Below are 56,853 nucleotides of genomic sequence, written 5' to 3'. Positions count from 1 at the left end.
TAGCAGGCGGAATGAAGGGAACTTATTTCAATGGTTGCGGTAATTATTGCATTGCTTCTGTTGAGTGGCAAAGGCTGGGAGTGCTGTACCGAGTAAGTGTGAAAAATGGACGACAGTCAGATGTTGTTGCGATTGTAAATTCTGCACTTCAAGCAGGACAACGTTAATAGGTACGTAGTTGCGCTTGAGCGCTCTTTCGCACAGACAAGAGAAGAGCGCTAAAGCGCAACAACATACCTTAAAACGTACCTTAATAACTTACACTTGTTTCGCGATCGACACGACATAAAAAGTAACGGGCTACATCAAGAGCATTTTTAATGGTTTGATGACTTTAGTAATTTGATAAATTAACTTTTGATGGTACTCTATTAGCCTGGTTGAGAAGTTCGATCGCAATTACCAGAAAAAATTGGTTGAAAGCCTCTCCCTTTGAGGGAGAAATTAAAATCAGACTATTCATTACTTCAATCCTCTTCCTTCTAGGTAGAGGTAGCTCTCAAACTGTCAACTGTCAACTGTCAACTGTCAACTGTTCAAATCGCCCTTTTCCCCTCCTGTCTATATTTCTCTCTCCAAATCCCGCCACCTTTGAGCTAACTCTGCCGCCGGCTTCTACCGCGTTCATCCGCATTAACTCTAGGAAAATCATACATCATCGGCTGCCTTTGGCTCGAAATGCCGATCGGCTCAAGCCACCCAAGCCAACGCAAAATTGGAAACACCCTCAAAGCTCGCTGCTGCTGCCGGTCAATATCTGGTATTACTATTTTATCGCCCGAATTGTCCCAACCAGCAATTAAAGTCCCCACCTGCGGTACGCTAGATCAGGTGAATATACTGGCTCATTTCAAGCTATCCTGCGATCGATCTTATGTCCCCAACCACATCTGCCCCTTCCCGAACCGTCCGCATCGGTTCCCGCAAAAGCCAACTCGCCCTCGTTCAAACCCATTGGGTGCAAGCAGAATTACAGAAACGCTTCCCGCAACACACTTTTGAAGTCCACACCATGTCCACCCAAGGGGACATAATTCTTGATGTCGCCCTCGCTAAAATTGGCGACAAAGGACTTTTCACCAAAGAATTAGAAACGGGAATGCTGAACCGTGAAACGGACTTTGCCGTGCATTCCCTCAAAGATTTACCTACCAACTTACCCGAAGGTTTAATATTAGGATGTGTCACCGAACGGGAAAATCCCGCTGACGCCCTGGTAGTTCACTCCAAGCACAAAGACAAGCAACTTGACACCCTCCCCGAAGGTGCAGTAATCGGCACTTCTTCCCTCCGCAGGCTGGCTCAACTGCGGCACCATTTCCCTCATTTTGAATTCAAAGATATTCGCGGCAATCTCAACACTCGACTCGCTAAATTAGATGATGGCGGTTACGACGCAATTATTTTAGCAGTTGCCGGACTCGAAAGATTGGGAATGGGCGATCGCATCCACCAAGTTATCGACCCTGAAATCTCCCTCCACGCCGTCGGACAAGGTGCTTTGGGCATCGAATGCCGCGCCGGAGATCCAGAAATCCTCGAAGTTATTAAAGCTCTCGAACACTCCGAAACCGCCCAAAGATGTTATGCTGAACGCGCATTTCTGCGGGAATTAGAAGGCGGCTGTCAAGTACCCATTGGCGTCAATACCAATATAGAAAACGGTCAATTAACCTTAACCGGAATGGTATCCAGTCTCGACGGCCAGCGATTCGTCAAAGATACTGTATCCGGCGCAGCCGAGACTGCGGAAATGCTGGGAATAGACCTCGCCCACCGCCTGCGCGCCCAGGGAGCGAGTGTTATTTTAGAGGAAATCTTTGTCGAAGTTCAACGCGGTTCATAAATGCGATCGGCATCTATTTTTCACGGCTTTGAAACGCGATTTATCGCATTTGGTAAAATAAACATAAATGGCGGTTCGCTTTTGTTTTGACAGGTACAATAGCAGTCTGATGGTAGATTTTAGATGGTGATTTTAAATAAAATTGCCAAGTTCACAAATATCTGACTAATTTAGGATGCTCCGCAGGATGTTGAGAAACCAGGTTTATGGATAGATACCTTGCTGTAGAGCCCAGGATTTTTCGTGGAAACCGGGTTTCTTTGCATCAGCCCTATAATTGTCAATATACCAATCCAAAATCTGCAATCAAACATCGACAATAAATCAGCCACCTATTTCAGGGAAATGCAAAATATGAGCGCTCAGGAAACTCAATTAAAGCTAGAATTGACAAAAGTTCAGCAACTTTATCGCAAAATGCAGGCAGATCGGAAAGCTTTGCAGCAGCAATTGAAAGAGTTGAAAACTCAGGTGGCAAACTCTTCCGATGTCGTCGAGCAAGTTTTGCCCTCCGTAGTTTCAGTTTACGTGATGGATTGGGATACAGGAGAAGAAATTTCTTCCGGGAGCGGTTTTTTTGTATCTCCTGACATAATTGTCACTAACTATCACGTTATCGAAGATATTGCCGATGAAGATTACTTCTACGAAGAAGATGAAGTCGAACAAGTTTTAGTGGAAACTTACGACGGAAAGTTGAGAATGGCAGAGGTGGTATTTACAGGTAATGCGGAAGAGGATTTAGCATTGCTGTTGATTACTGGTTTTATCATCGATCCGGCAACAGGGGAACAAGTGGAGTCTCCCGAAGAATATCCTCCCCTAGAATTGTGTTTTGATGTCAAAGTGGGCGATCGGGTAATTGCTGTGGGCAATCCTATGGGACAGTTTGCTGCAACTGTAACTCAAGGTATTATTACTGAAATTCGCGAACCGGAAGAGTATGAGGTGGGCGAGGATGATGAAGATGAGGTTGCCGAGGTGAAGGTGTTGCAAACGGATGCGGCGATTAATCCGGCAAATTCGGGCGGCCCGTTGATTAATATGGCCGGTCAAGTGGTTGGGGTGAACACGTGGGGATTGGAAGATGCTGATACTATTAATTTGGCGATCGCCTCGGTTGCATTGGATGACTTTTTAGCTGGATTTGAGGAAACTTTTGAGGGTGAACCTGATGAGGAATAGTCAGTTATAGCGCAATACGGTTTACTTAACGCTTTTGATAAATTTCATCTGACGATTTTTGGATTATAAAGAGGTGAAATAGATCTTAAGAAGATTTTACCGCAGAGAACGCAGAGAACACAGAGAGGGGAGGGACAAAAGGTTTTTTTACGACATCCAAAACCCTCGCAATACTCTTCCCTCTGCGCCCTCTGCGCCCTCTGTGGTTCAAAACTCTTCTCTTGATGGAGTGGATTATAATTTAATACGGTTTACTTAACGCTTTTGATGAATTTCATCTGAGGATTTTCTGGCAATACAGCCATTTTGGGCAAGTCAGATTTTTCTTAAGTAAACTGTATTGAGTTATAGCGTTCTTTTTCTTGACAAGCTTTTAGGAGGGGCGATCGCCTGTTTTTTATCTATTCACAAAGCAAAGCGATCGCCCTTCCACACAAAAAAGCCGTCCTTCTAGCGATGAGTATTGAATATTTATTTATGCAGCCTCAGTCAAAGTCCTGACACGCAAAACTTCATTACACATTAACGGTTCAATTTCCGACTCAGCTAAAGTAATTACAGCTATAGTTTCACCTAAAGCATTAAAAACTTCGAGACTGTAACCATCCTCATCGGGGTGAGGATGATGCTCAACAATAGTAGCAATATCTCCCGGACAGAGTTTGTGGTTGGGTACATCTACTCGTAATGCTACTCTTTTAAACAAGGGAAATTTCATTTTATACCTCCTTATTGGGATATAGGGTAATAAACTTGGTTTTTTGGGATGGAAACTCAGTCATCCAAATAGTTACTAGCGAGTAAAGTAAATTTTACGCTTGACAATAGCGATCGCACTTCCCCCAAAAAAGCGATGAGCTTGACAAAAGCGTAAAACAGGTGGTAATCTGAATAAGATGAATATAAAAAATGGAAATTTTAATTATGCCAATTGCACAATTATTTCCTCTGCTTAGTAATTTATCCCGTGTGGATAAATTAAGAGTAATAGAATTTTTGGTTTCTGAGTTAGCAAAAGAAGAAGATTTGGCTAACTTAGAGTCTAAAGATAATTATTTTGAAATGTTGCATAATTCCGATGAAGGAGCACGTCAATTGGCACAGTTTTTAGAGGAAAAAAAGCAACTGCAAAATGCTTAATGGTGAAAAATACTCTTTTGCCTCTAAATTCGATCGCTTTGGCGAGGTATCTTATGCGCCTTATTTACCGATAATATTAAGCTATCGAAACCAGTCAATTGAAGTGATGGGGTTGCTGGATACAGGGGCAAGCATGAATGTTTTGCCTTATGAAATTGGTTTACAATTAGGGGCTGTTTGGGACGAACAAACCTTTGTTATTTCTTGATCTGGAAATCTAGCAAATATCGAGGCTAGGGCTTTGTTGTTGTCAGGGACAGTCAGCAGGTTTGCACCAGTTAACTTGGCTTTTGCTTGGACTAGACAAAGAAATATGCCGCTCATTTTAGGAAGGTTAAATTTTTTGGTAGAGTTTGATGTTTGTTTTTATGTATCTGAACTAGAATTTGAAATTGCACCTATAGCGGTTCTCACAAAGATTCGCGGACGTTGTTGGGCTTGGGCCCTTTTAGTTTAAGCGGTTATCGAGCTGTCAGTTATACCTCATCTTTTTGAGAAAGGCTATAAGCAATCTCACTAATAGGTGGTTATAAGGCAATACGGTTTACTTAACACTTTTTCTGCCCCGGAGATCCCCCTAAATCCCCCTTAAGAAGGGGGACTTAAGAGCTTTCTTGTCCCTCCCTTTTTAAGGGGGGTTAGGGGGGATCCGCCTTAAGTAAACCGTATTGGGTTATAAGGGGTCGCCCTTCCACACAAAAGAGCGATCGCCTCATAATATCTTTAGGGGCGATCGCACTTTTTGTGAAAATAGGTGAAAAGGGCGATCGGCTCGTTGGGCTTTCATCAGACCATTGAATCACAATTATATAAAGTAATTTCATAATTCAGATTACTCTTCTTCAATTGCTTTCAATATTCCCAGCTTTTGGTTAACTTCTTTCTCTAAATACAGTTTCCCATCATCGCCATCATTTCCAGCAATGGTAATTGGTTCATTGGGTGATGCACACATGGGGCCGCGCTGTCATCCCAACGCCCTCTCATCCCAAAAAACGATAGGTCTCTTTTTGACCGCAGATAGACGCGACGCAGATCCGAGAATGGCGATCGAAAATTATTGGTTTGCCACGGCCGCGTTAATATTGTGCCGATCGCCATTTAAACTTAATCTAGACTAACTATCCCAAGGAACACAAAAAAATAATGCGTATTTTATTTGTATCCGCCGAAGCAGCACCCCTAGCCAAAGTGGGCGGTATGGGCGATGTCGTCGGCGCTTTGCCTAAATTTCTGCGCCGCATGGGTCACGATGTCCGCATCTTCATGCCCTACTACGGCTTCATACCCGACAAAATGGACGTTCCCAAAAAACCCGTTTGGAATGGGGAAGCCATGTTCCAAAGCTTCTCTGTCTTTGAAAGTGTTTTGCCTGGAACCGATGTACCTTTATACTTAATGCAACATCCATCTTTCTTACCCCGCCGCGTTTACGGCGGTGTCGATGAAGATTGGAGGTTCACTTTCTTTGCTAATACTGCTGCTGAATTTGCCTGGAATCACTGGAAACCCCAAATTATGCACTGTCACGATTGGCATACGGGAATGATACCTGTTTGGATGAGCCAAGACCCCGATATCAGCACGGTTTTTACTATTCACAATCTAGCTTATCAAGGGCCGTGGCGCTGGCGTTTGGAGCAGATGACTTGGTGTCCTTGGTATATGCAAGGTCACAATACAATGGCTGCGGCAGTCCAATTTGCCGATCGCGTAAACACAGTTTCGCCCACCTACGCCGAGCAAATTAAAACCCCAGCTTATGGGGAAACCTTAGAAGGTTTGCTGTCTTACGTCGGCGGCAAGATGTCGGGGATTTTGAACGGAATTGATACAGAATCTTACAACCCAGAAACTGACAAGTACCTCCACCAACAATTCAGTGTTGATACTATTGACAAGCGCCCAGTTAACAAAATTGCGCTGCAAGAAGAAGTCGGCTTGGAAGTGAATAAAAATGCCCTGTTAATCGGCATGGTGACGCGGCTAGTAGAACAGAAGGGATTGGATTTGATCATTCAAATGCTCGATCGCTTCATGGCCTATACCGACGCTCAGTTTATTGTACTCGGAACGGGCGATCGCTACTACGAAACCCAACTCTGGCAAATGACCGCCCGCTATCCCGGCCGGATGTCCACCCAATTACTCTACAACGACGCCCTCTCCCGGCGCATTTACGCAGGCTGCGACACCTTCCTGATGCCCAGCCGTTTCGAGCCCTGCGGCATCAGCCAAATGCTCGCCCTCCGCTACGGTTGCGTCCCAATGGTGCGCCGCACCGGCGGTTTAGTCGATACCGTATCTCACAACGACCCGATTAATAATACCGGCACAGGTTACTGTTTCGATCGCTACGAACCCCTAGACTTGTTCACCTGCATGATCCGAACTTGGGAAGGTTTCCGCTACAAAGATAAGTGGAAAGAACTGCAACAGCGCGGCATGAAAGAAGATTTTGGCTGGGATATTTCTGCCAAAAAATATATCAACTTGTACAGCGAGATTTTGGGAATCTCACCAGAAGAAATCGCACCGGAAGTCGAACCAGAACCAGAATTGATCGTTGGTAAAGGTTAATTGACAGTTGACAGTTGACAGTTGACAGTTGACAGTTGACAGTTGACTGTTAACTGTTAACTGTTAACTGTTAACTCTTGTTAGTTTTTGGTTCCAATGCCCAATGCCCTGTTTGGCCAATGCCCTGTTTGGCCAATGCCCTGTTTGGCCTTCTTCCCAATGCCCCATTCCCAATGCCCAATGCCCCATTCCCAATTCCCCATTCCCAATTCCCAATTAATCAACAAATAAATCGAGAGGTAAATGACCGTAAGTCCCGCTAACTCCATCTTCCGATGAAAATTGGCACGATACTAACACGCCTCGATAAGTTCCAGGATAGCCATCAACATAATAGGAACCCTTCAAAGTATTGAATTTAATATAAACCGAACCAGTAAATGCAGCAAAAGCACTGGGATCTAAAACAGCATCATATCCCAAAGCCTTCAAATAAGTTGCTAAAGCTGCAAAACCCTCATCCGTCGAAGTCGCGCAAACTCCAAGCATTTGGTAATCCGACAAACTTGCTACCAGCAAAATCGCTTCGCGCAGCGCCTGTTTTTCCAGCAGCGATGCTACAGATTGCATATCCAGACAAGTAAAATCCTTGAGGATTTGCTGTGCTGCTTCTACAGTTAGGGTAGTCGGGTTGTGAGTAGACATCAATTGCTCTGATATTTCCAAAAAGTACGATCGACACTCAGGTACTCGTCAACGGATTTCTGCCATTGCAACCCTCGATCGACAGCCGTAACACTCGCGCCAGCCCCGATTATAGCGCATTGTGGGTTCTGGGAAGCATTTTGGGCTTGGGCGATCGGCATCCACACTCTACCTAGATTCCAAAGAAATACCAAAAAAAATGTCAAGTTAGCTGAATTTGCCTCTATTAATGGTAGAGGTAAAAAGCACACAACTTGGTAAAGAAAGTATGAGCTTCGAGCAATTGTTAGAAAACATAAAATTCCTGGAAAATTTTCTTTTTAGACTGCTACACAAAGTCAAACTGATTTACTTATTGGTGATATTTGCCATCAGTATAGGTATTTCTGGCTGGACAGTAGAATCTAACTTCACCAGAATCCCTATAATCGGTTTTCACAACATTGTAGACACTCGCAATCCCGCCGACTTACCACCTCGGAGGCTCGCTTTTCCCACTAACTACACCAAACAAGACTTGTCAGTATTTTTAGAATATCTAATTAAAGAAAACTATTGGTTTTTATCATCTCAAGACTTGTACGTATACTTTATTGACAAGTCGCAGCCAATACCCGCTAAAAATCTCGGTCAAAAACCAATCATGATAACCTTTGACGACGGCTACAAAGGCGTTCATGAAAATGCACTTCCAATATTAGAAAAATTGTCTGTAACCAACAAAGAAAAGGGTAAATTTGTGTTATTTGTCAACCCTCACTTTTTAGGTATTGATATGGGCAAAGATTTTTTAGCACACACTACTTGCAACGATTTAAGAGATGGATATCAAAAAGGTTTTTATGACATTCAGTCACACGGCTTTACTCACAAAGACTTAACTAAGGTGAGCGGAAAAGAATTAGAATTTGAAATTGCAAAATCTAAGTTAGAGTTGAGAAAATGTCTGGGGGATTTAGACAAAAATAAAGTTATCGGCGCTCACATCGCCTATCCCTACGGCGCATCAGACTCGGAAGTGGAAGATATTTTGCCTAAATATCATTTAAGTGGCTTTTTGTACAATGACCATTTATTTAGAGTAAACCGACTGGAAAATAACTACCGCATCTCTCGCATCACTGTCGATAAAAATACGTCGCCTACAGATTTAATTAGGATAGCCAAAAGAGCTTCTACTTTGAGAAAGAAAGAGTGGCTTTAGGCAGCATTTCCGTTTTGTATAGCGGTTCTCATAAAGATGAGGTACTCATGGGGATAGGGCATAGGGCATAGGGCATAGGGCATAGGGCATACCTCACTTTTCTGAGAAGCGCTATAGCGGTTCTCATAAAGATTCGCGGACGTTGTTGGGCTTCAGCCCTCTTGATTTAATTGGTTATATAAGCTGTCAATTATACCTAATCTTTTTGAGAAAGGCTATATATCTCCTTGATTGAGCGAGTTAATTTATCCCCAGAGTGACACAGACGCGCGCCTATTGTGTCATCGGGCAAATAAGCTATAGCCTTTCTCAAGCGTGGTGAGGTATGCCCCATGCCCGATGCCCCATGCCCATGAGTACCTCATCTTTCTGAGAAAGGCTATAGTAGTTTTTACTGGTGTTTTCACGTTTAGATCAGTCCGCGTTTTTTCAGCTTTGCTAGCGCATCTTCCGCCGCATTTTTCTCAGCATCTTTCTTGCTTTTACCTTTACCTTCTCCATAGGATTTGTCTCCAACATAAACTTTAGCAAGAAATTCCGGCTGATGGGGCGTTCCTCCTGCTTGGACTGTCACGTATTTGGGCGGAGTGGTGTCACCGCTGGCTTGTACCCATTCTTGAAAGCGGTTTTTCGAGTCTACAGTCGATCGCGTTTCCACCACATTGTCGGGAACAGAATCAAACATTTGCCACACAAACTCGCGAACTTTGTCCATATCTTCCGTGTCGAGATAGTAAGCGCCAATGAATGCTTCAAAGGTGCTGCTGAGCAAATTTGGATTAGTAATTCCACCTTCTCGATAAGCTCCTTTGCCGAGCCGCATTTTTAAGTCTAAGCTGATTTCAGTAGCAAATCTGGCTAATTGTTTTTCATCTACCAATGCAGAACGCCGGCGAGTCATTTGATCTTCTCCCATTTCTGGGTGACGCTGATAGAGATATTCGCCGCTGAGAAATGTCAGCAAAGCATCGCCGAGAAATTCTAAGCGCTCGTTGTCTGCTTCGCGGAATGTGGGGTTTTCGTTGACGTAGGAACGGTGGGTTAGTGCTTGACGCAGCAGTTTTTCATTGTTGAATTGGGGAATCGTTATTTGGAGTTCTTGTGTATGGTTAGTTAATGGCATGAAAATTTAGTAATGGTTGGTGTTGTTATTATGCGAACATTAAAGAGCCGCAGATGGCGGTTGGTTTGGAGAATCTAGTTTATCAAATAAACTGGATTTTTGCTATCTGCGGTTACGTGAATTTCAGGGAAATTTATGCTGCTAGTTTTTTAGCTTTCAAGCAACTTCGGTAATTCATCAACAAAGTAGAATCCATCTGCAAGCCTTTTCAGAGTTTTATTTTCATTACCTGGTCGAGCAAAGATTATCACCTTTTTACCCTTGTCTTGCAGCTTAGGAATCAAGATTTCGCCATTGCCGTCTCCAGACACAATAATAAATGTGTGTGGATATAGACTAATTGCTGCTTCACCAGAACAGTCAAAAAACAAACTAAAATCAACAGCATTCTCGATTTGTTGCGATACATTAACACACTCATAACCAAGATTAACGAAAATTTGTTGTCTTTTTTTAGAACCCTTATTTTCCTGCTGCCAATTTTTGTCGTACACCTTTCTGGTAACTACATATCCCAATGAAGCAGCAAAAAGCAATAAGTTGTTGGCTTGCTTTACATCTGGGATATTCTGATAATCCCAATAAGCCGAAACTAAAGACTGTTGCTGGCTGATTTCTTTGCCAATGATTGAATGATTGTCCTTCATTTTTGTGTGCCCTAAAACTAGGTTTGGAGGACAGCATCGATAAATTACGCATCTAGTCAAGGAAAGATTGTCTGTGGCTTCGCTCAAAATTGAGGTTTTCCATTTAACAAAAATTTTGACCTACACACTATTAATTGAGTGTGTACTTGCTTGGTTAGCGTCTCAGCGATAGGATGTGCAGATTTCGGACAGGCGTCGTAAAAACCCGTTGATATAGAAATTCCTACAAATGTCGTGCTAACTGACCTCTTTATTCCAGTTGAAACGACATTAATTTGAATGTCTATATCAACGGGACTTTAGGACGCTTACCCGAAATCTGCACATCCTACCGCTGAGACGACTTAACCGACACTTTTGCTTTTGAATGCGGGTGTCTATCTGAGCTGTATTTTTCAGTCATAGCATTTGTAAGTATCAGATGTCAAGGGCTAGTGGTCTATTTACCTGATTTTGTTCGGACATGGTATTACGCATCACAAACAAAGAAACCGGGTTTTTTACCGAATCTGTGGATTGTAACGAAGTCTTGTCGCAAAAACCCGGTTTCTGGGGCTCCCGTCAACCAAAGAAAGTGGGTTTTTTGCAGAATCTGTGGGCTGTAACCTTTGTATTGTCGCAAAAACCCGGTTTCTGAGCCCCCGCCTTCAAAAATAAATGTAAAAATATGTTGCAAAGTTTGTACTGCTGTGTTAAGTTTAGTTACATAAGGTTGAAATACAACGAGGTTTATGGTCATGGAAAACAAAGACGCAAAAGTAGGCTTCACCGAGTTCGCTGAAACCTGGAACGGTCGTTTGGCAATGCTAGGCTTTGCGATCGGCTTAGCTACCGAATTCCTCACCGGTCAAGGCATTCTTTCTCAAATCGGTTTGATGTAATCAGCTTAACTCCATACAAGAGCTGTAATTTGTGGGGGCGATCGACCCCCTTACAAGTGCGATCGCCCGCACGCAAATAAGTCCCTTCACTCACAGTGAAGGGACTTTTGCATTTTTTATTAAAAAGTCAAACCGATGGCACAATCAAAAAACTTTTTCGTCTCAATATTTATCGTCAGTCAAACTCGATCTTTCCTAAGCAATTCCTACTGAATCCAAAATTTTCGCTTTAGGAGTCAAACCAGTAAGCTTCACCAAACCTTCTTGTTTGTGAGTCCGCAGGCTGTTACCTAAAATCATCTCCGACAGATCCGGCATTTCCTGCCAGCAGCGCGAGCAGAACCAATAAACGCGATTGTGGCGAGCGTGGCGTAACAATTGAGAGGAGCAACAAGGGCAACTATTCATGATATTTTAAACCTTCTTTAAGATATGGATCGATAAACCAATTGATTACAGAGATTGATGAATGCCGCTGTATCTCTACTCCAGGCACAACAATAAAAAAGCTCTTTTCACTCCAAACTTTGAGCGTCTGACAAGTAGCACTTTTGGATGCCCAACAGCAACACCACAATTAGAAGCTGAACGCCCCAAGGAGCCCAAGAGAAACCCCAAATAAAACAACCCAGTCCGGCCAAAGCCACAAGAACAAAAATATCTTGAGAGGTTTGCCAGTAAATCCAGACGGCTGCCAGAGAAACTATCAGTAGCAAAATGTAAGCTGAGGGCATAGTCGTCTTCTCCCAAGGTTTCGGCAAACAGTCAGGAGCGATCCCTGACGATGTGCTTAAATTAAAACTTAAACCTGAAGAACTTATGAAGATAAGCAAGTTGTTACAAAAAAAAATATAATTCTGCCCGATTATATTCAGCATAAAAACCGAGCAGAAATAATTTGTTTTTTTGGTTAGATATTTCACAGATTTTAAGGCGCACAATCCTCTTCGAGGGCTGCGCTAACGACCTATGCTTCCTGCCAGCCCAGAGCTTCAGCCACCTGAGCAGCCAAAGACATCGGTTCAAAAGGCTTAGCAATCACACTCACCACCCCCAAATCTGCGAACATCCGCCTGTCGCTAGCGAGAGCCTTAGCCGTCAATAAAATTACCGGAATGTGCTGGGTAGCATGATTAGCTTGTAACTGTTTAAAAGTAGTAGGCCCGTCTTGGTCGGGCATCATCACGTCCAGGAGAATAGCATCAGGCTGTTCGGCAAGAGCCTTAGCCATGCCCTCGCGACCAGAACTTGCGGTGAGGACTTCCCAGCCCCCCACCACCTCAAGACTGACTTGAGCCACTTCCCGAATATCTTCGGCATCGTCAATAACCAAGATGCGTTTGGCAGTCAAAATTAACATCTTTTTTAAGAATCAGAACTGATCACAGACTAAGGGCGAAATGTGAATGTTTTGTAAAGCAAACTTTTTTACCGATCGGACTTTACTGTAAAGCTGCAACACTGTACAGAAGGAAGAAGTTCGGCAACGGATTGTGTAACGGATGTAATGGATGTAACGGATGGAAGAGAAATGGAAGTCGGAAAAAGGAAAGCTTTTCTTCTTCCTCGCGAGAGAAGCAATCGGCCGCAAGGGTTTCAGCAATTAAGAACGTCCTAACCGCTTTGGTCGTTGCTACACAACGGAGTCGCCAAAAATCCGCTGTTCGATCGAAAATCGCGATTTTGCCCGTCCCTGCGTGTATAGTCCCTCTTTGCCAAAATTGACAGTCCCAGAAGCACTTCAGATGCCTCGAAACCTGGTTTTTTAGCGTTTGTGCTGCTGCAACCCAGTCTTTTGCTAAAAAAGCCTGGTTTCTGCATCCAGGATGGATTGAAAATTTTTGCATTAATATTTTTCCATGAGTCATCAGAAATTTGGGTAGAAACCCCGTCCTTTTAGGACGGCTTTACATCAATATTTTTGGTATAATTAAAATGGTTACGACCCACCCGCGACGATGGAGACATAAACCCTAACACCAAAGTTTGCGAACAATCGCAACGGGGCAGAAAAATCGGTAGACCGGGAAAAGAGGACGGGGCAATGGCAAACATCCCTAGAATCACGCACAGTAGACAGAATTCCTTTGAGGTTTTCGACACATAAAACCGCTGGGCTAGCGGGGTTAGTCTGTGGAGCGAATGTAAGGCCATAAAACTCCTTGTGGGTAGAGGCAGTTGCTATGAAACAGAAACTCAAATCGTGAGGTTTGGGAATCACCGTGCCTTCAGCTCGGTGAGGATGTCAAGGCGAATGCAATCTACCTAATGGGGAATATCATCCGCGGAATACATTAACTACCTTTCGTCAACCTTCTCTCTCGCACATAACTGGCAGACGTAAGAAAAAAGTGCTGCCCTCGCCCAAAACGCTCTCCACCCAAATCCGGCCCCCGTGCTGCTGCACGATACTGCGACAAATAGCCAGCCCCAAACCAGTACCTCCCTTTTGGCGACAATCAGAAGCATCAACCTGTTGAAAGCGCTCAAAGACCATCTCTAGCTTGTCCGCCGGAATGCCGCGTCCTTGGTCTTTAACCGCAATCAGGATTTCCGAACTCACGGGTAAGTGCGGATTGGTGGCAGTCTCGGGAGACAACAAACAAGGAGACGACACTGACTTCAACTCAGCTTTTTCTGCCAAATCCGGATGCTCGATCGACTCACCGCTCAGCCAAATCGTAGCACCTGCGGGCGAAAATTTTATAGCATTGCTGAGTAAATTTGTCAATGCCTGAATTAGCCGATCGGGAACAGCGAGCAATTGCGCCCTCACAGGCCTCACAGACAGAGTAACTCCAGCCTGCTGGGCCATTCCCTGCATCTCGTCAGCCGCCTGCAACATCAGATCCGCGACATTGCAAGTTTGTTTGATGGCAGTGCTGTAATTAGAATCCATGCGCTCTAAATCCAGGATGTCGTTGATCAAGCGCACCAACCGGTCAGTGTTAGCTATCGCAATCTCCAGCATCCGCTTGGCTTTCTGGGGGTGAGCCTCAAGCAGGCCGCTGTTGAGGAGACCGAGTGCCCCGTGAATCGAAGTCATGGGCGTCCGCAGTTCGTGGCTGATAACAGATATGAATTCATCTTTCATGTGCTCGATCGCAAGCTGATCGGTGATATCTTTAAAAGTCACCACAGCGCCAATAATTTCGCCTTGTTCTCGCATCGGAGCGACAACGTACTCAACTGGAAAACTGCTGCCGTCTTGCCGACAAAAAACCTCATCCGTGACACGCCGAACCTCTCCGTCTCTCAAGGTGTCTAAAATTTGAGAACATACTGGGTTCGAGAGTTTTCCCGTGGTTGGTGTGGCGCAGTCTGGGGCAAGTTGAGAGCCGGAATTGATATCTGTTGCAGGTGACATTTGCTCGTTAGCGCAGCCCTCGAAGAGGATCGCCTTCGAGCATTCTGCCTGTGAACGGTGTAAGCTTTCATACAGCGGTCGATCGAGCAAATGCTTCAATTCGCAACCAGCCATTCTCACCGCCGCCGGATTGACAAAAGTTACTTTTCCCTGTTTGTCCAACCCGCAAATTCCTTCTGCTGCGGAGAACAAAATCATTTCTGTTTGGTGGCGGAGTTGTTCGAGAGCTTTTTGAACTCGCTTGCTATCGGTGATGTCGCGAGCGATAGTTGAAATGCCCGTTACTGCTCCTGTGGCGTCTTTAATCGGAGAAATTGTCAGAGACACATCTATCTGTTCGCCGTCTTTACGCAAGTGTACGGTTTCGTAATGGTCGATCGTAGTTCCAGCCCGAATATTTTCCAGAATTTGGGGGATTTCCTTGGGGCGTTCGGGAATTGCTAAAATCTCGATCGACTGCCCCTTGACTTCCTGCGCGCAGTAGCCGTAAATCTTCTCGGCTCCTGCATTCCAGCTCTGAATTGTCCCGGCGAGGGTTTTGCCGACGATGCCGTCGTCGGAAGACTCGACAATCGACGCCAAGCGCACGAGTTCATCTCTAGCTTGCTTGTATTCAGTAATGTCGCGGCCCAAAATCACGATACTTTTACGTCTGCCGTCGGCATGAAATACGGGTACTTTAATTACATCGTAGATTTTTACAGTACCGTTCGATCGGGGAACCACTTCTTCTCCCCTACAAAGAGTACCTTTTTCCCACGCTGCTCGATCGCTCACCTCGCAAGCCTGTAGAGCCTCCCCGTAAAAACTGCTGAGTTTTCCTAACTGAGTATCTGTGAGGCTCCGGTAGTTATCTGCTGATAGCTCAAACAATTCCAATATTGCTTGATTTGCCTCCTGCCACCTGCCCTCGCCATCTTTAAAGCAGACAATATCTGGCATGGCATTCATCAGCGATTCGAGATAGGAGTTTTCTTGGAGTGCAGCTTCTACCTCTCCCCGCTTGGCGATTTCCCGTTGCAAATTTTCGTTTGCCGTTTGCAGCGAGTCGATCAACAAACTTTCTGTAAAAGTGCGTTCTTTAATTACTTGTTGAAGTCTGTGGAGTTCTAACGATAGCTGCCTGCGAGCTAACAAATTTTCTACGCGCAAGTGCAGTTGGCTGGCATCTATGGGACTTACTATCAAATCATCAATTCTGCCTTCGAGTTGTTTGGAACTCAGAAAAAACTGCTGCTCGGAAAGAGTCGGAGTTTGGGATTTTATCAATAGCAAAAACGGTAAAAAACTAGGCTCCGCCGCAGTTTTTAATGTTTCAATCATGTGCCCGATACGATCGAAGTTTGCCTCGTCGAGAATGCACAAGTCAAAAGCTATTTTTGGAATAATAAATTCTGAGTTTGGTTCGGAAGTCCAATCGAGTAGCATCACCTCATGCTCAGTGTTGAGGTGTGCGATCGGCAAGGGTTGTTGGTAGCGATCGATCGAGAGCAAAATGCGGCTCATTAGTTTGATTATTTCCCAATGACTAATGATTTGATGTCCGGTAAATTCACCCATTATCAGGTTTGTAGTCAGGACTTCAGTCCTCATAAAACAGAGGAATAAATTCCTCACTACGAACCAATTTTCTAGCGCAGGTTTGTAGTGAGGACTTCAGTCCTCATAAAACAGAGGAATGAATTCCTCACTACGAACCAATTTTCTAGCAGGTTTGTAGTCAGGACTTGTGTCCCGATCAAACAGAGGACTAAAGTCCTCACTACGAACCAATTTTCTAGCAGGATCGACCGGAGGCGATCCGACCGATCGAGGTAAAAGGCAGCCGGATCTGAAGGCTGAAATCAAGAAAAACTGATAATTCTTGAATTTTAATTGTTTGCTAGGTGAAACAATCACTGATATCAAATACGGCAACATCGGAATTATACCCTGCAAGCCGTCCCAGCAGATCTCTGTCGATCGCTTGCAGGGGGACGGCAATACGGGAGCAGGGAAAAATATGATGCCGATGTAAACGGAATTATATGCTGCAAGCGATCGCCCTGCGAGTTCGGTATCGATCGCCCGCAGGACGCAAGCAGGCGAAAATTTTAGGCTGATGCAAATGGAAACCCTATGATGACTAATGATAAGGTTCGCGAGCGGGGACAGCACTACTTACTACTGACTACTGATAAGGTTCGCGAGCGGGGACAGCACTACTAACTACTGACTACTGACTACTGACTAATCACTAATCACTTTTTACGGCATTCCAATTCCAATCAAAGAATCGAACGGCATACAGCTAGAGTAGCGCTCGCCTTCCGATAAAACCGCAATCAGCCTCATTTGCCAGTCTGGCATAATGTGCAAATCCGCCCAGGGTACTGCTACCTCCAAACATTTATCCAGTCCGACTTGAGCGCGGCTGATGCGGGGCTGCCACTCATCGCGCTCTCCTGCTTCCTGAAACCAAATCGATTTGGTGAGAAAATTAATCTCTAACTGATGGTGGAAGCGATAGTTTATGGGTGCTTCATCGGGTACACCTGACAGCGGAATCAGACTGTTGTGCATGGTGCGATCAGGATAAAACCAAAACAAATTTAACTCCGGCGGGCAATCAATGCCCGGCCGCACCCCAGCCTTGAAGTCGGCGCGAAGGTAAAAATTCAAGTGATCCACCCCGTACCAAAGCCGCTGAATTGCCGAACTCCGGTGCATGGTACCCCTTGCTCCCCCAACTTCAATCCGGCCGGCTTTGTCCCAATCCTGTTCGTTACCGATACCGTCGATAATCGGGTGAATAAAGCTCAGCGGTTGGTGGTCGCCTTGAACCTCATGTGCCTCTACTTGTCGCAGCACTTCCGGGGGTACAGCCTCGCCGAGAGCTTCGTAGATTGCTGCTACGTGTTCGCGGAATAGCCGATCGAACATAGCATCTTGATTGGACGTGTGGCCTTCGCCAAACCACCAGAACCAGTCGGAACCTTCCGCCGCATATAGCGCTTCCCAAGCTTCGGGATTGCTCTCTTCTGTGGCAAGAGGATGGTTTGCCAGCATTTGTCTGGCTGGGCCTAACAAATCCCAAGCGCGATTTTTGGCAGGATCGCCGATCCAAGTTGTTAGGGAACCGTCTACCCAGGAACCGGTATGCAGTTGAGCGGCGGGAATTGTTTCGGTGGCGGGGAATTTGTCAAGAAATTCCGACACTGTGACTAATTGGATATCGGGATTGTCGCTGAGAGTTTGATAGAGTGATTCTAAGAACGGTTTGCCATCTTGAGGATAGAATTCCCAGCAATTTTCGCCGTCTAGGGCGATCGTCACCAACCACGGATTTTCTAAAGATGTGTGGCCGTCGGGTTGTCGGTGTTTGAGAGTTCTGCCGATCGCCTCCAAGTGTCCCACCAAATCCGACGCTGCCTTCTTCGGTTCCATCGAACCGTAGGTAAAACCAATCAAATCAGACAACCTGTGGTCTCTAAATACGATCGCCAAATCGCCATCAGGAGTTTCTAAACGATAAGGGCGATATAACAATTCTGGTTCGCAAACATTCCCCGCCCCATCGCGGTGAAAAAAGTGTTTAATTGTCCACCCCAATACCGCCTCATCCGAGACAATCCATTTAAACCCTTGTTTAGCAATGTAGGGCAAAATTTCCGGGCTAACTGCCTGTTCCGACGGCCACAAACCCCGCGGTTTACAATCAAATCTGTCTTGATACATATCCCAGGATTTTCTCAAATGTCTCGGAATATCTTCAGCCCACTGGAACCTGTGTTCTGGCAGAGTCATGTTAGGAATCGCTATGCGGCCGCCATTTGTGTCAGCAAGCAGCGGCAAAATCGGGTGAGTGTAGGGGGTTGTGGACACTTCCAACTGTCCCTCAGCTTGCATTTTACGGTGCTGGGGAATGATTCTGGCGAGAATTTCTTTTTGTTTTGAATAGATCTTTTTGCGATCGGCCAGATTGAAATTTTGTCCTTGTTTCAGCCACCCTGCAATCTCGGGGTCATCCCAAAACAGCGGATCGATCCAAGCTAAATTGTGCCACGCCAGCAAGTCACCAAAATCCTGCACTTTCCAGTTTGCCAAGCACCATTGAATGCCTTTTTCCTGCCGCTGAGTGTAGAGTTGAGCGTACCGGGGATGCGGCTGAATCAGGGTGTGGTAGTTGGCATCAAAGAAGTGTTCTAAAATGAACTCTTGTTCTGCGATGTTTAAAGTTTCTGCTGCCTTGAGAGTTACCGCCAAGTAAGGGTCTAATGCTTTGTCGGCGATGCAGTCTTCTATCTGCAAAATTAAGGACGGAACCAGGTTTACTGTTTGATGCAGCTTGGGATATTTTGCCAGAATCAGCACTAAATCCAAGTAGTCTTTGACTCCGTGCAATCGCACCCAAGGCAGTCGATACTCGGATGCTCCGGCGCTAGTTAGCGATCTGGATTTGTAGAGGGGTTGGTGTTGGTGCCAAATGAAGGCTACGTAAAGTGGATGAGACATTAATTTTGGTAATGGGTAATGGGCAATGGGTCATTATAATTGGAAATTGTAATTGGTAATTGGTAATTGTAATTGGTATTTTGTAATTTTGTCTGGGAGGCATAACTTCTATCTTTAGGGTGATGCACAGCGCACCTTGTCCCTATTAAATAGCGCTTCCAACCTCTCAATTGCAGGTTGATGCTGCACGCATTACCACCAGCGAGTAGCACATGAAACTACTTTTTGTATCTAGGGCTTTCATTCAATTGATAGTTAACCGCTTGAGGGCGACCTCTAACTGGAAGGAAGAGGATTGGAGTAATGAATAGTCTGATTTTAATTTTTCCTTACAAGGGAGAGGCTTTCAACCAATTATTTCTGGCAATTGATAAATAGTAAGTAAAAGTCAATAGCCAACATTCAATAGTCAAGATTAAACTAACTAATGACTAATGACTGCTGACTATTGACTAATTACATTACCTGTTCAACTTCGGAGATTTCTGGGATGGCCTCGCGCAGGCGGCGTTCAATGCCCATTCTCAGAGTCATTGTGGAACTCGGACAAGAGCCGCAAGCTCCTTGCAGTCTCAGGTGTACGACTGGGCCGTCGATTTCTACCAGTTCGACGTTGCCGCCGTCGGATATCAGGTAGGGGCGCATTTCATCGAGAACTGTTTCGACGTTATCTCTGGTTAGTGCTAGTGTCGTCATATTTTGCCTCAAAAATTATTCGTACAATTGACTTAGTTCGATCGTACCGTTACTTGCCGGTGAACTACCAGACGCTGACCGATACGGCGGTACAGTGCTGGCTTCCTGATTCAACGGGGATAGCGTCCAACAAAACCGAAGTTTTGCCTCTTCGACTTACATCCCCTCCACAGGCAGAAGCGCTAGTTCCTAACGCCAAAATCCGCAAGGCTTCATTTCTAATATTGATTGCTGCATTTACATCACGGTCATGGTGAGTACCACAATACTTGCAAGTCCATGCTCTGACATCAAGGCTGAGATTATCAACTCGATTCAGGCAAACATGGCAAGTCTTTGAGCTAGGGAACCATCGATCAATTTCGATATATTGTTTTCCTTCACTTTCAGCTTTGTATTTCAGCATTGTGCAGAACATACCCCAGCCAACATCACTAATCGATGAAGCTAGATTAGGATTTTTAACCATGCCTTTGATGTTGAGATTTTCTACTGCAATAACTTGGTTTTCGTTGACTATCTTGCGGGATAGTTTGTGCAGAAAATTTTCGCGACATCTCGCAATTTTGGAGTGAACTTTTGCCACTGCCAATCTTGCCTTTTTACGGTTCTGACTACCTTTATTTTTACGAGAAAGTCTTTGCTGTTTGCGCTTTAAGTTCTGCTGATGCTTGACAAAGAATTTAGGATTATCAAACTTAGAGCCATCACTGGTAATCGCAAAATGAGTTAGTCCAACATCAATACCAATAGATTTATCCACTGGTACTAATTCAGGATTAGCTTTGCCATCATCAACCAAGACAGATACGAAGTATTTACCGTCAGGATTGCGAGATACTGTGACCGTTTTGATATCGCCATCAAAATCACGATGGCGCTGACAATGAACTAATCCAATCTTAGGCAGATTAATCTTGTCACCATCAAACTTGACGTTTTGGGGATAGCTAATCGACTGCCTACCATGCTTTGATTTAAATTTAGGCAACATTGCCCTCTTATCAAAGAAGTTTTTGTAAGCAGTGGACAAGTTCAAAGCTACAACTTGCAAACATTGAGAATATGGATATTTCAACCATTCATACTCTTTCTTGAGAGCAGGAAGTAAACCTTGTATGTATCCTCTAGTCAATCCCTTACCAGTATTTTTATAGGTTTCTTGACACAGGTTTAGCGCATAGTTCCAAAACCATCTCGCACAGCCAAATGACTTTGCAAGCAAGCTTTCTTGCTCACTTGTGGGATAGATTCTGTATTTATACGCTTTATACATTTATCAATAATGTAGAATACTGATAATATTATAGCAGATAGAATTGATATTGATTCGCTGTCGCTCAATTTGTTTTCTGGCTCGCTTTCATCCCGTCACTCATCCTTGTAAACGGATAGAGTGCGGGACTTCCCGTTCGCGTTAGTTAAATCAAGTTGCGTCCGAGACACTAATCGCAAAACCCGCTTTCTCCAACAAAACGGATTTTGCAATTAATACCCGTTGCCAGAATTAATTCAACTTTAGGAGAGATTCTCACTCCAGTTGTCATCCGTGATTATCAACTCTGGAATCTTCAACGCGCAAATCGAAAAGGGTATAACCCTAGACTACTGCTGGTTCTAGCATTTTGACGTTGGAGTAGTTAAACTCGGTTGTCGTTTGTTGACCTTTTTCTTTCGATCGCACTACTTGCTTGGTCATGACATAATAGTCGCCTACTTTGTCAAAGGTATCTTCAAATTCCAGTTCTCTGATGATTTCGTTGGTTTCGGGGTTGCGGAAAACGGCGTCGTAGTGGCTCGCCAAAGAACCTTCGGGTGTCTCTAAGCTTTTGTGCGTGTCAATGACGAAAGCCATACGGCCCATCACCCGGCTGACTTGACAAATTGACAGACCTCGGATTTTATAATTCGAGCCCATTGAGTCGCCTTGCACTAAAATATCCACAGCGTCGGTACTGTCCTTCTCGCCGAGGGTGAAGCTGTTTTTGCCGTGGGATTTTTCAAATGTCGATCGCTTGCGGTGGGTAACAATGTCGCGCATTTGGGTGTAAACGCTCTGCTTTACTTCCTCATCCGCAATGCCACTGACTTCCACTGTCATGTCTGGTTTAATGGAAACATGACCCGTATATACTTCGTCGCCTTGTTTGAGTTCAATATCGGCGCTGTAACCGGGAAAGTTGGCATCCCAGGTGTAACGGTGTTCGTAAGCAGCGCGAAACAAATCGCGAGCGTTGGCTGGCTCTGTCATAAATCTCTCTTTCTATTTACACCCATCTAGTTTAGCGTAACCGCTCCAAGCCCCGCACGGCATGGGCGGGTTGCCGACTCTCGCAGGTTCCCGAATGGGCTGCTGACGCTAGGCTATTAACTTTACCGCCACAAAAATTCACTTTCGGTCTCAGTTGCTATGATGTCAAAATAAAGTCACGCAGTCACTAACCCCGGCCTAAAAGGGACGGGGCTTGTAGGGAAGCCAAGCCATAGGTGAAACACAAGCGCAAGTAGGACTAGACACAGGTTGAGAAGCCTAATTAGGTAACTGGGAATGGCATCCCGAACAACGTAGTAGACGCCTCCCTAATCCACTACCTCTTGGTTACTGAATGTCGAAGGGATTTACACAACTAGGCTTACCGCCAAATACTATGCGATCGCGGGCTGCAAGTCTTGAAACGGCAATTGTCCCGTCGAAAGTATATTACAAGAGTACACCGAGTCAAGCAGTCCCAAGGCGGTAGTAAAACTGTAAAGCCGTCCTAAAAGGACGGGGTTTAAACGCATTTTTCTGATGGCGGGTGATTAAGATCGCGATCGATCGCCATACATCACTCTTAGTTATGGGTTATCTTAAAAAAAACTTCTGTCCGCTTTTTAGAGTTTTCACCTGTGGCAACTATTAGATTCCCTAATTAATAAAATGCTAGAAACAATTTACAAATACCTAGAAACGTTGCAGGAACAAGTTAAGCATTTACCACCTCCCCAACAGGCAATTTTAATAAAAACTGTGGAAACTCTGTCAACTTCTTTGCAGGAAATGGCAACCAGCCGCCAGTTTGAAAGTGCGACAAATAACGCGGCAAAGTTAGTTGAGGCGGAAAATTTAAATCGTCTTTTGGAACGCACTGTCGCCCAGCAAGCGGCGCAACTCAGAAAGCTACAGGAGCAGTTGAACGAAGAAATCAACCAGCACCGCCGGGATAATAAAGCATTAACTAAAAGCGAAGCCAAACTTCAGGCTGCGCTCCGTAATTCTCCAGATATAATTAGCATTGTCGGCTCCGACGGGCGAGTCCGATATCACAGCGCAGCCCTAGAGAGAGTTTTGGGTTACAAGCCAGAAGAGAGAATTGGCAAGTTTCATGGCGAGTTGATCCATCCAGACGATTTGCTGAGTTGGAAGGCATACTTTGGCAAGTTGCTAGAATTTCCTGGAGTTGGGGCGACAGTTGAATATCGCAAACGCCACGCTGACGGTTCTTGGATCTACTTGGAGTCGATCGGCAACAGTTTGCTTCACGATTCTAGCGTGCAGGGAATTCTGATTGCTTCCCGGGAAATTGAGGGACGCAAGCAAGCAGAAAGCGCAGTCTTGGAGTCGCAACGGCACTACAAAATTATGTCACAAATTACTTCGGATTTTGCCTATTCTTTCAAGGCACTTCCCAACGGTAACTTTGTTTGTGAGTGGGTAACGGAAGCCTTGGCGCGCGTGAGCGGTCATCTCCCTGAAGAATTAACTGCCTCGGGCTGGTGGAGTTCAGATATCGTTCACCCTGATGACAGGGAAATGTTGATTAAACAATTAGAAGGCTGTACTTCTAGAGGTATGGGGGTCAATGAGTATCGAATTGTTAACAAAAATGGTGGTGTGCGCTGGGTGCGAGACTGCTGGCAAGCGGTGTGGGACAAAACTGAAGGGCGGGTTGTTCGTTTGTGGGGCGCTTGTCAGGAAATTACCGATCGCAAACAAGTAGAATTGAAACTGCAACTCGTTAACAAAGTTTGGCAAGCCCAGATTGCATCGGCGCCGCTGGCGATTAACTGTACCGGCAATGACGGCCGCACCCTTGTCTGGAACCGCGCCGCCGAAGAACTTTTTGGCTGGACTGCTGCTGAGGTTTTGGGCCAACCATTGCCGAATATTCCTGAAGGACAAAAGCAAGATTTTTACGCGCTGCTGAAATCTGCGGGTAATGGCAAGCCGGAAAACGGTTTGGAAGTGTCTTTGCCCAAAAAAGACGGTAGTTCGATCGACCTTTGGCTGTTTGCCGCACCCGTACAAGATGCAGGCGGCGAGACAGTCGGCAGTATCAACATATTTTCTGACCTTTCAGAACGCAAGCGCATAGAGGATGAGCGCCAAAAACTAGCATCCCTGAAAAATATGGAAGAACCTTTTTGGGCCCGCTATGTCAGCCCTGCAAAAACCAAGAAAAAAAATGGGGATAACTAATTCTATCAAGCACAAGTAAAAAATATTAAAATTGCGAAGCTGCAATCTTCTGCTGGCGATATCATCTCCGTTCAACAGTTGACAGTTGACCGCTTGACAGTTTGAGAGCGACCTCTACCTAGAAGGAAGAGGATTGGAGTAATGAATAGTCTGATTTTAATTTCTCCCTCAAAGGGTTCCGGCATTCAACCAATTTTTTCTGGTAAAATAGCCGTTGCAGATTTGTAGTCAGGAAGGCCGTATTCTGAGTTTTTTGAGGACGGACTTCCTCACTACAAAGCTATGCTATCGGTCGATCTATCCCACATAATATCATAATAAATACACCCTGATTCTACCTTTATTATTTGCTATGCTGTGCTAGACACAACCCTAATGACCTAAAAATAATTTAGTAACCAGCTATCGAAGTTCTTGAAAAAATCTATAGCAATCAGAGCGGATTGGCACAAGATAAAAACCTTTTTGTCTGGCTAGACTCCTTGTTGAACAAGGATTTAAATTTTTCTAGAACTAGCAAATAAATTAGTATTGCTATATTGCTATATAGATGCAAGTGTCACATTTTCCAGGCAGAAGACTTGTGTGCCCGATCAATACTCTAGTTTTTGAATGCGGGAATTGCATCTTTACTTGTTTAGAGATTTTTTTTGACTCCTCAAAGCGTCTAACTCTATGTGAGCCTGACAAGCTTTACTTGACTGAATGGAATCTAATACATTACCAATTACCTTGGAAAGATGGAGAGCCGAACGGTGAGCTTCTTGGATAAAAGCTCTTTCCTCTATTGGATCGTCGGCCATATCATCTACAGTTAGTTGTAGATAGCCGATGATGTGATTTAGTGGAGTTCGCAGCTCGTGGGATGCGGTTGACAAAAACTCTTTTTTAAACTGGGACAGTTCTTTTGTTCGCTGGCTGCGCTCTTGGTAGAGGGTGGCTAGGGCGATCGCACTTCCGACTTGATCCGCAACTTCTTCTGCGAATTCGATCTGGGCTTGAGTCCAAGATCGATCGGCATTACCATCATTCTCCGACAAGTTGCCCTGGCACCGGTGCAACTTAATTATGCCATTAGGTTGCTGTTGATAAGCGGTAGCGACCACTAGCACCGAATGTCGCTCAAAAGGGTCATCGGCTGCGAAGGGCTCCACGACCACCGGTTTTAGGGTCTCTAGAGCTTGAGTGATATGAGGTGCTGACGTGAGCGAGATTTCCACTCCCAGCATAGGTATAAATGGTTCTTGGCAGTATTCAGCAGCCACTTTGACTTGCTGGCTAGAACTTTGATAGGGACAAATGACGCAACGGCTGACACCTAATGTTTGTCCGAGAGAGTTAACTGTTTGTTGCCAAATGGTATCGAGATCCAAAGTTCGACGAATCTTTCTGCCAATTTGGAGCAAAAGTTTTTGCGATTGAGCTGATACTTGCTGATTCATAGCAACCCTTGTTCTACTACTAAACTGGCAAAAGTCTACCACTCCACTAACACAGCAGAAATTTACTTAATTTACCAGACGCAAACTGTCCAAACAGAGGCTTGCGTAATTACACTTAAATGTTCCCACAGTTAGTCAAAAAATAGTATATCTTTTTAGTATCTTTACAATCTCTTTATGATTCTCACATAAAACTAGAAGCGTCAAGTCTTCTTAACAAAACTTTACAATAGGGCTGTGGAAGTTAAATCAGTCCTATGGGTGGGCATTCAGTTCTGGTAAGGTTAGGGATTTTTGCGGGGGTTTATTCGCAGGTGTGAGCCGCGAAGAGACAGAGCGAGACGATCTGTTGTCCTACCCCCCCCCAATGCCATTGATGCGAATTCTGCGTGGGTTCGGTAGCGGTGGGGCGATCGGTCTGAGTGGAAAACACCGAAGGAGGGAGATTGGTGGCGGACAAGGTAAAATTTGATACTGCGGCGGGCAATATAACTGTGTTTTTAGGGAAATAGCCAATTATCAATGATTTTTATGCGCTAATTTGTAATTAGGGATACACCGATCCCGATATTATGAAGTGAGTGATATATAGCCTTTCTAGCTCCCATATGAGGTACTCACGGCCATTGGTTTGTAGCATTAGGCGAAGCGAAACGGAGGGATGGGCCAAACGGGAGCATCTCAGTTTTGCTTTTTACAATGCTCGCACTGTAAAAAGAAATGTTTGTTGCAAAAATGAGATGCTCCCGGCCAAACAGGGCATGGGGCATACCTCACTTTTTAGTGAATCATACCTAAATTCAGCAACGCCACAGCCGGGAAGTCCAGCGCCCTACCTATAAAATCCGTGAGCGTCGGGATCAAAGGCGAGCGAGTTGACGATTACAGCCGAGCCGCATAACGCGCAGCGTTTGAGGTTTGAGGCTGGATGAGAAAACGAGCCAACTTATTGACAACCGCAAAATCCTTGTGTTAGTTTTTTATCACAAACACCGATAGCCGATAAATACCGAAAGCTTACAAGTTCCGAATCTATCCCAGCGCCCACCAGCAACAGTATTTTGCTGGTGATGAGAGGCTGTTGTCGATGGTTTTGGAACTATAGTTTGAATAAGAGCCAAGCAACCTGCAAGGAAACTGGCAAGGGATTGAGCAGATTGGCTATCCAAGGTATGCTACCAGCGCTCAAGAAGGAATACCCTTGGTTGAAAGATGGGGCATACTCACAAAGCTTGCAAGTAGTAGCACTGAATCTATCAACTGCTTACAAAAACTTCTTTGAGAAACGTGGTGGGTTTCCTAGCTTCAAATCCAAGCACAACAGGCAATCTGTCACCTATCCCCAGAATGTGAAAATTCTGGAGGACACTATAAAATTTCCGATTATTGGTGAAGTCAAAGCCAAGATTCATCGCCAGTATGATGGCACGATCAAAACTGTAACGGTATCCCAAAACCGAGATGGTGCGTATTTTGCATCGGTACTTGTTGATGATAAAATTGGCACTCCAGATGCTAATATCGAAGGAAAAGCAATTGGCTTAGATGTTGGGCTAACTGATTTCTTGGTCACGTCTGACGGCTCTAAGTACAAGCATCCTAGAGCAACTGCTAAACATCGTAAAAATCTGAAGCGCAAGCAACAGAAGCTAAACCGAAAAGTCAAAGGCAGTAACCGACGGAATAAAGCCCGGAAGTTAGTAGCCAAGGTGAATTCTAAAATCAAAAGAGTGCGTGAGGATTTTCTGCACAAGCTATCCCGCAAGATAGTAAACGAAAACCAAGTAATTGTAGTAGAAGATCTAAATATCAAAGGAATGGTAAGAAACCATTGCCTAGCCAAAGCTATCTATGATGCTGGCTGGTCCATGTTTGGAACAATGCTTAAGTATAAAGCCGAGGCAGAAGGCAAGGTCTATTTAGAGATTGACCGATTCTTTCCTAGCTCCAAAACTTGTAACCATTGCTTGTTCAAAGTTTCTGAAATGAATTTGAAAATACGCCAATGGAAATGTCCTAAGTGTGATGCTGTGAATGATAGAGATATCAACGCAGCGCTAAACATTAGAGACGAAGGCTTGCGGTTTTTGGCGTTGGGAATCAGCGCTACTGCCAGTGGACGCAATGTAAGTCAACCCGGAAGAATCTCGGTTCTCTCGGATGCTGTTGCGGTTGAAGCTGGAAGCCCACTCTCTACCGCAAGGTGAGAGTTGGGTAATTCACAGAGCGGTTCTTGATAAAGTGGCACAGTAAAAGTAACAGTCGATCCGAGTCCCTCCCCCATACTGTAAAAATTTACTGTACCACCCATGGCTTCTACCAGTTTTTGAGAAATAGCCAATCCCAAACCAGTGCCGCCGTATTGCCTGGTACGAGCGCCGTCCACCTGAAAAAATGACTCAAATAATTTATATTGCTTGTCTAGAGAAACCCCAATGCCAGTATCCGCAACTCGGATTTTGACAATTCCGGGTAACTCCTGGTTGTTAACAGTTACTTTTTTCTTAATAACTTCGGCACTGATGCGAATTCCGCCTTCCTTGGTAAATTTAATCGCATTTCCGGTGAGGTTCAAAATTACCTGAAGCAGGCGTTGGTAGTTGGCATACAAAATAATCTCATCTTCGGCGGCTGGTGTTTGGATTTGAAATTGCAATCGCTTTTCCTGCACTTGAACTCGTGTAAAATTCTCCACTTGCTGCAAAAGTTCGCCGAGTTTGACTGGAGTGAGGTCTAACTCCATTTTGCCAGCTTCGATTTTAGCGATATCTAAAATATCGTTAATTACATTGAACAAGTGTAATGCCGATTGATAAGCTTCTTCGATAAATTGGCCCGCTTCTTCGGGGTCATCTGCCATGCCATCCATCACCAGTTTCAGGAAGCCGAGGATGCCGTTGAGGGGGGTGCGGAGTTCGTGGGAAGTATTGGCAAGAAATTGACTTTTAAGTTGGGAAAGAGCGACGGCTTCGGCACGGGCTTGTTCTAATTCTTGGTAAAGTGTAGCGTGGGCGATCGCGCTGCCGACTTGAGCGACTAACTCGCGGGCAAATTCGAGTTCGACAGGACTCCATTTCGGGGAATTGCCGCAGCGGTGCAAACATATCAGGGCATTGGGTTGGTCTTCATAGAAGGTAGCTGCTACGAGTACGGAATGGCGATCGAAGCGATCGACAATGGGGGAGGCGTAATCGACTGCTACGGGTTTTAACGTGGCTAAAGTTTGAATCCAGCCCGGCTGTTCGGCTGCGCGCAGTTGTAATCCCAGCATCGAAGAGTAAGGTTCTTGGCGGTACTCAGCTACTACTTTAAAAGTTTTCGATTGGAGATTTTCGATTTGATCGGCAGACAGCGGGGGCGATCCATCGCTGGCAATTGAGTGTTGCAATTCTGCTGCTAGATCTGGATAGTTTTGCTGATTTTCTGAGATCGGGAAGGGGGAAATTTCGAGGTTTTCGCTGTCTTTTTTGGAGGAACAGATGATACAGCGGCTCGCGTTCAAAACTTCACCCAAACTGTTAACTGTTTGCTGCCAAATTGTCTGTAAATCGAGGGTTCTGTGCAGGTTTTGAGCGATTTGGGAGATGATTTTGCGATCGATTTCCGAGTAGGTAGTGAGCGGTCTACCGATGAGGCTGGCTGGATACAGCATTTGTTGGCTGGCGTCGGAGGAAGATGGCAAAGCTGGATATGCCATGAATTCTGGGGAATCTGCCGACAATTGTACGGGTTTGTCCGACAGCAGCCTGCCCATAACTAAGACTTTTGTAGCTTTACCGTTGGAGTCGATCGCCGGAGTGACTGTCAAATCGAAGAGAAAATATTGTTCTGCGTGGCAAAATGGATAGCTAAACCTTTGGGGGACAAGGGTTTCGAGCGCCCGCCGCAGGCGTTCGAGATAAGGTGCAGGGGCAATGGGTTGCAGGGTTTCGCTGAGGGGGCGATCGACAATTTCTTCTGCTGTGAGGTTGTACTCCTCGGCTTTTTGCCAGTAAAAAGACAGATATCGACCCCTTGCGTCTTGGGTAAATACTAATTCTGCCCCTAACTCTTGAAAAAATGCTGTAGAGGCGAGGCTCGATCGCCGGAAATCTGTGTTAGAGTCCATCAGATTAGGGGGATAAAAGTAATTCTGATTTTGAGTATTGAGTTTTTGATTTAAAATTTAAAACTCAAAATTGTTTTGGGTTGCGATAATTAAGATGTCAGCTATGGTAGAAGCAATAAGGAAGAGTTGAGAGTGGACATTTGATGGTTGACAGAAGAACCCGAAAAGCCGGTCGTTAGGTTGACAGAAGAGCCCGATCGCGCAAGACAAGGGTTAACAGAAGGAAGAAGGAAGAAGGAATAATCCCTTTCGGTTTTTTTCAGCTAAGCCGTATAAGTCGCTCAAGCTAAAAAGATGGAAGATGCAAGATTGAACAAGCAAGATGCAATCGAGCGCATTAGTTTTCGCAATTAATGAATTCCCCACCATCGGGTACGGTGGCTATATTAATTGACTGCAAAGTAGTTGGCTTTTTATTGAATGATTCACAGGTCGAGACTCGAAACTCAGAACTCTTTTAGACTTCTACTACAGCATTTTTAGTTATCAATAATTTCCCCAAAAATTAATTTATAACTCAACTCAAAACTCAAAACTATTTGTTGTCAGCAGTTTTCGGTAATTTAAAAATACAACTTAAGATGTAGGAATTAGTAGTCTGCACATATTCACGATCGAGTTTAAAAATTCCGCCAAAAGTTGAGGCTGCCAAAAACTCAAGTCGGGGACTGGCGATCGCATTTTTGCCGTCACAATAGAAAAGCTGCTTTTAGTTAGCCAATATTGCTCCGAACCACCTGTATTTCGCCCGGAAATCTGCCGGAGTTATCTCGCCGGAGCTCGGACGATCTAAATTTCACACCCAGAAATTTTATGCCCAGCAGATTTGTGCGCGCCGTAGGAGGGCGAGACAGGAGACAACCTCAGTCGTTCCACTCGCCGCGGGGCGGGACTGGGGGGGTGCGACGCAAACTCATAGCCTGATCGTCTTCGCGACGCTCGCCTCTGAGCCACTGCTTGATTGCGGTTTCAATGACTTTGCTGGGGTCATTTGTCAAGTGCTTAATTTGGTCTAGCAGTTCAGAATCGATATGGATAGACAGTTCCACTTTTTCTGACGAACTGTGGGAGTGTATACTTGACTCGCTCATACTTAAAAAATCCTAGTTTTAATTCTTAAGTTTCAATTCCTTCTAGGAATTTACGCCTTTTTGTTTTGAAGGAAGTGTTGTAAACTACCCCCACCATACCGCGTATAGCGGTATGGTGGGGGCTTTCAATAGCCCGCTCGACATCACTGCTCAAAGAACAGCAAAGCCCCGAACCTTTAGGCTGGTTTACAACAGCCCCAAGAGCCGAAATATTTTTCGCCCCGTTATAGTCAGCATCACCAACATAGCCACAGTGTCCACAAGCAAACTTCTTGCCTTTCCGATAAGATTCACCTCGAACAGGGTGGATATGGTTGCAATTGTGGCAAGTTTGCGAGGTGTGTCTCGGATCGATAAACAAGATTTTTACGCCATACTTTATCGCTTTGTAGATCAAAAATTGCCGTAACTGGAAAAACGCCCAACTATTGCTAAGTCTCCGCTCTTTTTTGCTGCGATTAAGGCTATTAGTTCGTTCTCTGATTCCGGTCAAGTCTTCCAACGCAATAGCTTGGCTACTCGATGTAGCTCTAGATATCAATCGGTGGCTGATGGTGTGATTTACCAATTCTTGGAAGCGTTTTTCCTTTCCCGATAACCGTTTCAACAATGCCCGACATCTGCGTCGAGAACTGCGCGTGCCTCTCGTAGCTTTTTGTTGGATATCCGCTCTAAGTTTGGCGTAATGATTCCTAATTCTAGTAATTTCTTTACCGCTAAATTTACCCCCTTCAGAGGTAACAACAATGTCAGTTCGACCCAAATCACACCCCAAAACCTTGTCGGTTTCGATTGGTTCTGGGGGGACAGATTCAAGCTGAATATTCAGATAGTAAGTACCATCTTTGCGTTTTACCAACGTGGCTGTTTTAGGAACTTGTCCTTTCAACAATCCAAGCTGATAGTTGCCGATCGCCAGCTTAAACCGCTCTCTACCGTCAATAGTGGTCAAGCTTACAGTCCAATCTTTCTCCCTAAAAGAGAAAGTACGGGGGTCGTAAGTTGCACTGGTTGGGGCAAAGTTTTTAACTGGCTTGCCATCTTTTTTAGCTGTCTTCCTATTACCAGAAACTCGTCTAATTGCATGAATAGCCAACTGAGCAGACAAGCCGAATCTAGCTCTGACATCGTGATAAACCAAGGACTGCATCGCCAACTCGTTTGTCAAAGTTGGAGGGACAGTCTGGTTCACGTATTCGCAAGCAGCAGCAAACGCCAAGAGTGTAGAATCGATTTTTGTCGATTGCTCTGGTGCTACTTCGAGCTTGCAAGATACTGTCAGGACTTGTTTCATGATTCCATTATATTTCAATGCGTGAAATTTTGGCAAGAACAAGGGATTTGTTCGCTTTCTCATGCACCGCCTAGGAGTGTCGAGAGCTGCCAAGAGTCGAAACAGTCGGCGGTGCAATCGTCTTCTGACACGAATTCCTCCCAGCGCTCACTCCCGGTACAGGTAGATCGGGGGACTCTTTCTGTTCGAGTTGAAGGAAGTGATGCCTTATCCCTAGTAGAGATGCACAGCGGCTCAAAACCTGTATTTTTTACACCCTTGCCGCCCCGCTTCCGTCATTTGACCAAATTATCTGCTTCTTGTCAAGCGCTAGCAACTTCTCACCAATATTTTTCAGTTTGCTATCCGCCTCTGTAGAGTAACTTGACGCCAAAAATGGGTACAAGCGCCGGACAATCGTGGTGCTCGGCCCAAAATTTTAGACCCCTGCTCCAGATCCCAGATTTATCGGTTGCGGAGTAAGTTGAAAATCGTTCTCCTTTTTCGAGCTCGAAGTTCGCGCTCGCTCAAGTCTCACGCCACAGTCTCAAATCTCACATCTAAATCTGTTGTGCACCCCGAAGTCTAAAATCTCTAATCTCAAATGGACTGGGCTGGAAGTTTGATGCGGGATGCTGCCGATCGCCTTTTTCTCAACTGTTCCAGAGTTTTCTGTCAAACAACAGAGACAAAACTTTTTCTAAGGAGGGCTGCTAGGCTGGAGGAGGCGATACAAAATAGCATAAATACAAGGTATTTGTCAACCCACAACCGAGAAAAATTTAAATTCTATAGCGCGTCGCGTGAGAACCCCGGTCTTTCAAGCCGGTATGAAACGCAGTTGCAGCCTTTAGACTGCGAGTAATCTATGTTATCAGGAAATTGGGTTTTAAACCCCGTCCTTTTAGGACGGCTTTAGTTGTAAACCTTTGTTACAATACCAGCCCATCTTGTGCTGAAAGATCTAGCATAAGGTAGGGGGCCAAGCCATGCTAGTTTTTGAGTTCAAAGCTTACGGAAAATCCAGTCAGATTGCAGCAGTAGATGAAGCGATTCGTACAGCACAATTTGTCCGCAATAGCTGTTTGCGCTATTGGATGGACAATAGAAAAATAGATAAGTACGACTTAAACAAATATTGTGCCGTGCTGGCTAAAAATTTCCCATTTGCCGACGAACTTAACTCTCAAGCTAGACAAGCTAGTGCTGAAAGAGCCTGGTCTGCTATCTCCCGATTCTATGACAACTGTAAAAAAGGTCTTGTCGGGAAAAAAGGGTATCCCAAATTTCAGAAAAACTGTCGCTCAGTTGACTATAAATCAACTGGATGGAAACTTGCGGATGACAGGAAGTCAATCAAATTCACCGACAAAAAAGGGATTGGTAAACTCAAATTAAAGGGAACACGGGATTTGCATTTCTATCAAATCACCCAAATCAAACGGGTAAGATTGGTAAAACGTGCAGACGGCGTGTATGTCCAATTCTGTGTCGATGTCGATCGAAAGGAAAACACAGAGCCTTCTGGAAATACCATCGGATTAGACGTTGGTTTGAAGGAATATTACACCGATTCAAACGGTGTAATGGTTGAAAATCCTAAATTCCTCCGAAAAAGTGAGAAAGTTCTCAAACGTTCTAGTCGTCGTGTTTATAGAAAAGTTAAGGGTTCAAAAAATAGAGGAAAAGCTAGACAGATTTTAGGGAAACGCCACCTCAAAATAAGTAGGCAACGCAGAGACCATGCAATCAAACTTGCAAGGTGCGTAGTTCAGTCTAACGACTTGATAGCTTACGAAGACTTGAGGATTAAAAATATGGTAAAAAATCATTGTCTGGCTAAGTCTATTAATGACGCATCTTGGTATCAGTTCCGTATTTGGATTGAATACTTTGCTAAAGTATTTGAGAAAGTAACGGTGGCGGTAAATCCGCAGTATACTAGCCAAGAATGCTCTAGTTGCGGTGCAATTGTCAAGAAGACACTATCCACGAGAACCCATGTTTGTAAGTGCGGTTGTGTAATGGATAGAGATTTTAACGCAGCTAGAAATATCCTGAGTCGAGGATTGGGTACGGTAGGGCATACCGGAACCTTTGCGCTTGACGCAAGCAACGCTTTGGGAGAATCGACCTCTACTTTGGCTGGAGAAATCCTGTCTAAGCAAGTTGGCTCGTAGATTAAAGAATCCCCACGCCTTTAGGCCCGGGAGTGTCAAAATACAACAAAAGTCAATCTTTTGCCGATAGGTTTTATGACAAACGTTCCTGTATCTCGCATTCGTAATTTTTCGATTATTGCTCACATCGACCACGGAAAATCGACTTTGGCCGATCGACTGTTGCAGGCGACTGGGACGGTGAAGGCACGGGAAATGAAGGAGCAGTTTTTAGACAATATGGATCTCGAACGCGAACGTGGCATTACGATCAAGCTGCAAGCGGCTCGGATGAATTACACTGCCAAGGACGGTCAGGAGTACGTGCTAAATCTGATCGACACTCCCGGACACGTAGACTTTTCCTATGAGGTTTCGCGATCGCTCGCTGCTTGTGAAGGGGCGCTGCTGGTGGTAGACGCATCTCAAGGCGTGGAAGCACAAACCCTGGCAAATGTCTACCTTGCCTTGGGAAATAATTTAGAAATTATTCCGGTTCTAAATAAAATTGACCTGCCGGGGGCGGAACCGGAACGGGTTAAAGGGGAAATTGAAGAAATTATCGGTCTGGACTGTAGCGGGGCAATTGAGGCTTCTGCTAAGGAAGGAATTGGTATTGATGATATTTTGGAGGCGATCGTGGAATTGGTGCCGCCGCCGCAGGATACTGTTGATAAACCGCTGCGGGCGCTAATTTTTGATAGTTATTACGATGCTTATCGCGGGGTTATTGTGTATTTCCGGGTGATGGACGGAAGTGTCAAAAAGGGCGATCGAGTGTTGTTGATGGTTTCGGGGAAGGAATATGTCATCGATGAATTGGGCATCTTGTCACCGACGCAAGTACAAGTAGACGAACTGCACGCGGGGGAAGTGGGTTATCTGGGCGCGGCAATTAAGGCGGTAGCTGATGCTCGCGTTGGGGATACGATTACTTTGGTCAAAAAGCCTGCACCGGAGCCTTGGCCGGGTTATACGGAGGCTAAGCCGATGGTTTTTTGCGGCTTGTTCCCGATCGATGCCGACCAATTTCCTGACTTGCGGGAAGCTTTGGAAAAACTGGAACTCAACGATGCGGCGCTTTCCTATGAACCGGAAACTTCTAGTGCGATGGGATTTGGTTTCCGGTGCGGTTTCTTGGGTTTGCTGCACATGGAAATTGTGCAGGAAAGATTGGAGAGAGAGTACAATTTGGATTTGATTGTTACGGCTCCTTCTGTGGTTTATCAAGTCACAACAATTAAGGGAGAAGTGTTAACAATTGACAATCCGAGTCACTTGCCAGATCCTCAATATCGGGAGAAGATTGAGGAACCTTACGTGCGGGTAGAAATGCTGTCGCCAGAAACCTATGTGGGCGCGCTGATGGAGTTGTCTCAAAGTCGGCGGGGCATTTTTATGGATATGAAGTATCTGAGTCAGGGGCGGACTACGTTGGTTTATGAGTTGCCTTTGGCGGAGGTGGTGACGGACTTTTTCGATCAGATGAAATCGCGATCGCGCGGTTATGCAAGTATGGAGTATCACATCATCGGTTATCGCGAAAATCCGTTGGTGAAATTGGACATTTTAATTAACGGCGATCCGGTAGATGCTTTGGCGATGATCGTGCACCGGGATAAGGCTTACAATGTGGGCCGCGGCTTGACGGAAAAACTGAAGGAGTTGATTCCCCGCCACCAGTTTAAGGTGCCGATTCAAGCGACTATTGGCGCGAAGGTGATTGCTTCCGAGCATATTCCGGCTTTGCGGAAGGATGTGCTGGCGAAGTGTTACGGCGGCGATATTTCGCGGAAGAAGAAGCTGCTGCAAAAGCAGGCGAAGGGTAAGAAGCGGATGAAGTCTGTGGGTACTGTGGATGTGCCGCAGGAAGCGTTTATGGCTGTGCTGAAGCTCGATCGCGATTCGTAATTTGTCTGTAGGTGCGATCGTCTTTAAGGGCGATCGCACTTTTGTACAAGTCACCCGGCGGTTGAAACCGCGGCTATACAAACGAAGTCCGCCTCCGCGGACTAAGAGATTAACGGAGTATTTAAGCCTGGTTTAGTATCGGTTATAATTAAGAATATAATTGTTCCTTGGATTTACTATTATGACTGCCAAAATATTACTGAAGCCGTCGGACAAATTAACAGATATTTTCTTAACAGCCATCATCGAACAGGAAACAGAGGGAAAATATCAAGCGATGGTTTTGGGTTTACCTGAATGTCAAGCTGAGGGAAATACTCGCGAAGAGGCGATCGCAAATCTCAATCAGATTGTCACAAATCGCTTAGAAAAAGCCGAACTAATTTCGCTAGCAATCCAAGAGCAAAAACCCGATCGCCCAGCTTTGACAGTCCTGATCGAGCAGGAAACAGAGGGAAAGTATCAAGCGATGGTTTTGGGTTGGGCTGGATGCAAGGCTGAGGGTAATAGCCGAGAAGAAGTTATTACCAATATTAACTTAGTTGTGGGCGATCGGCTCGAAAAAGCTGAACTCATTTCTCTGAAAATAAAACCACCAAAACCAGAGCATCCTTGGATGAAGTTTGCTGGAATGTTTAAAGACGATCCAGAATTCGATGAGATGCTGGAGGATATACAGCAGCTTCGGCGCGATCGAGATGTGGAAATGGAAGAGTATTATCGGAAAATGGATGCGGAGGAAGCAGTCAAGTGAGTTTTTGGGTACTAGATACAGATCATGTGTCACTTTTTCAACAAAATCATCCTGTTTTAACTCAACGAATTAATACAGCTAATCCCGAAGAGATTGGTGTCACTGTCATTACATTGGAGGAACAGTTTTATGGCAGACTCAATGTGATTAGACGGGCTAACTCACCAGAGAAACTGATATCAGCTTATGCAAAGCTGAGTGCTACATGGAACTATTTCGCAACTGTCAATTTGCTGGATTTTGGTCTGGATGCTTCTAATTGTTACGCTGAGTTGTTGCGTCAAAAAATTCGCGTCGGCACTCAGGATTTAAGAATTGCTGCTATTGCGCTTTCTAAAAATGCTATTCTGGTGACGCGAAACCGGCGGGATTTTGAGCGAGTACCCGGTTTGAAGTTTGAAGATTGGACTGTTGAGGAGTCGGGTGAGGGATGAAGTGCGATCGCACTTTTGGACATCAAGGGCGATCGCACTTTTGCAAATAAACCATCAGAGATTACTCATCATCATCCCGATCGTCTTGAACTACCTTACTACCTAAAATTCCGAAAATCGCACCTACGCCCATATTCCAAGTGCGATTGCAATTCTCAAAAATCCGTTCTCGTTGGGGAGATAGCTGAACTTCCGTACTAATCCAGAAAGACATCCCTCCAGACAAAAAGGTAATACAGACAACAGTTGCGAAGACGTACTCGAAAGGAGAGGGAGGTTGAGGAGAAGTGTTTTTAGGAGTCATTTTAGTAGATTTCGGTTGAGTTTTCATAATTGCTACCTTTTGATTGGTGATGCTTCAATCATAAAGGGCAAAAGCTTGAAAGCTAAGGTGTGTATGGGTTTTGTTGGTATGAGTTTGGTTGAGTTTGGGATGTGTTTGGTTGGCGAGCGTTTGCTACAATAGTTAAAAGTTTTGTAATTCAGCTATGCCACCGCAATCTATCAAAGCATCGAAGGCAGGAATCGAAAAAGCAGAAATGGTTCGCATAGATAAAGGCTGGAGTCGCCAAGACATAGCTGATCGTGTTGTGACGGGGGAAGGTAAAAGTGAACTCAAAGGCATCAGTCTTCAAACAGTTAAGACTTTTTTCAGATGCAACGGTGTCACCACCCAAAATTTTGTTGGAATTTGCAAGGCTTTAGGATTAGATTGGCAAGAAATTAAAGAATCCAATACAACTACGCATGGGGGCCCAGAAACCGGGTTTTTTTCACGAAAAGACCCGTTGCAGCCCGTAGATTCGGTAAAAAACCCGGTTTCTTCGATCGCAGTGGATGATTCCGATCGCAATAATCCGTTTATTCCCCAGCATGGCAAGATAGACGATCCGCGATTTTTCTTTGGCAGAGAACGAGAAATGCGGCGGGTGTTTGAGACACTGAATAGTGGTAGTAGTGTAGCAATTATAGGCGAAAGGGCGATCGGTAAAAGTTCTCTCCTACAAGCCATCTACCGAGAAGCACCAACTCAACTCCGTTATCCGCGCAAACCCATTTACATAGATTTGCAAATTGTTTGCAATGAAAATGACTTTCATGCTGATTTATGCTACCAAGCTGGTATTCCAAAAGCCAATGGTTTCGATCTGTCACGGGCTTTAGAATCGAACCCATTGCTGTTGCTTTTAGATGAAGTCGAAAATATGACATGGGATGGATTTACTAATCCAATACGCAGCTTTTTGCGCGGTTCAACTGAGGGATCTAACCCACCTTTGCGTCTAGTCGTCGCCGCCGAAACCTCTCTCGACATCCTATTTCCTGGAAAGAATATGACATCTCCTTTCAAAGGACATGAGGAAACTCTGAAGCAATGGGACGATCAAATCAGCCGCGAATTTATTGCTAGTCGCCTCCAGGCTGACTGGTTAACACCTGTTGACAAACCCGTGAATTTTACCGAGGCAGAAATTGCGGGTTTAATTGCTGAAAGTGGCGGCTATCCTCAGAAATTGATGCAATTGTGCTACAAAACTTATGCTGGTTATATCAACGATGCTAAATCACCCTAAAATAATGTATAAAGTCAGATATATGCGCGATCGCAAAATCCAATACCTTGTAGGGGCAGGTTCACCAACAACAATCGCCAACAACACACAAACTCATAAACCTGCCCTCCCCAGCCGAGATTCACATTCACATTTATCTTGTAGGGGCAGGTTCACCAACAATAATCGCCAAAAACAGACAAACTCATAAACCTGCCCTCCCCAGCCGAGATTCACATTCACATTTATCTTGTAGGGGCAGGTTCACCAACAACAATCGCCAACAACAGACAAACTCATAAACCTGCCCTCCCCAGCCGAGATTCACATTCACATTTTACCAATAAATTTGCGGTACATTTGTTTGGTTGGTGGGGTGGGGGCGGGTTTTTGAGATTGTTGATTTTTGTCATGAATGTTGGCGAACCCGCCCCTACAGCAATCATGGTTGATTTACTGGACACGATCTTAATCGCCAATATTTAAATTTATTCATACCAACCTATTTATGAATCAAAACCATCCCCCTATTCCTCGCTTAGATTTAGCTCCCAAACTGAAACGTCCTCTTTCTTTGTGGAATCCTTTAGACTACCTGCGATTGTTATATTGGGTGTTTTACTTTCCTCAAGCTTTGCGGTGGTATGTGTCTACCTTTGGTGGTGAATCTAGTTTACAAGATGCTAAAACCTGGCGAGAAAAGTGGGAGTGGTTGCGTCAAAATCGCGTCCAGCTTCAGTTCATTTTGCAAGCCTTGGTATTAATCATTGTTATTCCTATAGGTTTTAATTTACTTTTTGAACAAATAGGCATTCGTATCAATTGGTTGGGCGTGGCGTTGGGCGTGGCGTGGGGCGTGGGGTTGGTGACGTGGGGCGTGGGGTTGGGTGTGGCATCCGGTGTGGGGTTAGGTGTGGCATTCGGCGTGGTGTTGGGTGCGAACTACGGCGTGGTATCCGGCATGGCGTCCAGCATGGCGTCCGGCGTGGGGTTGGGTATGGGCTTGGGCGTGGGCTTGGGCGTGAGGTCAGGTGTGGGAGTGGGTGTGGCTTCCGGCGTAGGCGTGGGGGCGGGATTGGGTGTGGGCTTGGGCGTGTTGTCCGGCGTGGGGTCTGGCGTGGGGTTGGGTGTTGGTGTGGGCTTGGGCTTGGGCTTGGGCTTGGCATCGGGCGTGGCCATCGCACGTCCTGAAAATTGGCTTTTCGCTGTACCGTTTACCCTACTCCAACGTCAACAGCAAAACAGACAATTTCCTCACATTACCCCACTTCCCCTTCCCTACCTGTCTTCTCAAATAACTAATTGGCTGAGGCGGGATTGGGAAACAGGATTGCAAAACATTAACGAACTACTAAAATTTACGCTTCAGTTTATCCCAGTTGTTAAAGCTGTAAATCGCGTTCTAGAAGAGACACCAAAAGAGCAACTTATCTATCGCATCGCTCAATTATCACAAGATCCTTATGATTGGAATTTAGTGCGTTTTGCCTCAGCTTCTCTCAGTGAAGTAATGAAGTCACAAGCAGTAGCAGGTTTTTTCATCATCACACCTTGGAAACAACAAATTAAAGCTCGTTTTCAAACAGAAACTCGTTTAAATACTCCTGCCCGTGCCTCTGCCGCTGGTTTCTGGTATCTCCACGAACAAGAACCAGACAAAGCTACAGAAGCTTTCGCTGTAGTCCGAGATTTGCTTTATGGAGAGGAGATGTTGACCTTAGCGCAAATTATCACAGGTTTTCACCAAACAGCAGAACTAGCCGACATTGCTTCCCTAAAACTGCCACCTTCCCCAAATCCACCTCTGCTACGCGAGACTACTTGGCAAGCAATTGCCTCTCTACGGGGGGTAATTGCCGATGTTCAACTCGTTCAGAATAGCGTATCTCGTTCTGCCCCTTCCCTTGCCCTCAACCGAGCATTAGGTGAGCTTAACCATATACGAAAAAAAGCCGACACTATACCAAAGTCCGAACGAAATTTAATTATTACAATTGCCGAAAAATGGCTAGAAATATTACTGCCATTAACAGTAAAAATCGGAGATATTGCAATTACTCAACCTATGAGTAATCCCTATGTAATTGGCGATCCAGTCCAGCGCAATCTGTTTGTCTGCCGCGAAAATATCATCAGAGAGTTAGAGGAGTTGTGGGTACAGGGAAATAACCTGCAATCTGTGGCTCTCTACGGTCATCGACGCATGGGGAAAACTTCGATTTTGTTGAATGCTAGCAACTGTCTCGGAGCAAAGGTACAGGTGGCTTATGTCAATTTGCTGCGGGTGGGAGATTGCTCTCAGGGAGTCGGCGAACTGCTGATATTCATCACCGATGCGATCGCCAAAACAGTCAAGATTGCACCTCCAGCAGATAAAGATTTACTCGATTTACCCTATCTCACCTTTGGACGCTACATCGAACAAGTAGCAGCCAATATAGAAAGTGGATTGATCGTTGCTTTAGATGAGTTTGAAAAAATTGAAGAATTGATCCATGCTGGGAACATCAATCCAGACTTTATCGGCTTTTTGCGAGGAATACTGCAAATGAGTTCTAAAGTTGCCTTAGCTTTTGCCGGCTTGCACACTTTGGATGAAATGACCGGGGATTATTTCCATCCTCTTTTTGCTAGCATTATCCCCATCAAAGTCGGTTTCCTGAGTTTAGGTGCTACTCGCCAAGTTTTAGCGAATCCCGATGATGACTTTATCCTAGACTATAAACCAGAAGCACTCGATCGCATTTACGAACTAACTCACGGCCAACCCTACCTCACGCAACTGGTAGGATTCCTGTTAGTGCGCCTCTACAACGACCGAGTATTTGAAATGGGACGCCCCCGCGATCCAATTTTTACCATAGAAGATGTGGAAACTGTCATCAATGACCCGGAATTTTTCTCCAGAGGCCGCTACTATTTTACAGGAGTTTGGGGTCAAGCAGCCAAAGGCGCACCGCGACAACAGGATATTTTAAGAGCGTTAGCACCTCATTTAGCAGGATTGAATCTTGATAGCTTGACTCAAGCAACAGGGATGGATGAGACAAGTTTGCAGGAACCGCTGAAAACTCTGGAACGCCACGATGTTGTTAAAGAAATTAATGGTTGCTACTGTATTGCTGTGGAACTATTTCGCCGCTGGGTTCAGATGTCATTGGGAGAAAAGGGGTAGTTAACATTAGTTTGAACTAGAATTAAAAGCTCGAAACAGGTCAAATAAGCTCACCTTCACCCACTGAATCAATATGCAACTTACTTTCCTTCATTACCATAAAAAATTGCTTCTAAATCTTGATATCCACTCAACACCCGCACAATTTCAACTCCCTCACCAACAGCCCGATAAAATATCAAGTAATTCTCTACCGGAAAACTCTGCAATCCCGGCTCAAAATCATCCTGATTTCGCCCCATGTTTGGAAAATTAGCTAACAATTTGCACTGCTGCTTAATCGCTTGTGTGAGTCTCCTAGCAGAATCGGGGTTAAACTGGGCAATATAGCCTGCAATCTCCTTCATATCACGCTTTGCTGAAGGTGCTAAAATATACCCAGCCATTATCTAACTTCCTCTGTTGCTTGCATTTGAGCTTCTATTCGACAGATATCTGCCTCGATTTCATCAAATACTTCTTCGCCATCAATCCCTTCACCGCGATTTAATTCTTCTATTCCTACCTGAATTTTTTGTCTCAACTCAGCAACACGTTTCTCTCGAATGCGATCGCGATCCCACAACAACCGTAAAGATTCCCCTACCATCTCACTCACTGAGGAATATCTACCTTTTTTTACCTGTTCTTGGATTAACCGTTCGAGTTCTGGAGTCAAAGATATATTCATCACAATTTGCTCAGCTATCGATAATTTTATGATACCGCTTTTCATATCAGTTGCACAGTTTAATCCTTACTTTTTAGCAGGCTTAGCTAAAATGAAGTGCGATCGCCCTTACTGCCAAAAGTGCGATCGCCCAACCCACCCGCTGCAACTCCCCAGACTATTCCACCAAATCTTCGATCGAGAATTTCAGCAAATCACACAGCGCCTTCATCTGTACTGGGTAAAGCTTGGGTACGTGTCTGTCAGTCTCCCAGTTGATTACCGTGGATTCCACAACATTGCACGCCCTAGCCACTTGTATCCGAGTTAAACCTAGACTTTCACGTCTTTCTCTTAGCTTTTGCCCCAGCGTCATTATCTGTCCCGTACTTAATTCAGTTAACTATATGTATTCAGTTGACTATATGTAGTCGATGCCTTAATCTAGATACAGACACAAAGTCTGAAAAAAAGTCAAAAGCCAGTCCGCGCCCTCGACAAGCATTGAACTGGCTTTGGCGACCATTTCCGTGCAGACAAATCCAACACTAAATGGAGACCATGTTAATTATGCCCTATAAAGACCGCCTCAACAGGTGGCTGATAGTTCGTTTGCTGCCCAATATGCAGCGAATAACTGTAGCCCAGTTTTTCAGGCATTCTGATGCTGACGGCCATCTGCGGATTATCCGACAGTTAATCCCCAATGCTCACTTTGTCATTGTGTTTAATGCTGATGCCAATCTAGAGGCTGTTCCTAGGAGTACCGAAAGCCGCTAGAGGTCGATCGGGCGATCGCACTTCAGGCATTAGATCGATCGCCCTTTCTGTCTTAGCTTAAACCAAATGCGATGCGCGATCGCACGCACTTTTTGCACAATACTGACCCAACTGGTACAGGTGGCAAAAACTCAGCAACTCTATTTCTAGCATTTCCTAGAGGCAATCCCCCGTCGTTGCCCCCGATGTTTCATCTCCAGCCCATGACTAGGGTCGGAAAACCCTTTATTCTTGTCGGTGGCTGAATTTATTCCCCGCAAGCGCCCTGGCAATATTCTCAAGGCATTTGCCCAACTAGCTCGACCTCAAGTACACTTAGCTTTGGTCGGAGATGGCATAATTTTGGAGGAAATGCGAGAACTAGCATCAGAATTAGGAATTCAAAAGCAAGTACATTTTTTGGGCTTGCGACAAGATATCCCCATTTTGATTCGTGCCTCAGTAGCTACTCTGATTGCTTCCTCTCAAGAAGGGCTTCCTAATTGCGTCATGGAATCTTTCTGCATCGAAGTCCCCGTCATCGGTATAGAAATTCGAGGCACTCGTGATTTATTAGAAAATGGCAATGGTTTGCTGGTAAAGTTGGGAGATATCAACGGAATAGCACAGCAATGGCATAGATTTTAGACCATCCAGAGGAAGCTCAACATATGAGCAAGCGCGGACGAGAAAATATGGTTAATTATGACCTGCCACATATCCTGAAAGCAATACGAGGCTTTATATGCTGAAGTCAACAATCAAGAATCAACAATCAACCCATGAGTAATATTGTTACAGGCGCGGCAGGTTTTATCGGCTCTAACTTAGTCGAAACTCTTTTAAACCAAGGTGAACAAGTAATCGGAGTTGATGAAGTCAACGATTACTACAATCCCGAATTGAAGAGAAAAAATCTCGCTCATTTTGAAAAAAATCCAAATTTTAAACTAATTGAGGGCAATATCTTATCTTTGGATTGGAAACCGCTCTTAGCCAATACCGAAGTCATTTACCACCAAGCAGCCCAAGCAGGAGTCCGTGCTAGTTGGGGAGACGGTTTTCGCAGCTATACGGAACGCAATATTAATGCAACTCAGGTACTCTTAGAAGCCGCAAAAGATGCACCGCAACTGAAAAAGTTTGTATTGGCTTCGTCTTCGTCGGTGTACGGCAATGCTGAAACTTTTCCTACTTCCGAAACTGCCTGCCCTCAACCAGTTTCTCCCTACGGAATTACCAAATTAGCCGCTGAACGTTTGTGTTCGCTTTATCATCACAATTTTGGCGTTCCCGCAACCATGCTACGCTATTTCACTGTTTACGGGCCTCGCCAGCGTCCCGATATGGCATTTCACATATTTTTTAAGTCAATTTTGCGCGGTGAAGCGATTTCAATTTACGGAGACGGACAGCAAACGCGAGATTTTACTTTTATCAGCGATTGCGTTGCCGCTAATTTAGCTGCCGCTAAAGTGCCGGAATCTGTCGGGGAAATATTTAATATTGGAGGGGGAAGTCGAGTTGCTTTGGCGGAAGTTATTCAGACGATGGAAAGCATTGTCGATCGCCCGATTCGCATCAATTACCTAGAATCGAGCAAAGGAGATGCGCGAGATACTAGCGCTGACGCATCGAAAGCTCAGAAAATCTTGGGATATCAGCCACAGGTGTCTTTGAGAGAAGGATTGAGGCAAGAATGGGAATGGGTACAGTCTTTGTACGGTTAGAGTGTGCTTAACTTACTCATATAGCAATCCTAAATAATTAAGATAAATTTGTAGGGTAAGCTGTTAGTCATTTAAATTTATTGCTTGAACCCCTTAAAGTATGGGGTCTGAGCTACAAATAGCGCAGTTTGAATGTCGAACAGCTTAGTGCCTTTCTTTGCCTACCCTATCTATCGGGCAACCGAACGTGGTTCGAGCCATACAACAATTGTGCAAATGATTTAGGATTGCTATATCAAATCCAATGAGGGATGAAACTACTGGATACGATCGCACCGAGAAACCCGGTTTCTCGGTGTGATGTTTTTTTGGTGGAGTTATACCAATTTTCATAATTGTTGCAAAATTATTCGTAGGGTGTGGATAAATCAACAATCCCTCAATAAAAACCAACAATCTCACAGATCCGCACCTTATACCAAGTCACCGTTGGCAGCAAAGCATAAAATAATTTAGATAATATGACTAAACAAATCCTCTTTTCAACTCTGCACATGGGTGAACTCGAACAAAAGTTTGCCCAAGAAGCCTTTGACACCAACTGGATCGCCCCCGTCGGCCCCCATGTCGATGCTTTCGAGCGGGAATTCTGCCATATTGTCGGTTCTAGTCACGCGGCTGCTCTGAGTTCGGGCACTGCGGCTTTACATTTAGCTCTACAATTAATTGGTGTCAGTCCAGGCGATGAAGTTTTTTGCTCGACTCTGACGTTTATTGCGACGGCTAGTCCCATTACTTATTTAGGCGCAAAACCTGTTTTCATTGATAGCGATCGCACTACATGGAACATGAATCCAGATTTATTGCGAGAAGCCCTGGACAAACGAGCAAAATTAGGAAAGTTACCGAAAGCTGTGGCGATCGTAAACCTCTAGGGCCAAAGTGCCGATATTGACCCTAGCGGATAGAGAACAAGTTCGCCTCGCACTTGCCAAACAAAAAATAGAAGCACGTCCGGTTTGGAAACCTTTGCATTTGCAGCCAGTATTTGCTGATTGTGAATGTATCGGAGGCGAAGTTGCTGAAGAGTTATTTGAGTACGGTCTTTGCTTGCCTTCCGGCTCAAATTTAACTGAAGAAGATTTAGAACGAGTCACCAGCGCGATATTAGGTTTGTAGTCAGGACTTTAGTCCTTATTAAGTTTATAGTAAGCACTTGATCTTTCGTTTTCTAACTAAAAATTAAGATACAATTATACTATCACTTTGCAGATAATGTCAACAGTATTTTTTCGGAATTATAGAAGTGTAAGTAAAATTAACTAGGTTAGCTCCAGTCTAGATCGCAATCTGTTGCATATATTCTGACAATGCTAAGTTAATTAAAGATTTGATCCAGGTTGCGGATAAGTCTTTACATTGTCGATCGATATTTTGTTATTGTATTAACAAGTTTGATTCGATCGACTGAATTGTTGTACCACAGTCTTACCCTCTAAACAGAACGGCAGTTTCCCCCATGAGAATTTTAGTCACAGGCGGTGCGGGTTTTATCGGTTCCCATCTGATCGATCGCTTAATGGCCCAAGGACACGAGGTAGTCTGCCTGGATAACTTTTACACCGGGACTAAGCGCAATATCCTCAAATGGATGGACAACCCCTATTTTGAGCTGATCCGCCACGACATCACGGAACCCATTCGGTTAGAGGTAGATCAGATTTACCATCTGGCCTGTCCAGCTTCCCCAATACACTATCAGTACAATCCTGTCAAGACAATTAAAACAAACGTCATCGGCACGATGAATATGTTGGGATTGGCGAAACGGGTGAAGGCCAGATTTTTTCTGGCTTCCACATCAGAAGTTTACGGCGATCCAGATGTCCATCCCCAAACAGAAGACTATCGCGGTAACGTTAATTGTATAGGTATTCGCAGTTGTTACGATGAAGGAAAGCGAGTAGCTGAAACGCTATCTTTTGATTATCACAGACAGAATGGGGTAGACATTCGAGTAGTACGAATTTTCAACACCTACGGCCCGAGAATGTTGGAAAATGACGGCCGAGTTGTGAGCAATTTTATTGTGCAAGCTTTGCGAAATCAACCTCTGACTGTGTACGGCGACGGTTCTCAAACGCGGAGTTTTTGCTACGTTTCTGATTTGGTAGAAGGATTTATTCGGTTGATGAATAGCAACGAAATCGGGCCGATGAATTTGGGGAATCCCGGCGAATACACTATCTTGGAGTTAGCACAGAAAATTCAAAATATGATTAATCCAGGGGCGGAAATCATCTTCAAACCCCTGCCACAAGACGATCCAAAACAGCGACAACCGGATATTACTCTTGCTAAAAACTGGTTGGGTTGGGAGCCAACTGTGCCGCTGGATAAAGGTTTAGAGTTAACTGTGAAAGATTTTCGCGATCGCATTGAGGGAAACCAAAAGTAGAGAGGGGAGAGGGGAGAGGGGAAGTATTTTTCCTTGTTAATTCTTCATTCTTTCCTATTCCATATTCCCTTTTGCTTCCTCAATCTGCCATCTGACTAATAAGAACTATTAACTGTCAACTGTCAACTGTCAACTGTCAACTGTTTACTAACTTTGAGGAGATTTCTATGCGTGTTTGCGTCATCGGTACAGGATACGTTGGCTTAGTCACCGGCACTTGCTTGGCCCACATCGGACATCATGTCATTTGTGTAGACAACAACGAAGAAAAAGTTAAATTAATGAAGTCGGGACAGTCACCTATTTTTGAACCGGGACTGTCAGAATTAATGTCCTCTGCTTCTCAATCGGGAAATTTAGAATTTACTTCAGATTTAGCAGCAGGAGTGGCTCATGGGGAGATTTTATTCATTGCGGTGGGGACGCCTCCTTTGCCCACTGGGGAAAGCGATACTCGCTACGTGGAAGCGGTGGCGCGCGGCATTGGCGCTCACCTCGACGGCGATTACAAAGTGATCGTAAACAAATCAACTGTACCAATCGGTTCGGGAGATTGGGTGCGGAGGATTGTATTAGACGGTTTGGCTGAACGTCAAAAAGCTCAAAGCGGTGAGGGCGCTACGGGTGAGGAAGTAGCAGCAAAAATTGGTGCTGATTTTGATGTGGTTAGCAATCCAGAGTTTTTGCGCGAGGGTTGTGCTGTTTTCGATACGTTTAATCCCGATCGCATTGTTCTGGGCAGCAACTCTCAGCGGGCGATGGATCTGATGCTACAATTATACACACCAATTGTCGATCGCAAGTTTGCAGAAAATCCGTCTTTGCCTGTGGTACCTGTGGTGATGACTGACATCAGTTCCGCAGAAATGATTAAGTACGCAGCTAATGCTTTTTTGGCTACCAAGATTAGCTTTATTAATGAAGTTGCTAATATTTGCGATCGAGTCGGTGCAGATGTTACCCAAGTAGCGAAAGGTATCGGTTTAGATTCGCGAATTGGTAGTAAGTTTTTGCAGGCTGGCATTGGTTGGGGCGGTTCTTGTTTCCCTAAAGATGTCTCGGCTTTAGTTCACACTGCTGACGATTACGGATATGAAGCGCATTTGCTGAAAGCGGCGGTGGAAGTGAACGAACGCCAGCGCTCGATTGCGATTGAAAAGTTGCAGCAAGTTTTGAAGATTCTTAAAGGTAAAACAATCGGACTTTTGGGTTTGACTTTCAAGCCGGATACTGATGATTTGCGGGATGCTCCTTCCCTGAATTTAATCGAGAATTTAAACAGATTGGGAGCGAAAGTTAAAGCTTACGATCCGATTGTTTCTCAAACTGGGATGCGTCACGGTTTGTCGGGAGTTTTGGTGGAAACCGATGCGGAAAGATTGGCTGACGGTTGCGATGCTTTGGTGTTGGTGACTGACTGGGAACAGTTTCGTAATTTAGATTACGATAAAATGGGCAAATTGATGGCTCATGCGGTGATGATTGACGGCCGCAATTTCTTAGATAAGAAGGCTTTAGAAGCGGCTGGTTTCCAATATGTCGGGATTGGAAGATAAGAAAGAGTTTGGAGGATAACCTCTATCCTGTAAGGTGCGCAATGCGCACCTAGAGCGTCGGTACAGTAGAATATTTTGACAAAAAGAACAAAATATGTATTATGTAGGGGCGATCGCATGAGGGCGACAGTAGATCGCGATCGCCAACCATTTTTTTGTCCTCATGCAACTCCGGGCCAAGGTCTACATCAACATACATACTATGTCGAGGAGTGTCAACTCCTGATACTGAACCGGCGCCCTAGCCCTGTCAAGGTGACAGCCGATCCTGGTCTAAAAGCCTTGCTGTAGAAAGATGACGGTGATTTGAGTCAACGATCAAAAGTGGTTTATTCCTTTTGGGGGAGCGTGGCTGCTTGAGGAAAGACTTTAAATTCACTCGCCCGGCCAAATCCAATAGAAATTGGGCCAATTGAGACAATGACCAAGCCTGAATATACGCCCAATTATCAGGTTCAGTAGCGATCGTCATACCCCGATAAGTCCCCTGAATTTCATCAACTTTCGTAGAATTTCGGAAGACTCGACTCAATTTTACCGACACCATGTACACTGCCGATAGCTCTTCGGACAACGGCTAAAATATTGTAAGAAACCTTCTTCGAGGCAAAAATAAAATAAAGCATCTTTCGGATAATCTAAGGTTTGAATTTCGCTCTCAAAGTTCTTATTTACGATTTGAAAGAGAGTTTCAACACTCCAACATCCTCGGTATAAATCAGTAATATCGATCGCACTGGGAACAGCTTGAGGTAGGCTAGTAAGTATGGCAATTTCCCGCTCACCATTACAAGTAACTTTCTTCAAACGCAATACCACCCGTCGTACTTTTAAACAGATACCCTCATAAGTTAGAGCAACTGTTTGTTCAAAAACAGAGCCTGTTTCTACATCGCCTTTGCATTCCAATTCACTGATGGCTTCCTGTGGCACAGATTTATATTCTCGGAGCAAAAAATCAGCAGAGGCGTTACAGATACCAAATAGAAACCCTTGAGTACACATATTGCGGCAATCCATAATTCACCAGGTTTTACCCGCTGCAATACCGACTCAAATAAAGAACGTTCGCCTTGCGTGACCATCCTCACAAGGAAACACATCAATCGCCATTTTCAAGTCTGGGTCAAGCACCACCAAAGACTTGCCGGCAAAGCTTTAGCTGCATAGGGCGTCAGGACTTCTAAACGATGATCTGTAGCAGCCAAACAATTGCCATCAATGATTATGATTTGATAAGGAGCTAGTAACTTTGGTGAACTATAGCGGATCTAGCTCTCATATTCGCGGACGTTGTTGGGAAGAGAACCCTCTTAATTTAAGGGTTATATAAGCTGTCAATCATACCTCATCTTTTTGAGAAAGGCTATATCTCCCAGAAATTGCATCACATCAGTCATAGAGGCAGCCGTTTCTCTTAATAGTGCAGCACTCACATCTAGTTCGATGCCATTAAGTTTGTTATAAACAGCAGTTCGACTCACATTAAGCTCCGATGCTTTGGCTCGATATGCAGCATTGACTGAAGGATAGATGCCACAAACTACCAGGCTCATTAAATCTACGACGCTGGAGAATAGTAGTTCTCTCGTGTACTGGCTCCTGGCGTGATTCTCAAATATTGCATCAAGTTGTTCTGCGTTCAATACTCGTTCCATTAAACTGCGTACCATGACGCTGACAGGACTGATCTTGACAAATCTCTCAAAAATGGCATCTAACATTTACTTAGTCCTCCTAAATGCTGCTGAATAACTTGAGCAAACAGTTTGCACGTTAGTCATAGAGAGCTTCAACCATTATACTGAAAGCCAAAAGTCGAAGAGAACGGCAACAGTCGCTGGTCTAAGTTTACTCGTAGAGTTGCCAAGTTTTTCACGACTCGACCGTTGCAGTTCTTGCATTCACAAAGAATGCCTGAATAAAGAACACCTTGACAGGGCTACCTTAGGCCAGCTAACCCATGTGTCAAAAGTCGATATACTACTCATAGAGCAATGCTAAGCTTCTCGAACAGATTTATCCATTTTCTTCCATAGACTAAGCAGTCTCATGTCAGTCCACACTTCCTTAATGTAAGTGAGGCAAATTGGTTTTGCACCGCTTTGAAATGCGTCCAATATCCCGAATAGCCACCTAAACGGGCTACTGCCTTAACCGCCCAAGCTACTATGAGGGATTTGGGCAATTTGAGTTGAGTGGCTTTGGCTTTAAGAACATCGACTCGTACAGGATCTGGGTTTACCCAAGCGCATCCCTAATTTGGCGTTGATGGTGGCACGCGAATTTTATAATATGCCCCCAGAATCACCAGAGGTTATAGGTAGGAATTATAGCTATGTTGTACTTAATTGTATATACCTACAGATTTATTTTGAAGAATACCTCAGATAGACTTGGGAAACAAGGATTGTATATAGTAATCCTAAATTATTTTTTATGTATAGGTGTACTGATCGATTTTCAGGAAATCAAATTTATGTTCCTTGGTGAAAAAGTCAAACAAAAATTTGACGATCTTAAAAGACTTACATAAATACAAATACCTTCGTAAAAAAAAATAGATTGTAACCAAATATCTTCAACTGGATTTTGTTCGGGAGCATTGGGAGCAAATAAAATACAAGTAATCTACCAATTCTCAGGATCTTTGTCAGCATTAACTAATGACAAATAATCTTTCAATTCTCCATGTCTATGATAGCTAACCCATCCCAAATCAAGATAATTTTCCACCCTTTCTATCTTGTAAGTATTTTATGAATTTAACTGTTGATTTTACAGATCCAGATTCATAGCGTTGAACATCGAATTGTTTGGTTTAATAATTTAGGGTTCTAAAATAAGTTTGTCTATTTTTTGATTGGTAATTGGGACTTCAATTCTTGTGTCAAATAGACCCCAAGCGTAGCCATTGATATCGCCATGAAGTAGATGACTGGCATTCATCTATGAAAAATACTATTGTTTTCCCCAATTTTATCCCAGCCTTGTTTTCAGACAAAGTATTGTTAATTTCTTCTCTCTTTGTTTTGACCAGTTCATCATCCGATTTGAGATTAATTTTCTGAGTTATTTATCAGGTGATTTTTGCCATAAATAAAAGTTCATAGTAGCTCTGTTTTGATTTATATATGACATCAAACTCTTGGTATAAATAATTAACTAGCTCATCGAAATCCCAAGATTCTTTATTCCCCGGCCATTCGATTAATTCAGTTTTCTGAAGAGATGTTAAATATCCTTTTGACCCTTTATGCCATAGTTTAATTCCTGCGATACCCTTGGTTTTAAATTGTTTTTTCCAATAGCAAATAAAAAATTCACTGACACCTAATATTTTGCTGATTTCATTGTATGACTGGCCGATCATTGCCATCCTTACAGCTATTGCTCGTTTGAGTTCTCTTGCATCAATATCACTTTCAATAAAATATTCTAATAAAGTTTTTTGTTTTTCTATGTCTTTTTGTGGTTGTAATTTATTCATCTTTTTGTGACAATCAAGTATTGCATATAATTATATCATAACCTTGATAATGATTTAGGATTGCTATATCTCTTTGCCAGATGAGTTAGTGCGTTACATTGACCAGCGTGTAGAAATCGCAGTCGGCTAGTTGAGGTTTTATTGCAAGCGTGGCGCAAACAACAAGAACAACAGGCAATGGTAGAAGCCTGTTTATTGTTGGATGAACTGAGCGATGAATTAACCGATGAGGATGAAGCATGGCAGCAAGCAGGGATTACCGACTGGGAAGCATCTGGCTTGTAACTTTCGATCCGTCAGTTGGTACAGAAATCCGTAAGACTCGACCAGCGGCAATACCGTTTACTTAAGACCGCCCTGGGGGTAAAACCCTATGAAAAATAGATACGGAGATTGCTTCGTTCATCGCAATGACCATCTTAAATAAACCGTATTGCGACCAGCGGTAATTATTTCAGGAACTGCTTTTAATCAACGCAGAAAGGTAACTGTTCTACCCATTACTTCTGCGGTTCCAGACGAGGGTTTGCGAACTGTTATTTTGCCTGTAATTGCTTCGACTCTCAATGGTCTTAATAGCGAAAAAATTTATCGTTTGCGTGGATCCGATGACGTTTAAAAAACGTAGACTTGTTCGCTGTATTTGGGCAATCGTATTTGCAACAAATATCCGAAATTAAACTGATTTTGGATCTATATTTAGAGCTTGAAGATTAGGCTAATGCAAAACAGAAGCCGATTGCACCAAGCCTAAATATCAAACAGAGTCAACTATAAATTAGCTATAATAAAACTTCATCTGTTATTCTCCGTACAGTCAAGAGCTTTAAATCCTTGTCATACCTTGCTTCACTTAACCAGGTAATACTGGATCGACCTCAAAGATGAAAAAAGTTTCATGAAGGCTTCATTAGCGATTCACGAAGGTCGTCCATATTACTTGGTATTGCGAAAGTAAATCTTGTACTAAGGAGTAATGCGATGAGCTCATCAAAGGAAGTAGCTAAACCTAAAAAGACATCTGCCTACAAGCAACTGTGGTCTATGCACTGGATTATGGCAGCTTGCTATCTAGCGATCTTTATAGGTGGGTCTTTTATGGCTCGCTTGCCAAGAGAGCTATTTATTCGCAACCCTCTCTACGACTTTCACAAGAGTATGGGAGTGCTAACTATGGCTTTATTGACATGGAGGATTTTTTACCTTCTCCGCGTTTATTGGAGTAAATATACGCGGCGTCAACCAAAGATGACTGGGGATTGGATTCGGACATTTGCGTTGCACACATTCCTATATCTTTTCATGTTAGTGACCCCTGTTACGGGTTTTTTCTTCTCTAATTCTTTCAAAAGTAATAATGTGCGTTTTTTTTGTATCACCATGCCAGATATTTTCCCTGAGAATGCAGCAATGGTTGACATGGGTAGAAGTTTACACTTTTGGTTGGCTTACGCATTTCTAGCTTTTATTATCCTGCACACCGTGCAGCAATGGAAGTTTGTTCAAGGATTTTGGCGGCGTGTTTCAAAAAAGAGTAAAGTCAAAGAAATAGATGTTAATAATAGTCTATGAAAGCCAAATATTTTTCAATCGCTAGTAAAACCAGTAGTGGAACTGCAAGGACTAATCGACCCAGTGGATGGCGTCGAGTTTTCTCTGGAGTCCGGTTCCGAATTCTAGTTTGGTATTTCCTGATAACATCCTGCACGATAACGGTTTCTATCTTGGTGACTCGTCAGATTTTCTGTAAATTACTAGAAGAACAGGTTCAAACTTCTTTGCTTCAGGAGGTAACATGGTTTCAAAAATCATTGAATGAAATGAATCCTCAGTTATCTAAAAAGTCAGATATCACTTCTAGTTTCAATCTGTTATGGTCTAGCTATATTCCCACGAATAATCATTTCTTTTTCGCAATCATAGATGGTCAAATCTATCTGCCTAGTCATTATCCATTGCCAGACTTTCTTAAGCGCAATCCAAACCAGATCGATAAGTTCGCTCAACTCGATAGACGCCAGCAAAGCACGATATTGACGCCAAATGGCCCTATTTACCAATTGGCAGAACCTATCCGGATTGACGGAAAAAATCATGGTGTCATTGTGGCTGTTTACGATGCGACCGATCGCTATCAAGTTGGGACAAAGACAATTATTCTGGTAATCAAGGTGACTCTGTTAACTTTGGCCGTATTCTCCTTACTAGCCTGGATTACCGCTGGACGGGTGTTATCTCCCTTGCGCCTACTTACTCAGACTGCTCGCTCAATCACAGAGTCGGATATGACTCAACGCATTTCTGTCGAAGGAAAAGACGAAATTGCCGATCTGACTGCTACTTTCAACGAGATGCTCGATCGGCTCCAGTTTGCCTTTGATGACCAGCTAGAGTTTCTGAAAGACGCCAGTCACGAATTGAGGACGCCGATTACGGTTATTCAGGGTCAAATAGAAATGTTGAAATACAGACCCGATCGGCAAGATGAGACGATTGAGTTGGTTATGGATGAGTTGAGCCGGATGACTCGCCTTGTCAATGACCTGCTACTTCTGGCACGATCGGAGCGACCAGATTTCCTTGAGCCGAAGCTCGAAGATTTAGACTGGTTGACGGAAGAGCTATATCTCAAAACAAAAACTCTGGCGAATCGGAACTGGCAATTGGAGTCTAAGGGCTTGAGTTTTGTGATGGTCGATCGCCAGCGCCTCACCCAAGCAATTATGAATTTGGTTCAGAACGCTGTCTGGCACACGCAAGAGGGGGATACTATTGCTCTTGGCTCGACTTCGACTGGTGGCTACATCCATTTCTGGGTACGCGATACTGGAAAGGGAATTGCTCCTGAAGATCGAGAACGGATTTTTAAACGTTTTATCCGCGCTTCTAACAATGATTCCGGCTCGGAGGGGGCTGGTTTGGGGCTGTCCATCGTCGAGGCGATCGCTCGCGCTCACGGCGGCCGAGTTGAACTATCCAGTCGCCTGAATTACGGATCTACTTTCACAATTGTGATTCCCCTGATTTCTACACAGGAAATTGTTTCTCATGAATCGGATTCTGATTGTCGAGGACAACCCCCGTATTACGGATTTTTTAGAGACCGGGCTACAGGCTCACGGGTTCACGACGGTGATTATTAAAAGTGGCCGCGCAGCCATTGAGATGTCTGATAGTCAAGATTTTGACCTGTTGCTCCTTGACCTAGGCCTTCCCGATATCGATGGGTTGGCAGTAATCAGAGAACTAAGAGGGCGAGGAGAATATTTGCCTGTAATTGTTTTGACTGCTCGTGATGGGGTAGAAGATACTGTTACAGCCCTAGAAGGCGGCGCTGATGATTACATTACCAAGCCCTTTCGCTTTGAAGAACTGTTAGCTCGAATTCGGGTCCAGTTGCGAAACCAACATCTACCCAAAATGAAGGAGGAAACGAAGCTTAGAGTTAGCAATATTACCTTGGATATGATTACCCGCCAGATTTGGGTGGAAGGAAGCTTAGTGAACTTGACAGCTCGTGAATTTATCCTAGCTGAGGTGTTTTTACGTCACCCGATGCAAGTGATGAGTCGAGAACAGTTGTTGGATCGTGTTTGGGGATATGACTATGCCCCTGGTTCTAATATTGTGGATGTTTATATCAAAAACTTGCGTAAGAAGTTGGGGGGTGATTATATTGAAACGGTTAGGGGTATGGGATATCGGTTTCAACCTGACAAGTAATGCGCAATGTTAGTCTTCAGATTTGATATTACTCCCAGTAATTTTCCCAATCATCCTGAAAAGCTTCCTGCAATCTCTGCATATACGCATCAGTCTTAATCTTCACCATCCACGGATTATTCGTACTGCCGCCTCCCTTGCACACAACACCTTCATTTACACTGTATTTCCCAGAGCGAATATCATCCATAAATTTGCCAGTCAGTTTGCCGCGATAAATCGCTCGCGCAATATTTAATCCGCGAAAATCCTTAATAAGGAATGAAAATTTAATAACTTCATCATCTACTCATTTGTCGGAACAGCACGGTAATTCCATTTTGGCAAATATTCATCAAAAATAATTTTCATTGTATTCTTAAATCCATCTGCTACTTTTCT

59 protein-coding genes and 1 pseudogene (1 of these 60 only partly in view) are annotated in these 56,853 nt (G+C 44.3%); 30 read left to right on the top strand and 30 right to left on the bottom strand.

The genetic code is table 11. The features are described from left to right. A protein-coding gene (locus QZ938_RS16725) for a hypothetical protein (RefSeq protein WP_293350064.1) crosses the window boundary here: on the top strand, positions 1–167 show its end. It extends 838 nt beyond the left edge of the window; the window shows 167 of its 1,005 coding nt (coding positions 839–1,005); the start codon falls outside the window, past its left edge; the stop codon is at positions 165–167. 167 nt (positions 168–334) lie between these two features. Here QZ938_RS16725 and QZ938_RS16720 read toward each other — a convergent pair whose 3' ends face one another. Together QZ938_RS16720 and QZ938_RS16715 are read right to left on the bottom strand one after the other, a co-directional pair. After that, the gene (locus tag QZ938_RS16720; protein ID WP_293350066.1) at positions 335–463 is read right to left on the bottom strand and encodes a hypothetical protein; all 129 of its coding nucleotides are present in this window, start codon (positions 461–463) and stop codon (positions 335–337) included. Positions 464–596: 133 nt separating this feature from the next. Then, positions 597–812, bottom strand: coding sequence for a hypothetical protein (locus tag QZ938_RS16715; protein WP_293350068.1), 216 nt, complete (start codon positions 810–812; stop codon positions 597–599). Positions 813–874: 62 nt separating this feature from the next. Here QZ938_RS16715 and hemC point away from each other — a divergent pair, with 62 nt between their 5' ends. Both hemC and QZ938_RS16705 read left to right on the top strand, forming a co-directional pair. Further along, a complete protein-coding gene (gene hemC, locus QZ938_RS16710) occupies positions 875–1,846 on the top strand; it encodes a hydroxymethylbilane synthase (RefSeq protein ID WP_293350070.1) in 972 nt (323 codons plus the stop codon). A 354-nt stretch (positions 1,847–2,200) separates the two neighbouring features. Then, complete coding sequence (locus tag QZ938_RS16705; RefSeq protein WP_293350072.1) at positions 2,201–3,031, top strand: S1C family serine protease; 831 nt, start codon at positions 2,201–2,203, stop codon at positions 3,029–3,031. A gap of 475 nt (positions 3,032–3,506) precedes the next feature. On the opposite strand, the gene QZ938_RS16700 is transcribed toward QZ938_RS16705, so the two are convergent. After that, entirely contained in the window at positions 3,507–3,749 is a 243-nt protein-coding gene (locus QZ938_RS16700) for a DUF4926 domain-containing protein (RefSeq protein ID WP_293350074.1), read from the bottom strand. A 191-nt stretch (positions 3,750–3,940) separates the two neighbouring features. On the opposite strand from QZ938_RS16700, the gene QZ938_RS16695 reads away from it, so the two are divergent. Together QZ938_RS16695 and QZ938_RS16690 are read left to right on the top strand one after the other, a co-directional pair. After that, a complete protein-coding gene (locus QZ938_RS16695; RefSeq protein ID WP_293350076.1) occupies positions 3,941–4,171 on the top strand; it encodes a hypothetical protein in 231 nt (76 codons plus the stop codon). Further along, the gene (locus QZ938_RS16690; RefSeq protein WP_293146215.1) at positions 4,164–4,379 is read left to right on the top strand and encodes a hypothetical protein; all 216 of its coding nucleotides are present in this window, start codon (positions 4,164–4,166) and stop codon (positions 4,377–4,379) included. Before QZ938_RS16695 ends, QZ938_RS16690 begins: the two co-directional genes overlap by 8 nt. A gap of 624 nt (positions 4,380–5,003) precedes the next feature. On the opposite strand, the gene QZ938_RS16685 is transcribed toward QZ938_RS16690, so the two are convergent. Next, entirely contained in the window at positions 5,004–5,126 is a 123-nt protein-coding gene (locus QZ938_RS16685) for a hypothetical protein (protein ID WP_293146213.1), read from the bottom strand. A 191-nt stretch (positions 5,127–5,317) separates the two neighbouring features. Here QZ938_RS16685 and glgA point away from each other — a divergent pair, with 191 nt between their 5' ends. Beyond that, on the top strand, positions 5,318–6,751 hold the full coding sequence (glgA, locus tag QZ938_RS16680) for a glycogen synthase GlgA (RefSeq protein WP_293350079.1): 1,434 nt from the start codon (positions 5,318–5,320) through the stop codon (positions 6,749–6,751). Positions 6,752–6,967: 216 nt separating this feature from the next. Here glgA and QZ938_RS16675 read toward each other — a convergent pair whose 3' ends face one another. Next, on the bottom strand, positions 6,968–7,396 hold the full coding sequence (locus tag QZ938_RS16675; protein WP_293146207.1) for a DUF1824 family protein: 429 nt from the start codon (positions 7,394–7,396) through the stop codon (positions 6,968–6,970). Continuing rightward, positions 7,396–7,602, bottom strand: a complete 207-nt coding sequence (locus QZ938_RS16670; protein ID WP_293350082.1) for a hypothetical protein — start codon at positions 7,600–7,602, stop codon at positions 7,396–7,398. The genes QZ938_RS16675 and QZ938_RS16670 overlap by 1 nt, the downstream gene beginning before the upstream one ends. Positions 7,603–7,664: 62 nt before the next feature. Between QZ938_RS16670 and QZ938_RS16665 the strand changes: the two genes are divergently transcribed. After that, positions 7,665–8,600, top strand: coding sequence for a polysaccharide deacetylase family protein (locus QZ938_RS16665; protein ID WP_293146205.1), 936 nt, complete (start codon positions 7,665–7,667; stop codon positions 8,598–8,600). A gap of 409 nt (positions 8,601–9,009) precedes the next feature. On the opposite strand, the gene rnc is transcribed toward QZ938_RS16665, so the two are convergent. Together rnc and QZ938_RS16655 are read right to left on the bottom strand one after the other, a co-directional pair. Further along, positions 9,010–9,723 carry a ribonuclease III gene (gene rnc, locus QZ938_RS16660; protein ID WP_293146204.1) on the bottom strand — a complete coding sequence of 238 codons (714 nt, stop codon included), beginning with the start codon at positions 9,721–9,723 and terminating at the stop codon, positions 9,010–9,012. Positions 9,724–9,872: 149 nt separating this feature from the next. Continuing rightward, a complete protein-coding gene (locus QZ938_RS16655; RefSeq protein WP_293350085.1) occupies positions 9,873–10,370 on the bottom strand; it encodes an NYN domain-containing protein in 498 nt (165 codons plus the stop codon). 737 nt (positions 10,371–11,107) lie between these two features. On the opposite strand from QZ938_RS16655, the gene QZ938_RS16650 reads away from it, so the two are divergent. Beyond that, complete coding sequence (locus tag QZ938_RS16650; RefSeq protein ID WP_325314842.1) at positions 11,108–11,251, top strand: chlorophyll a/b-binding protein; 144 nt, start codon at positions 11,108–11,110, stop codon at positions 11,249–11,251. Positions 11,252–11,446: 195 nt separating this feature from the next. On the opposite strand, the gene QZ938_RS16645 is transcribed toward QZ938_RS16650, so the two are convergent. The 5 genes from QZ938_RS16645 to QZ938_RS16625 form a co-directional block, all read right to left on the bottom strand. Then, positions 11,447–11,659, bottom strand: coding sequence for a hypothetical protein (locus QZ938_RS16645; protein WP_293350088.1), 213 nt, complete (start codon positions 11,657–11,659; stop codon positions 11,447–11,449). 107 nt (positions 11,660–11,766) lie between these two features. Further along, positions 11,767–11,985, bottom strand: coding sequence for a hypothetical protein (locus tag QZ938_RS16640; RefSeq protein WP_293146199.1), 219 nt, complete (start codon positions 11,983–11,985; stop codon positions 11,767–11,769). A gap of 233 nt (positions 11,986–12,218) precedes the next feature. Next, the gene (locus tag QZ938_RS16635; protein ID WP_293146197.1) at positions 12,219–12,611 is read right to left on the bottom strand and encodes a response regulator; all 393 of its coding nucleotides are present in this window, start codon (positions 12,609–12,611) and stop codon (positions 12,219–12,221) included. Between the two features lie 82 nt (positions 12,612–12,693). Next, on the bottom strand, positions 12,694–13,119 hold the full coding sequence (locus QZ938_RS16630) for a hypothetical protein (RefSeq protein WP_293146195.1): 426 nt from the start codon (positions 13,117–13,119) through the stop codon (positions 12,694–12,696). Positions 13,120–13,559: 440 nt separating this feature from the next. Then, entirely contained in the window at positions 13,560–16,178 is a 2,619-nt protein-coding gene (locus QZ938_RS16625; protein ID WP_293350091.1) for a PAS domain S-box protein, read from the bottom strand. Positions 16,179–16,497: 319 nt separating this feature from the next. Between QZ938_RS16625 and QZ938_RS16620 the strand changes: the two genes are divergently transcribed. Then, positions 16,498–16,635, top strand: a complete 138-nt coding sequence (locus QZ938_RS16620) for a hypothetical protein (protein WP_293365589.1) — start codon at positions 16,498–16,500, stop codon at positions 16,633–16,635. Positions 16,636–16,865: 230 nt separating this feature from the next. Here the strand turns inward: QZ938_RS16620 and QZ938_RS16615 are convergent, their stop codons facing one another. From QZ938_RS16615 to QZ938_RS16595, 5 genes are all read right to left on the bottom strand, one after another. Continuing rightward, on the bottom strand, positions 16,866–19,112 hold the full coding sequence (locus tag QZ938_RS16615) for a glycoside hydrolase (RefSeq protein WP_293350094.1): 2,247 nt from the start codon (positions 19,110–19,112) through the stop codon (positions 16,866–16,868). 456 nt (positions 19,113–19,568) lie between these two features. After that, complete coding sequence (locus QZ938_RS16610) at positions 19,569–19,808, bottom strand: NifU family protein (RefSeq protein ID WP_193975189.1); 240 nt, start codon at positions 19,806–19,808, stop codon at positions 19,569–19,571. A 64-nt stretch (positions 19,809–19,872) separates the two neighbouring features. Beyond that, entirely contained in the window at positions 19,873–21,084 is a 1,212-nt protein-coding gene (gene tnpB, locus QZ938_RS16605) for an IS200/IS605 family element RNA-guided endonuclease TnpB (protein WP_293146187.1), read from the bottom strand. Between the two features lie 324 nt (positions 21,085–21,408). After that, a complete protein-coding gene (locus QZ938_RS16600) occupies positions 21,409–22,059 on the bottom strand; it encodes a DUF3386 domain-containing protein (protein WP_293350097.1) in 651 nt (216 codons plus the stop codon). Between the two features lie 395 nt (positions 22,060–22,454). Next, the gene (locus QZ938_RS16595; protein ID WP_293350101.1) at positions 22,455–22,592 is read right to left on the bottom strand and encodes a hypothetical protein; all 138 of its coding nucleotides are present in this window, start codon (positions 22,590–22,592) and stop codon (positions 22,455–22,457) included. 136 nt (positions 22,593–22,728) lie between these two features. Between QZ938_RS16595 and QZ938_RS16590 the strand changes: the two genes are divergently transcribed. Then, positions 22,729–24,267, top strand: a complete 1,539-nt coding sequence (locus QZ938_RS16590) for a PAS domain S-box protein (protein WP_293350104.1) — start codon at positions 22,729–22,731, stop codon at positions 24,265–24,267. A gap of 629 nt (positions 24,268–24,896) precedes the next feature. On the opposite strand, the gene QZ938_RS16585 is transcribed toward QZ938_RS16590, so the two are convergent. Next, the gene (locus QZ938_RS16585; RefSeq protein ID WP_293146181.1) at positions 24,897–25,709 is read right to left on the bottom strand and encodes a GAF domain-containing protein; all 813 of its coding nucleotides are present in this window, start codon (positions 25,707–25,709) and stop codon (positions 24,897–24,899) included. 1,006 nt (positions 25,710–26,715) lie between these two features. Here QZ938_RS16585 and QZ938_RS33080 point away from each other — a divergent pair. Both QZ938_RS33080 and QZ938_RS16580 read left to right on the top strand, forming a co-directional pair. Continuing rightward, positions 26,716–26,814, top strand: a complete 99-nt coding sequence (locus QZ938_RS33080; protein ID WP_366664974.1) for a helix-turn-helix domain-containing protein — start codon at positions 26,716–26,718, stop codon at positions 26,812–26,814. Then, positions 26,780–27,916: an RNA-guided endonuclease InsQ/TnpB family protein gene (locus QZ938_RS16580; RefSeq protein ID WP_367181826.1), complete on the top strand. Its 1,137-nt coding sequence runs from the start codon at positions 26,780–26,782 to the stop codon at positions 27,914–27,916. The genes QZ938_RS33080 and QZ938_RS16580 overlap by 35 nt, the downstream gene beginning before the upstream one ends. Here QZ938_RS16580 and QZ938_RS16575 read toward each other — a convergent pair. The 3 genes from QZ938_RS16575 to QZ938_RS16565 form a co-directional block, all read right to left on the bottom strand. Then, complete coding sequence (locus QZ938_RS16575; protein WP_293350107.1) at positions 27,841–29,817, bottom strand: ATP-binding protein; 1,977 nt, start codon at positions 29,815–29,817, stop codon at positions 27,841–27,843. The genes QZ938_RS16580 and QZ938_RS16575 overlap by 76 nt on opposite strands. An 863-nt stretch (positions 29,818–30,680) precedes the next feature. After that, on the bottom strand, positions 30,681–30,908 hold the full coding sequence (locus QZ938_RS16570; RefSeq protein WP_293146178.1) for a type II toxin-antitoxin system CcdA family antitoxin: 228 nt from the start codon (positions 30,906–30,908) through the stop codon (positions 30,681–30,683). A 25-nt stretch (positions 30,909–30,933) separates the two neighbouring features. Further along, on the bottom strand, positions 30,934–32,202 hold the full coding sequence (locus QZ938_RS16565) for a transposase (RefSeq protein ID WP_293146173.1): 1,269 nt from the start codon (positions 32,200–32,202) through the stop codon (positions 30,934–30,936). Positions 32,203–33,170: 968 nt separating this feature from the next. On the opposite strand from QZ938_RS16565, the gene QZ938_RS16560 reads away from it, so the two are divergent. The 4 genes from QZ938_RS16560 (at position 33,171) to QZ938_RS16545 (ending at position 37,439) form a co-directional block, all read left to right on the top strand. Next, entirely contained in the window at positions 33,171–34,361 is a 1,191-nt protein-coding gene (locus tag QZ938_RS16560; RefSeq protein ID WP_293146171.1) for a transposase, read from the top strand. A 75-nt stretch (positions 34,362–34,436) separates the two neighbouring features. Continuing rightward, a complete protein-coding gene (gene lepA, locus QZ938_RS16555; protein WP_293146160.1) occupies positions 34,437–36,251 on the top strand; it encodes a translation elongation factor 4 in 1,815 nt (604 codons plus the stop codon). 181 nt (positions 36,252–36,432) lie between these two features. Further along, entirely contained in the window at positions 36,433–37,005 is a 573-nt protein-coding gene (locus QZ938_RS16550) for a hypothetical protein (protein WP_293350110.1), read from the top strand. A 26-nt stretch (positions 37,006–37,031) separates the two neighbouring features. After that, on the top strand, positions 37,032–37,439 hold the full coding sequence (locus tag QZ938_RS16545) for a type II toxin-antitoxin system VapC family toxin (RefSeq protein WP_293350113.1): 408 nt from the start codon (positions 37,032–37,034) through the stop codon (positions 37,437–37,439). Between the two features lie 61 nt (positions 37,440–37,500). On the opposite strand, the gene QZ938_RS16540 is transcribed toward QZ938_RS16545, so the two are convergent. After that, positions 37,501–37,770, bottom strand: coding sequence for a hypothetical protein (locus QZ938_RS16540; protein WP_293350116.1), 270 nt, complete (start codon positions 37,768–37,770; stop codon positions 37,501–37,503). A gap of 157 nt (positions 37,771–37,927) precedes the next feature. On the opposite strand from QZ938_RS16540, the gene QZ938_RS16535 reads away from it, so the two are divergent. Together QZ938_RS16535 and QZ938_RS16530 are read left to right on the top strand one after the other, a co-directional pair. Beyond that, positions 37,928–39,013 (top strand): ATP-binding protein, encoded by a 1,086-nt coding sequence (locus QZ938_RS16535; protein ID WP_293350119.1) that lies wholly within the window; start codon positions 37,928–37,930, stop codon positions 39,011–39,013. Between the two features lie 487 nt (positions 39,014–39,500). Continuing rightward, positions 39,501–42,167: an ATP-binding protein gene (locus QZ938_RS16530; RefSeq protein WP_293350122.1), complete on the top strand. Its 2,667-nt coding sequence runs from the start codon at positions 39,501–39,503 to the stop codon at positions 42,165–42,167. 80 nt (positions 42,168–42,247) lie between these two features. Here the strand turns inward: QZ938_RS16530 and QZ938_RS16525 are convergent, their stop codons facing one another. The 3 genes from QZ938_RS16525 to QZ938_RS16515 all read right to left on the bottom strand — a co-directional run bounded on the left by QZ938_RS16525 (position 42,248) and on the right by QZ938_RS16515 (position 43,192). After that, positions 42,248–42,553, bottom strand: coding sequence for a type II toxin-antitoxin system RelE/ParE family toxin (locus QZ938_RS16525; protein ID WP_293350125.1), 306 nt, complete (start codon positions 42,551–42,553; stop codon positions 42,248–42,250). Then, positions 42,553–42,837 carry a type II toxin-antitoxin system ParD family antitoxin gene (locus QZ938_RS16520; protein ID WP_293350128.1) on the bottom strand — a complete coding sequence of 95 codons (285 nt, stop codon included), beginning with the start codon at positions 42,835–42,837 and terminating at the stop codon, positions 42,553–42,555. Before QZ938_RS16520 ends, QZ938_RS16525 begins: the two co-directional genes overlap by 1 nt. Positions 42,838–42,994: 157 nt before the next feature. Then, positions 42,995–43,192, bottom strand: coding sequence for a helix-turn-helix transcriptional regulator (locus QZ938_RS16515; RefSeq protein ID WP_293146144.1), 198 nt, complete (start codon positions 43,190–43,192; stop codon positions 42,995–42,997). Between the two features lie 194 nt (positions 43,193–43,386). On the opposite strand from QZ938_RS16515, the gene QZ938_RS16510 reads away from it, so the two are divergent. From QZ938_RS16510 to QZ938_RS16480, 7 genes and pseudogenes are all read left to right on the top strand, one after another. After that, complete coding sequence (locus tag QZ938_RS16510; protein WP_293350131.1) at positions 43,387–43,596, top strand: hypothetical protein; 210 nt, start codon at positions 43,387–43,389, stop codon at positions 43,594–43,596. Positions 43,597–43,824: 228 nt separating this feature from the next. Continuing rightward, positions 43,825–44,223: pseudogene (locus tag QZ938_RS16505) on the top strand (glycosyltransferase); the annotation flags it as partial. 134 nt (positions 44,224–44,357) lie between these two features. Next, positions 44,358–45,305: an NAD-dependent epimerase/dehydratase family protein gene (locus tag QZ938_RS16500; protein WP_293350134.1), complete on the top strand. Its 948-nt coding sequence runs from the start codon at positions 44,358–44,360 to the stop codon at positions 45,303–45,305. A gap of 461 nt (positions 45,306–45,766) precedes the next feature. Further along, entirely contained in the window at positions 45,767–46,180 is a 414-nt protein-coding gene (locus tag QZ938_RS16495) for an aminotransferase class I/II-fold pyridoxal phosphate-dependent enzyme (RefSeq protein ID WP_293146138.1), read from the top strand. A gap of 7 nt (positions 46,181–46,187) precedes the next feature. Continuing rightward, positions 46,188–46,424: a DegT/DnrJ/EryC1/StrS family aminotransferase gene (locus tag QZ938_RS16490; protein WP_293146136.1), complete on the top strand. Its 237-nt coding sequence runs from the start codon at positions 46,188–46,190 to the stop codon at positions 46,422–46,424. Positions 46,425–46,764: 340 nt separating this feature from the next. Further along, positions 46,765–47,703 (top strand): UDP-glucuronic acid decarboxylase family protein, encoded by a 939-nt coding sequence (locus QZ938_RS16485; protein WP_293146134.1) that lies wholly within the window; start codon positions 46,765–46,767, stop codon positions 47,701–47,703. A 167-nt stretch (positions 47,704–47,870) separates the two neighbouring features. Beyond that, positions 47,871–49,259 (top strand): UDP-glucose/GDP-mannose dehydrogenase family protein, encoded by a 1,389-nt coding sequence (locus QZ938_RS16480; protein WP_293350137.1) that lies wholly within the window; start codon positions 47,871–47,873, stop codon positions 49,257–49,259. A gap of 534 nt (positions 49,260–49,793) precedes the next feature. Here QZ938_RS16480 and QZ938_RS16475 read toward each other — a convergent pair. From QZ938_RS16475 to QZ938_RS16465, 3 genes are all read right to left on the bottom strand, one after another. After that, positions 49,794–50,279, bottom strand: a complete 486-nt coding sequence (locus tag QZ938_RS16475; protein ID WP_293350140.1) for a hypothetical protein — start codon at positions 50,277–50,279, stop codon at positions 49,794–49,796. Positions 50,280–50,596: 317 nt separating this feature from the next. Then, the gene (locus tag QZ938_RS16470; RefSeq protein ID WP_293146126.1) at positions 50,597–50,983 is read right to left on the bottom strand and encodes a hypothetical protein; all 387 of its coding nucleotides are present in this window, start codon (positions 50,981–50,983) and stop codon (positions 50,597–50,599) included. A gap of 1,355 nt (positions 50,984–52,338) precedes the next feature. Next, positions 52,339–52,749, bottom strand: a complete 411-nt coding sequence (locus QZ938_RS16465) for a helix-turn-helix domain-containing protein (protein WP_293350143.1) — start codon at positions 52,747–52,749, stop codon at positions 52,339–52,341. A gap of 141 nt (positions 52,750–52,890) precedes the next feature. Between QZ938_RS16465 and QZ938_RS16460 the strand changes: the two genes are divergently transcribed. From QZ938_RS16460 to QZ938_RS16445, 5 genes are all read left to right on the top strand, one after another. Beyond that, complete coding sequence (locus QZ938_RS16460) at positions 52,891–53,034, top strand: hypothetical protein (protein ID WP_293158028.1); 144 nt, start codon at positions 52,891–52,893, stop codon at positions 53,032–53,034. Between the two features lie 148 nt (positions 53,035–53,182). After that, on the top strand, positions 53,183–53,368 hold the full coding sequence (locus QZ938_RS33075) for a type II toxin-antitoxin system PemK/MazF family toxin (RefSeq protein WP_363318797.1): 186 nt from the start codon (positions 53,183–53,185) through the stop codon (positions 53,366–53,368). A 362-nt stretch (positions 53,369–53,730) separates the two neighbouring features. Next, positions 53,731–54,321: a cytochrome b gene (locus QZ938_RS16455; protein ID WP_293158034.1), complete on the top strand. Its 591-nt coding sequence runs from the start codon at positions 53,731–53,733 to the stop codon at positions 54,319–54,321. 488 nt (positions 54,322–54,809) lie between these two features. After that, entirely contained in the window at positions 54,810–55,892 is a 1,083-nt protein-coding gene (locus QZ938_RS16450) for a HAMP domain-containing sensor histidine kinase (protein WP_293158037.1), read from the top strand. Next, on the top strand, positions 55,798–56,472 hold the full coding sequence (locus QZ938_RS16445; protein ID WP_293158040.1) for a response regulator transcription factor: 675 nt from the start codon (positions 55,798–55,800) through the stop codon (positions 56,470–56,472). Before QZ938_RS16450 ends, QZ938_RS16445 begins: the two co-directional genes overlap by 95 nt. Positions 56,473–56,500: 28 nt before the next feature. Here the strand turns inward: QZ938_RS16445 and QZ938_RS16440 are convergent, their stop codons facing one another. After that, a complete protein-coding gene (locus tag QZ938_RS16440; protein ID WP_293350146.1) occupies positions 56,501–56,662 on the bottom strand; it encodes a hypothetical protein in 162 nt (53 codons plus the stop codon). Positions 56,663–56,853: the final 191 nt, after the last annotated feature.

The sequence above is a fragment of the Microcoleus sp. CAWBG27 genome (assembly GCF_020883145.1).
GTDB lineage: Bacteria > Cyanobacteriota > Cyanobacteriia > Cyanobacteriales > Microcoleaceae > Microcoleus.
This window is presented reverse-complemented; position numbering and strand designations above follow the sequence as displayed.

Excerpts from the sequence above, each read along its gene's own strand:
- QZ938_RS16720 (WP_293350066.1), bottom strand. The coding sequence starts at position 463 with ATGAATAGTCTGATTTTAATTTCTCCCTCAAAGGGAGAGGCTTTCAAC.
- hemC (WP_293350070.1), top strand. The coding sequence starts at position 875 with ATGTCCCCAACCACATCTGCCCCTTCCCGAACCGTCCGCATCGGTTCC.
- QZ938_RS16705 (WP_293350072.1), top strand. The coding sequence starts at position 2,201 with ATGAGCGCTCAGGAAACTCAATTAAAGCTAGAATTGACAAAAGTTCAG.
- QZ938_RS16700 (WP_293350074.1), bottom strand. The coding sequence starts at position 3,749 with ATGAAATTTCCCTTGTTTAAAAGAGTAGCATTACGAGTAGATGTACCC.
- QZ938_RS16695 (WP_293350076.1), top strand. The coding sequence starts at position 3,941 with ATGGAAATTTTAATTATGCCAATTGCACAATTATTTCCTCTGCTTAGT.
- QZ938_RS16690 (WP_293146215.1), top strand. The coding sequence starts at position 4,164 with ATGCTTAATGGTGAAAAATACTCTTTTGCCTCTAAATTCGATCGCTTT.
- QZ938_RS16685 (WP_293146213.1), bottom strand. The coding sequence starts at position 5,126 with ATGTGTGCATCACCCAATGAACCAATTACCATTGCTGGAAATGATGGC.
- glgA (WP_293350079.1), top strand. The coding sequence starts at position 5,318 with ATGCGTATTTTATTTGTATCCGCCGAAGCAGCACCCCTAGCCAAAGTG.
- QZ938_RS16675 (WP_293146207.1), bottom strand. The coding sequence starts at position 7,396 with ATGTCTACTCACAACCCGACTACCCTAACTGTAGAAGCAGCACAGCAA.
- QZ938_RS16665 (WP_293146205.1), top strand. The coding sequence starts at position 7,665 with ATGAGCTTCGAGCAATTGTTAGAAAACATAAAATTCCTGGAAAATTTT.
- rnc (WP_293146204.1), bottom strand. The coding sequence starts at position 9,723 with ATGCCATTAACTAACCATACACAAGAACTCCAAATAACGATTCCCCAA.
- QZ938_RS16655 (WP_293350085.1), bottom strand. The coding sequence starts at position 10,370 with ATGAAGGACAATCATTCAATCATTGGCAAAGAAATCAGCCAGCAACAG.
- QZ938_RS16650 (WP_325314842.1), top strand. The coding sequence starts at position 11,108 with ATGGAAAACAAAGACGCAAAAGTAGGCTTCACCGAGTTCGCTGAAACC.
- QZ938_RS16645 (WP_293350088.1), bottom strand. The coding sequence starts at position 11,659 with ATGAATAGTTGCCCTTGTTGCTCCTCTCAATTGTTACGCCACGCTCGC.
- QZ938_RS16640 (WP_293146199.1), bottom strand. The coding sequence starts at position 11,985 with ATGCCCTCAGCTTACATTTTGCTACTGATAGTTTCTCTGGCAGCCGTC.
- QZ938_RS16635 (WP_293146197.1), bottom strand. The coding sequence starts at position 12,611 with ATGTTAATTTTGACTGCCAAACGCATCTTGGTTATTGACGATGCCGAA.
- QZ938_RS16630 (WP_293146195.1), bottom strand. The coding sequence starts at position 13,119 with ATGACTCATGGAAAAATATTAATGCAAAAATTTTCAATCCATCCTGGA.
- QZ938_RS16625 (WP_293350091.1), bottom strand. The coding sequence starts at position 16,178 with ATGGGTGAATTTACCGGACATCAAATCATTAGTCATTGGGAAATAATC.
- QZ938_RS16615 (WP_293350094.1), bottom strand. The coding sequence starts at position 19,112 with ATGTCTCATCCACTTTACGTAGCCTTCATTTGGCACCAACACCAACCC.
- QZ938_RS16610 (WP_193975189.1), bottom strand. The coding sequence starts at position 19,808 with ATGACGACACTAGCACTAACCAGAGATAACGTCGAAACAGTTCTCGAT.
- tnpB (WP_293146187.1), bottom strand. The coding sequence starts at position 21,084 with ATGTATAAAGCGTATAAATACAGAATCTATCCCACAAGTGAGCAAGAA.
- QZ938_RS16600 (WP_293350097.1), bottom strand. The coding sequence starts at position 22,059 with ATGACAGAGCCAGCCAACGCTCGCGATTTGTTTCGCGCTGCTTACGAA.
- QZ938_RS16595 (WP_293350101.1), bottom strand. The coding sequence starts at position 22,592 with ATGCGTTTAAACCCCGTCCTTTTAGGACGGCTTTACAGTTTTACTACC.
- QZ938_RS16590 (WP_293350104.1), top strand. The coding sequence starts at position 22,729 with ATGCTAGAAACAATTTACAAATACCTAGAAACGTTGCAGGAACAAGTT.
- QZ938_RS16585 (WP_293146181.1), bottom strand. The coding sequence starts at position 25,709 with ATGAATCAGCAAGTATCAGCTCAATCGCAAAAACTTTTGCTCCAAATT.
- QZ938_RS16580 (WP_367181826.1), top strand. The coding sequence starts at position 26,780 with ATGAGAGGCTGTTGTCGATGGTTTTGGAACTATAGTTTGAATAAGAGC.
- QZ938_RS16575 (WP_293350107.1), bottom strand. The coding sequence starts at position 29,817 with ATGGACTCTAACACAGATTTCCGGCGATCGAGCCTCGCCTCTACAGCA.
- QZ938_RS16570 (WP_293146178.1), bottom strand. The coding sequence starts at position 30,908 with ATGAGCGAGTCAAGTATACACTCCCACAGTTCGTCAGAAAAAGTGGAA.
- QZ938_RS16565 (WP_293146173.1), bottom strand. The coding sequence starts at position 32,202 with ATGAAACAAGTCCTGACAGTATCTTGCAAGCTCGAAGTAGCACCAGAG.
- QZ938_RS16560 (WP_293146171.1), top strand. The coding sequence starts at position 33,171 with ATGCTAGTTTTTGAGTTCAAAGCTTACGGAAAATCCAGTCAGATTGCA.
- lepA (WP_293146160.1), top strand. The coding sequence starts at position 34,437 with ATGACAAACGTTCCTGTATCTCGCATTCGTAATTTTTCGATTATTGCT.
- QZ938_RS16550 (WP_293350110.1), top strand. The coding sequence starts at position 36,433 with ATGACTGCCAAAATATTACTGAAGCCGTCGGACAAATTAACAGATATT.
- QZ938_RS16540 (WP_293350116.1), bottom strand. The coding sequence starts at position 37,770 with ATGAAAACTCAACCGAAATCTACTAAAATGACTCCTAAAAACACTTCT.
- QZ938_RS16535 (WP_293350119.1), top strand. The coding sequence starts at position 37,928 with ATGCCACCGCAATCTATCAAAGCATCGAAGGCAGGAATCGAAAAAGCA.
- QZ938_RS16530 (WP_293350122.1), top strand. The coding sequence starts at position 39,501 with ATGAATCAAAACCATCCCCCTATTCCTCGCTTAGATTTAGCTCCCAAA.
- QZ938_RS16525 (WP_293350125.1), bottom strand. The coding sequence starts at position 42,553 with ATGGCTGGGTATATTTTAGCACCTTCAGCAAAGCGTGATATGAAGGAG.
- QZ938_RS16520 (WP_293350128.1), bottom strand. The coding sequence starts at position 42,837 with ATGAATATATCTTTGACTCCAGAACTCGAACGGTTAATCCAAGAACAG.
- QZ938_RS16515 (WP_293146144.1), bottom strand. The coding sequence starts at position 43,192 with ATGACGCTGGGGCAAAAGCTAAGAGAAAGACGTGAAAGTCTAGGTTTA.
- QZ938_RS16510 (WP_293350131.1), top strand. The coding sequence starts at position 43,387 with ATGCCCTATAAAGACCGCCTCAACAGGTGGCTGATAGTTCGTTTGCTG.
- QZ938_RS16500 (WP_293350134.1), top strand. The coding sequence starts at position 44,358 with ATGAGTAATATTGTTACAGGCGCGGCAGGTTTTATCGGCTCTAACTTA.
- QZ938_RS16495 (WP_293146138.1), top strand. The coding sequence starts at position 45,767 with ATGACTAAACAAATCCTCTTTTCAACTCTGCACATGGGTGAACTCGAA.
- QZ938_RS16485 (WP_293146134.1), top strand. The coding sequence starts at position 46,765 with ATGAGAATTTTAGTCACAGGCGGTGCGGGTTTTATCGGTTCCCATCTG.
- QZ938_RS16480 (WP_293350137.1), top strand. The coding sequence starts at position 47,871 with ATGCGTGTTTGCGTCATCGGTACAGGATACGTTGGCTTAGTCACCGGC.
- QZ938_RS16475 (WP_293350140.1), bottom strand. The coding sequence starts at position 50,279 with ATGGATTGCCGCAATATGTGTACTCAAGGGTTTCTATTTGGTATCTGT.
- QZ938_RS16470 (WP_293146126.1), bottom strand. The coding sequence starts at position 50,983 with ATGTTAGATGCCATTTTTGAGAGATTTGTCAAGATCAGTCCTGTCAGC.
- QZ938_RS16465 (WP_293350143.1), bottom strand. The coding sequence starts at position 52,749 with ATGAATAAATTACAACCACAAAAAGACATAGAAAAACAAAAAACTTTA.
- QZ938_RS16455 (WP_293158034.1), top strand. The coding sequence starts at position 53,731 with ATGAGCTCATCAAAGGAAGTAGCTAAACCTAAAAAGACATCTGCCTAC.
- QZ938_RS16445 (WP_293158040.1), top strand. The coding sequence starts at position 55,798 with ATGAATCGGATTCTGATTGTCGAGGACAACCCCCGTATTACGGATTTT.
- QZ938_RS16440 (WP_293350146.1), bottom strand. The coding sequence starts at position 56,662 with ATGGATGATATTCGCTCTGGGAAATACAGTGTAAATGAAGGTGTTGTG.